This is a genomic window from Chryseobacterium sp. 3008163, from assembly GCF_003669035.1.
Classification (GTDB): Bacteria; Bacteroidota; Bacteroidia; order Flavobacteriales; family Weeksellaceae; genus Chryseobacterium.
This window is the reverse complement of the sequence record NZ_CP033070.1, coordinates 230,687-288,357: the sequence shown is the minus strand read 5'-3', so window position 1 is coordinate 288,357 and position 57,671 is coordinate 230,687. Positions and strand designations below refer to the sequence as shown.

Annotated in this window: 45 protein-coding genes and 4 pseudogenes (1 of these 49 cut by a window edge); 24 read left to right on the top strand and 25 right to left on the bottom strand. The window is 34.6% G+C overall.

What is annotated here, in order from left to right; translation table 11 throughout:
- The 3 genes in view from EAG08_RS01145 to EAG08_RS01135 are tightly spaced (at most 3 nt apart) and all read right to left on the bottom strand, a layout consistent with a single transcriptional unit that may run on beyond the window.
- Window positions 1–945: the 5' portion of a DUF3526 domain-containing protein gene (locus tag EAG08_RS01145; RefSeq protein WP_129533875.1), read on the bottom strand. 402 nt of this gene lie to the left of the window's left edge; the window shows 945 of its 1,347 coding nt (coding positions 1–945); its start codon is at window positions 943–945; its stop codon lies beyond the left edge, outside the window.
- Window positions 945–2,390: an ABC transporter permease gene (locus tag EAG08_RS01140; RefSeq protein WP_129533874.1), complete on the bottom strand. Its 1,446-nt coding sequence runs from the start codon at window positions 2,388–2,390 to the stop codon at window positions 945–947. Before EAG08_RS01140 ends, EAG08_RS01145 begins: the two co-directional genes overlap by 1 nt.
- Window positions 2,391–2,393: 3 nt before the next feature.
- The gene (locus EAG08_RS01135) at window positions 2,394–4,712 is read right to left on the bottom strand and encodes a TonB-dependent siderophore receptor (protein WP_129533873.1); all 2,319 of its coding nucleotides are present in this window, start codon (window positions 4,710–4,712) and stop codon (window positions 2,394–2,396) included.
- Between the two features lie 145 nt (window positions 4,713–4,857).
- Between EAG08_RS01135 and EAG08_RS01130 the strand changes: the two genes are divergently transcribed.
- The 3 genes from EAG08_RS01130 to EAG08_RS01120 all read left to right on the top strand — a co-directional run bounded on the left by EAG08_RS01130 (window position 4,858) and on the right by EAG08_RS01120 (window position 7,933).
- A complete protein-coding gene (locus EAG08_RS01130; RefSeq protein WP_129533872.1) occupies window positions 4,858–5,049 on the top strand; it encodes a hypothetical protein in 192 nt (63 codons plus the stop codon).
- A gap of 1,183 nt (window positions 5,050–6,232) precedes the next feature.
- Window positions 6,233–7,168 carry a pectate lyase gene (locus tag EAG08_RS01125; protein ID WP_317126298.1) on the top strand — a complete coding sequence of 312 codons (936 nt, stop codon included), beginning with the start codon at window positions 6,233–6,235 and terminating at the stop codon, window positions 7,166–7,168.
- 213 nt (window positions 7,169–7,381) lie between these two features.
- Window positions 7,382–7,933, top strand: coding sequence for a hypothetical protein (locus EAG08_RS01120; protein ID WP_228446703.1), 552 nt, complete (start codon window positions 7,382–7,384; stop codon window positions 7,931–7,933).
- 424 nt (window positions 7,934–8,357) lie between these two features.
- On the opposite strand, the gene EAG08_RS01115 is transcribed toward EAG08_RS01120, so the two are convergent.
- From EAG08_RS01115 to EAG08_RS01095, 5 genes are all read right to left on the bottom strand, one after another.
- Entirely contained in the window at window positions 8,358–9,479 is a 1,122-nt protein-coding gene (locus EAG08_RS01115; protein WP_129533871.1) for an NAD(P)/FAD-dependent oxidoreductase, read from the bottom strand.
- 136 nt (window positions 9,480–9,615) lie between these two features.
- Entirely contained in the window at window positions 9,616–12,600 is a 2,985-nt protein-coding gene (locus tag EAG08_RS01110; protein ID WP_129533870.1) for a LodA/GoxA family CTQ-dependent oxidase, read from the bottom strand.
- Window positions 12,601–12,980: 380 nt separating this feature from the next.
- Complete coding sequence (locus EAG08_RS01105) at window positions 12,981–14,300, bottom strand: hypothetical protein (protein ID WP_129533869.1); 1,320 nt, start codon at window positions 14,298–14,300, stop codon at window positions 12,981–12,983.
- A 172-nt stretch (window positions 14,301–14,472) separates the two neighbouring features.
- Window positions 14,473–15,324 (bottom strand): cupin domain-containing protein, encoded by an 852-nt coding sequence (locus EAG08_RS01100; RefSeq protein WP_129533868.1) that lies wholly within the window; start codon window positions 15,322–15,324, stop codon window positions 14,473–14,475.
- Window positions 15,325–15,326: 2 nt separating this feature from the next.
- Entirely contained in the window at window positions 15,327–17,297 is a 1,971-nt protein-coding gene (locus tag EAG08_RS01095) for a GMC family oxidoreductase (protein ID WP_129533867.1), read from the bottom strand.
- Window positions 17,298–18,348: 1,051 nt separating this feature from the next.
- On the opposite strand from EAG08_RS01095, the gene EAG08_RS01090 reads away from it, so the two are divergent.
- The 6 genes from EAG08_RS01090 to EAG08_RS01065 all read left to right on the top strand — a co-directional run bounded on the left by EAG08_RS01090 (window position 18,349) and on the right by EAG08_RS01065 (window position 23,108).
- On the top strand, window positions 18,349–18,612 hold the full coding sequence (locus tag EAG08_RS01090; RefSeq protein WP_129533866.1) for an Arm DNA-binding domain-containing protein: 264 nt from the start codon (window positions 18,349–18,351) through the stop codon (window positions 18,610–18,612).
- A 530-nt stretch (window positions 18,613–19,142) separates the two neighbouring features.
- Window positions 19,143–19,994 (top strand): AraC family transcriptional regulator, encoded by an 852-nt coding sequence (locus EAG08_RS01085; protein ID WP_164998502.1) that lies wholly within the window; start codon window positions 19,143–19,145, stop codon window positions 19,992–19,994.
- A gap of 24 nt (window positions 19,995–20,018) precedes the next feature.
- Window positions 20,019–20,507 (top strand): NAD(P)H-binding protein, encoded by a 489-nt coding sequence (locus tag EAG08_RS01080; RefSeq protein WP_228446702.1) that lies wholly within the window; start codon window positions 20,019–20,021, stop codon window positions 20,505–20,507.
- A gap of 424 nt (window positions 20,508–20,931) precedes the next feature.
- Window positions 20,932–21,492, top strand: a complete 561-nt coding sequence (locus EAG08_RS01075) for a nuclear transport factor 2 family protein (RefSeq protein ID WP_129533864.1) — start codon at window positions 20,932–20,934, stop codon at window positions 21,490–21,492.
- Window positions 21,492–21,878: a nuclear transport factor 2 family protein gene (locus tag EAG08_RS01070; protein WP_129533863.1), complete on the top strand. Its 387-nt coding sequence runs from the start codon at window positions 21,492–21,494 to the stop codon at window positions 21,876–21,878. The genes EAG08_RS01075 and EAG08_RS01070 overlap by 1 nt, the downstream gene beginning before the upstream one ends.
- Before the next feature lie 84 nt (window positions 21,879–21,962).
- Window positions 21,963–23,108: an NADH-dependent flavin oxidoreductase gene (locus EAG08_RS01065; RefSeq protein ID WP_129533862.1), complete on the top strand. Its 1,146-nt coding sequence runs from the start codon at window positions 21,963–21,965 to the stop codon at window positions 23,106–23,108.
- A gap of 199 nt (window positions 23,109–23,307) precedes the next feature.
- Here the strand turns inward: EAG08_RS01065 and EAG08_RS01060 are convergent, their stop codons facing one another.
- Window positions 23,308–23,847, bottom strand: coding sequence for a hypothetical protein (locus EAG08_RS01060; protein WP_129533861.1), 540 nt, complete (start codon window positions 23,845–23,847; stop codon window positions 23,308–23,310).
- 491 nt (window positions 23,848–24,338) lie between these two features.
- On the opposite strand from EAG08_RS01060, the gene EAG08_RS01055 reads away from it, so the two are divergent.
- On the top strand, window positions 24,339–25,232 hold the full coding sequence (locus EAG08_RS01055) for a serine hydrolase domain-containing protein (protein WP_129533860.1): 894 nt from the start codon (window positions 24,339–24,341) through the stop codon (window positions 25,230–25,232).
- Window positions 25,233–25,319: 87 nt separating this feature from the next.
- On the opposite strand, the gene EAG08_RS01050 is transcribed toward EAG08_RS01055, so the two are convergent.
- Genes EAG08_RS01050 through EAG08_RS21630 form a run of 3 tightly spaced genes read right to left on the bottom strand, consistent with a single transcriptional unit; the run spans window position 25,320 to window position 26,141 of the window.
- Complete coding sequence (locus EAG08_RS01050; protein WP_129533859.1) at window positions 25,320–25,532, bottom strand: hypothetical protein; 213 nt, start codon at window positions 25,530–25,532, stop codon at window positions 25,320–25,322.
- A 7-nt stretch (window positions 25,533–25,539) separates the two neighbouring features.
- Window positions 25,540–25,917, bottom strand: a complete 378-nt coding sequence (locus EAG08_RS21635; protein ID WP_228446701.1) for a hypothetical protein — start codon at window positions 25,915–25,917, stop codon at window positions 25,540–25,542.
- A complete protein-coding gene (locus EAG08_RS21630) occupies window positions 25,881–26,141 on the bottom strand; it encodes a methyltransferase domain-containing protein (RefSeq protein WP_410493346.1) in 261 nt (86 codons plus the stop codon). Before EAG08_RS21630 ends, EAG08_RS21635 begins: the two co-directional genes overlap by 37 nt.
- Here EAG08_RS21630 and EAG08_RS23035 point away from each other — a divergent pair.
- The 5 genes and pseudogenes from EAG08_RS23035 to EAG08_RS01025 all read left to right on the top strand — a co-directional run.
- Window positions 26,141–26,248: pseudogene (locus EAG08_RS23035) on the top strand (penicillin-binding transpeptidase domain-containing protein); the annotation flags it as partial. The gene EAG08_RS21630 and the pseudogene EAG08_RS23035 overlap by 1 nt on opposite strands.
- Window positions 26,249–26,659: 411 nt before the next feature.
- Window positions 26,660–27,778, top strand: a complete 1,119-nt coding sequence (locus EAG08_RS01040; RefSeq protein WP_129533858.1) for a serine hydrolase domain-containing protein — start codon at window positions 26,660–26,662, stop codon at window positions 27,776–27,778.
- Between the two features lie 237 nt (window positions 27,779–28,015).
- Entirely contained in the window at window positions 28,016–29,230 is a 1,215-nt protein-coding gene (locus tag EAG08_RS01035; RefSeq protein ID WP_129533857.1) for a hypothetical protein, read from the top strand.
- A gap of 140 nt (window positions 29,231–29,370) precedes the next feature.
- Window positions 29,371–29,574, top strand: coding sequence for a hypothetical protein (locus EAG08_RS01030; RefSeq protein WP_228446699.1), 204 nt, complete (start codon window positions 29,371–29,373; stop codon window positions 29,572–29,574).
- 27 nt (window positions 29,575–29,601) lie between these two features.
- Window positions 29,602–31,050 carry a serine hydrolase domain-containing protein gene (locus tag EAG08_RS01025; protein WP_129533856.1) on the top strand — a complete coding sequence of 483 codons (1,449 nt, stop codon included), beginning with the start codon at window positions 29,602–29,604 and terminating at the stop codon, window positions 31,048–31,050.
- 470 nt (window positions 31,051–31,520) lie between these two features.
- Here EAG08_RS01025 and EAG08_RS01020 read toward each other — a convergent pair whose 3' ends face one another.
- On the bottom strand, window positions 31,521–31,925 hold the full coding sequence (locus EAG08_RS01020) for a hypothetical protein (protein WP_129533855.1): 405 nt from the start codon (window positions 31,923–31,925) through the stop codon (window positions 31,521–31,523).
- A 546-nt stretch (window positions 31,926–32,471) separates the two neighbouring features.
- On the bottom strand, window positions 32,472–32,765 hold the full coding sequence (locus tag EAG08_RS01015; RefSeq protein ID WP_129533854.1) for a hypothetical protein: 294 nt from the start codon (window positions 32,763–32,765) through the stop codon (window positions 32,472–32,474).
- A 636-nt stretch (window positions 32,766–33,401) separates the two neighbouring features.
- Between EAG08_RS01015 and EAG08_RS01010 the strand changes: the two genes are divergently transcribed.
- Both EAG08_RS01010 and EAG08_RS01005 read left to right on the top strand, forming a co-directional pair.
- Window positions 33,402–33,968 carry a hypothetical protein gene (locus tag EAG08_RS01010; RefSeq protein WP_129533853.1) on the top strand — a complete coding sequence of 189 codons (567 nt, stop codon included), beginning with the start codon at window positions 33,402–33,404 and terminating at the stop codon, window positions 33,966–33,968.
- Between the two features lie 83 nt (window positions 33,969–34,051).
- Window positions 34,052–35,020, top strand: coding sequence for a hypothetical protein (locus tag EAG08_RS01005; protein WP_129533852.1), 969 nt, complete (start codon window positions 34,052–34,054; stop codon window positions 35,018–35,020).
- Between the two features lie 440 nt (window positions 35,021–35,460).
- Here the strand turns inward: EAG08_RS01005 and EAG08_RS01000 are convergent, their stop codons facing one another.
- The 10 genes from EAG08_RS01000 to EAG08_RS00950 all read right to left on the bottom strand — a co-directional run bounded on the left by EAG08_RS01000 (window position 35,461) and on the right by EAG08_RS00950 (window position 44,783).
- Window positions 35,461–35,649: a hypothetical protein gene (locus EAG08_RS01000; RefSeq protein ID WP_129533851.1), complete on the bottom strand. Its 189-nt coding sequence runs from the start codon at window positions 35,647–35,649 to the stop codon at window positions 35,461–35,463.
- The gene (locus EAG08_RS00995) at window positions 35,642–35,905 is read right to left on the bottom strand and encodes a YciI family protein (protein WP_262696779.1); all 264 of its coding nucleotides are present in this window, start codon (window positions 35,903–35,905) and stop codon (window positions 35,642–35,644) included. Before EAG08_RS00995 ends, EAG08_RS01000 begins: the two co-directional genes overlap by 8 nt.
- A gap of 231 nt (window positions 35,906–36,136) precedes the next feature.
- On the bottom strand, window positions 36,137–36,565 hold the full coding sequence (locus tag EAG08_RS00990; RefSeq protein WP_129533850.1) for a hypothetical protein: 429 nt from the start codon (window positions 36,563–36,565) through the stop codon (window positions 36,137–36,139).
- A 234-nt stretch (window positions 36,566–36,799) separates the two neighbouring features.
- Window positions 36,800–38,968 carry a TonB-dependent receptor domain-containing protein gene (locus EAG08_RS00985; protein ID WP_129533849.1) on the bottom strand — a complete coding sequence of 723 codons (2,169 nt, stop codon included), beginning with the start codon at window positions 38,966–38,968 and terminating at the stop codon, window positions 36,800–36,802.
- 80 nt (window positions 38,969–39,048) lie between these two features.
- Window positions 39,049–40,107, bottom strand: coding sequence for a helix-turn-helix domain-containing protein (locus EAG08_RS00980; protein ID WP_129533848.1), 1,059 nt, complete (start codon window positions 40,105–40,107; stop codon window positions 39,049–39,051).
- Window positions 40,108–40,577: 470 nt separating this feature from the next.
- A complete protein-coding gene (locus EAG08_RS00975; protein WP_129533847.1) occupies window positions 40,578–41,258 on the bottom strand; it encodes an aspartate/glutamate racemase family protein in 681 nt (226 codons plus the stop codon).
- Window positions 41,259–41,341: 83 nt separating this feature from the next.
- The gene (locus EAG08_RS00970) at window positions 41,342–41,866 is read right to left on the bottom strand and encodes a GNAT family N-acetyltransferase (protein ID WP_129533846.1); all 525 of its coding nucleotides are present in this window, start codon (window positions 41,864–41,866) and stop codon (window positions 41,342–41,344) included.
- Window positions 41,867–41,948: 82 nt separating this feature from the next.
- Complete coding sequence (locus tag EAG08_RS00965) at window positions 41,949–42,512, bottom strand: Crp/Fnr family transcriptional regulator (protein ID WP_129533845.1); 564 nt, start codon at window positions 42,510–42,512, stop codon at window positions 41,949–41,951.
- Window positions 42,513–43,618: 1,106 nt separating this feature from the next.
- Window positions 43,619–44,215 carry a hypothetical protein gene (locus tag EAG08_RS00955; RefSeq protein ID WP_129533843.1) on the bottom strand — a complete coding sequence of 199 codons (597 nt, stop codon included), beginning with the start codon at window positions 44,213–44,215 and terminating at the stop codon, window positions 43,619–43,621.
- 31 nt (window positions 44,216–44,246) lie between these two features.
- Complete coding sequence (locus EAG08_RS00950; protein WP_129533842.1) at window positions 44,247–44,783, bottom strand: hypothetical protein; 537 nt, start codon at window positions 44,781–44,783, stop codon at window positions 44,247–44,249.
- Window positions 44,784–45,298: 515 nt separating this feature from the next.
- Here EAG08_RS00950 and EAG08_RS00945 point away from each other — a divergent pair.
- The 6 genes and pseudogenes from EAG08_RS00945 to EAG08_RS00920 all read left to right on the top strand — a co-directional run bounded on the left by EAG08_RS00945 (window position 45,299) and on the right by EAG08_RS00920 (window position 55,394).
- Window positions 45,299–45,679, top strand: a complete 381-nt coding sequence (locus EAG08_RS00945) for a hypothetical protein (RefSeq protein WP_129533841.1) — start codon at window positions 45,299–45,301, stop codon at window positions 45,677–45,679.
- Window positions 45,680–45,862: 183 nt separating this feature from the next.
- A pseudogene (locus tag EAG08_RS00940) lies at window positions 45,863–50,211 on the top strand (CusA/CzcA family heavy metal efflux RND transporter).
- Between the two features lie 3 nt (window positions 50,212–50,214).
- The gene (locus EAG08_RS00935) at window positions 50,215–51,369 is read left to right on the top strand and encodes an efflux RND transporter periplasmic adaptor subunit (protein ID WP_129533840.1); all 1,155 of its coding nucleotides are present in this window, start codon (window positions 50,215–50,217) and stop codon (window positions 51,367–51,369) included.
- A 42-nt stretch (window positions 51,370–51,411) separates the two neighbouring features.
- On the top strand, window positions 51,412–51,879 hold the full coding sequence (locus EAG08_RS00930) for a heme-binding domain-containing protein (RefSeq protein ID WP_129533839.1): 468 nt from the start codon (window positions 51,412–51,414) through the stop codon (window positions 51,877–51,879).
- A 99-nt stretch (window positions 51,880–51,978) separates the two neighbouring features.
- On the top strand, window positions 51,979–52,746 hold the full coding sequence (locus EAG08_RS00925; protein ID WP_129533838.1) for a phosphatase PAP2 family protein: 768 nt from the start codon (window positions 51,979–51,981) through the stop codon (window positions 52,744–52,746).
- A 140-nt stretch (window positions 52,747–52,886) separates the two neighbouring features.
- Window positions 52,887–55,394: pseudogene (locus EAG08_RS00920) on the top strand (cation-translocating P-type ATPase).
- Window positions 55,395–55,408: 14 nt separating this feature from the next.
- Here EAG08_RS00920 and EAG08_RS00915 read toward each other — a convergent pair.
- Window positions 55,409–55,987, bottom strand: a pseudogene (locus EAG08_RS00915) (DNA polymerase III subunit alpha); the annotation flags it as partial.
- A 78-nt stretch (window positions 55,988–56,065) separates the two neighbouring features.
- Here EAG08_RS00915 and EAG08_RS00910 point away from each other — a divergent pair.
- Window positions 56,066–57,144 (top strand): IS3 family transposase gene (locus tag EAG08_RS00910; RefSeq protein WP_129533837.1). Its coding sequence is split into 2 segments (ribosomal slippage): window positions 56,066–56,321 and window positions 56,321–57,144, totalling 1,080 coding nucleotides; the frame shifts between segments, so codons are not numbered across the junction.
- Window positions 57,145–57,671 lie beyond the last annotated feature (527 nt).

The window sequence follows — 57,671 nt, the reverse complement described above, 5'->3', positions numbered from 1 at the left end:
TACATAAGATGAAGATATATTTTCGTCAACTTTATATTTGCTGAACTGAGGATAGATTTGATAAAACTTCTGCATAGTCGGTGCTTTCGCTTCATCCCATTTGTTGTGATACCCTTCTCGCTGTTCAATTTGTGCCTTGAGCCCTTCATTAATAGGATATATTTTTTGTATAATCATATTTCCTGTCATCGGAATAATAAAATTCATACTGATCCAGCAGATGATCAGAGTAAGTGCATTCGAGGCGGATGATTTCTGAAAACCGATGATCCAGCGGCAGAGTACAAACCAGAAAAGGATATAAAGCAATCCTGAAATAATAAAGATGATGAATGGAATATCAATAGAAATTTTGATGAATAATACTGCCATGATCAGCAGTAGGAAATATAATGCAACAATCACTATACATCTTATAATTATCTTTGCATCGATCAGTTTCCGGAGATTAGTGCTTTGAACAGAAAGCAGCTTCCATGTTCCTTTTTCCTGGTCTTCGGAAATGAGATTAAAACAAAAAGCAATGATGACCAAAGGAAATAAAAAAATCAGTACAAAAGTGAAATCGAAATTTCCTACCGCTGCATTGGCAGGATTGAAAAAGTCCGAATTGTTCTTCTGTTCTTCTAGGTTACGAATAGTTACCCCTCGTATGGAAGGCTTTAAGTCTCTCAGTCCAATGTTTAGGGAAGAGAGTTTTGGCGTTTCATTGACAAGATTAAATTTTACGTAATAGAGAAGAAGGCCTAAATTATCGCTGTGTGCAGCTATATTTTTTTCGAGACTTTCTTTTTGATAACGGGCACTTTTGTTAATGATGTCTTCATTTTTATCCAGGAACTTTTTCCCGGTGTACAAAGAACTGAGTCCGGCAAGAAATAATATGATTAAACATATAAGATAGGACTTGTTTCTGTAAAACTGCTTATATAAGTAATGGTTCATTATATTAATTTTAAATGTTTAGCACTTAGTTCTATCATCGCTACACAGATTAATAGCCAAAATAAGACGGCTGCAAGTGTTGTGATCTGCTGCCAGATACTTTCTTTTAAGCTGGTAAATTCATATTTGAAATCAGGAAACTGTTTCCATTCTTCGCTGCTGACGGTTGACGATTTTTCACCTTTCGAAGGTTGATTATTGCTGATATTTTCAATCTGTAAATCATTCATGTTCTGAGCTAGCTTATAGCGGTATTCTTCAGCTTGTTTTTGAAAATTTTGGTAGGCATAATAATCAGTCCCTGCTGCAGTCATCGAAAGATTTTTGATGGCCATGACCGGATTGATAAATCCTAAAATTTCACCAAGTCTCTGTTGCTTTTTATATTGTATCTGAAGCTTTTCCAAATTGCCTTCATATATTTTAGAACTGATTTTTTCTCCTTCTTTCATCACGAGTCCACTATAATTGATAGGGAGTTCATCAGTAGTTTTCACATGGTATCTGGCAAGAAGCGAATCTTTGATGTGTTTAAAATGGGGATCATTAGGATTATGACTGTCACCGACTTTTAAAACCTCTTTTTCCACCTGTGTTTCAAAAGCGATTCGTGAAGGCGTCGGATACAAATTTTGAGAAGTAAACTGAATTCCTTTTGGTAAGAAAATTACTAGAATCAGCCAACAGCCGATAAGACTGATTAATGAAGCTGATGTGTTTTTGCTATTTGCTGAAATTAATACCGTTAAAGTGCTAAAGAAGAAATAGTAGATCATATACGAAGGAGCTATGATTACTAAACGCATCAGGATATCTGCTGCGGTGGTGGTTTCAGACAATAATGCTGCTAAAAAAACAACGGGTACAACTGGTAGTAAGAATAATAAGGAAAATTGCCACAAACCAAGAATTTTCCCCCACAAAATATCTCGCGCTGATGCACCTTGAACATTGAGGATTTTTAATGTTGCATTCTCCCGTTCCTGAACAACAAGTCCGAACCCTAAAAAAATAATAATGATCGGAACAATCGTCTGAAGGATGAATGCACTGCTGAACGTTCCAAAACGCACCAGAATACCTGAACTTCCTGCTTCCGAAAGATTGGCAGTATTTTGTTTATGGGCTTCAAGGAAAATTACATTTCCCAGGTAATCATCCAATCCCGTATCAAAGATGGTCAAGGGATGACCTATCCTGAATACGAGATAACCGTAATGCGCCATTCGGTGTGGATGTTTATCGGGTCTGTGTTCCCAATTCTCTCGGGTTTCTTTTCTGTATTCTTTAATATCCGAAAAGTTTTCACTGTATTTTGTAAATCCAATCACTATGCTGATAAAGCAGAAGAGAATGACTGTCATTGCAATCAGCAGATTTCGTTTCTCCTTAAAGAGATCCTGCCTGGTTTTTCTTACGATGAGTTTAAGGTTGGAAAAAGCCATAATTTAAAGTTTATAAGTTGCGGTAAATAAATAATTTCTTGGAGCACCAGGAAAAAGCCTTAGATAATTCTGTGCTCCCACCCAATATGTTGTATTGGACATATTGTTGACGTTGAGAGCCAGCTGAAGTTTGGTTTGCGGAACGGAATAATATAGGGCGGCATCCAAAGTGGTATATGCCGGAAGCTCAAAACTTTTGGTGTACCAAGGAATCTTTTTGCTTTGATATAAAATTCCTGTTCCGATTCCGAAGTCTTTTAATGCACGAATTGCAGAAAAATTATATCTCGTCCAGATGTTGATAGAGTTTTTGGATGTATTTTCCTTCGCCAAACCAACCAATTCAGAGTTGGAATCATCTACAACTTTTGCATCGATGTAGCTGTATCCGGCATAAAGATGCCATTGTGGAAGTATATATCCGGTCAGTTCGGTTTCAAAACCACGGCTTCGGTCAGCTCCACGCTGGATCAGTTGATCAGGTTCTGCAGGATTGTTGGCGTTGACCAGAATGTTTTTCTGATTGATCTCATAGATTGAAAAACTGGCATCAATCTTTCCGAAAAGTTTGGTTTTGACACCCAGTTCCTTCAGGTCAGAAATCAATGGTTTAAATAGCGAAGCAGAGACTGTCCCGGTAAATGATGCAGTTCCGGGCATAAGTGAGATGGTGTTGGATTGTGGCTGATATCCTGTGAGAAAGGTTCCGTAGATATTGGTGTCTTCACTAATACTGTACGTTAAACCGATACGGTAAAGAAGCTGCTGATTGTTATATGAATTTTCCTCCGGTTTCTTATAATTCGTTCTGTCCTGAAACCATTCCTGTCTCAGTCCTGCCAATAGCCTGAACTTTTTCCAGGTAACCAAATGCTGTATATAGGCAGCGTGGGTCGTGGTCAGAGCGGTTGGCAATGGATTAATGACATTGAGTATGGAATAATCATTTCCCTGATGGTTTAAAGCACCTGGTGTAAGATCAAAAGGACTGACGTTGGGTTTGGGGATAATGATACCATTGTATATCAAGGTTTGGTACAGTGCAGCATTTACAGGATTAAAAGATGCAGTGACGGTGCCGTCTTTCATCAGATAACCTCTGGCGGCATCCTGTTTTCCACCGCTTTTTTTCTCCCAGATATGGCTGTCATATCCCAACAAAGTCTGATGTTTGAATACTCCCGTTTTGTAGCTGAAATTAAAATAAGCGTTGATGTTATCCACTTCCCAGTGCTGTACCCTCTCCAGATACTGCATCATCGCAAGGCTCGAAACAGGATTGTTGTTGATATCGGGAGCAAAAGAATTGGTGGTTCTGGTTTCATGGGTATTTTCATTCCAGAACTGTTTCATATAGGATGCATTAAAGCTGATATGCTTGTTGAAATGATGCGCAAAACTTCCCATTAAAGTAAGATCTTTTGTTTTAAAAAAATCAATAGGGGCACCAAGATTAAGGCTGATCGGTGTACTGTTGAGATTTGTTTTTCCGGCTACTGCGCCAAAAATTGGTTGACCTCTGTCCAGATTTCCGTTCATCTCATTGAAGATCATTTCCAGATTGAGCGATGTTTTTTCATTGGGAATAAAAGAAATGGACGGAACAATTAAAAACCCCTTATTATTTACATTATCCCGAAATGACTGGCCATCCTGATGTGCACCGTTGAAACGGTATAGTAGTGTTTTGCTTTTATTTAACGGACCGGTAAGATCCGTGGTCAGGCGATACGTATCAAAGCTTCCACCCGATAAACTTACTTCGTACCGATGGTTGAGCAGTGGTTTTTTGGTCACCATATTGATCGTCCCTCCCGGATCAACACTCGACATGGTAATGCTTGCCGGCCCTTTGAAAACTTCTACCCGCTCAATGTGGGACGTCATCGGCTGCAAAAAATAATATTGTCTGGTACGCATTCCATTGATGATCTGTCCTTCCTCATTCTGGCTGATACCACGAATGCTGTACTGATTATAAAAACTTGCATTGGAAACACCAGCCACATTTTTAAGGACATCTCCCAATCTGAAGGCCTGTCTGTCATTGATCAATTCTTTAGTAACGGTGTTCAGAGTGAGGGGTAGATCTTTATTCTTCATTGCGATCTTTGTAGCAGCAAATGAATAGTCGGAAACATAATCCTGAGATCTCCTTCCGACGATCTCTACCGTCTGGATGGTTGCTGAAATCGAATCTTTTTCGGCTTCCTGCGCATTAAAGGCAATAGGAAATAACAGTAAACTTAAGCCTGTTAATCGACAAGGCTTGATGGAAATAAAATAATTTATTTTCCACGAAATACAATAATTAAGTGACATAGAAATAGGTAAAACAGGTATGAAAAACCCTAATGGTTAATGATTAATCGCTTCGGTTGCTGTAAAATATACACGCGGCGATAGTTACAGATCGGAAAATCTGTAATAGGAAATAGTTTCAGCTGAAATCATTCAGCGATAACTTATGAAAAATAGGGTGGGGCTCTCGACGAGAAATAATCAATCAGGCGACGGTATTCGACTGCCTTTAGATGCGGTATTACGCTATGATCTATATTTTGTAAAGCAAAATCTAAATTCTGAATCTCAGGAAAGAGACATGAATTCATTTGCAGATGCAAAGCACATTGACATTGATCGTCCTGTGAAAAATTAGCACTTTTCTCATCTTTGGAATTCTTTTTCTCAACATGTTCTGAGGTCAAATGCTTTGCATGTTCCAGACATACTGAGATTCCGCTGACATTCGCTAAAAATATGAGCAATAAGGAAAAGACAAAAAAATGTTTAACTATTTTTTGCATAAAAGATGTGCAAATATAGTCAATATATTTTGCTGGGATTAAAAAAGGATATTAAACTTGTATAATATGGTTTTAAACCATTAATTATTTTTCTGAAATCTGTAAAGTCTTTTTGAACTGTAAAACCTTATGATAATAGTAATAAGCATTTTCAACTCATTTTTTATCAGTAATTTTTGAGCAAAATTGTAAATTCTTTTATTTAATTTTTTTTTCCATACTGATAATTAATTTCTACAGCCTTGTCGCAAAGAAGATAGGTAAAATATGATTTTTGACAACTTTTCTCATCCTTATAAATTTCATTATCCTATGTAATCCTCAGTTGCCAGCTGTCCCACTTTCTTATTTTATGGACATAGGGATTAAAAGTACATTTGATCTTCACCTTTACCATTTATATTCCGAACGATTAATAAAGTATTAATTATATTACAAAATACTCAATTCTCTAAAGCAGTCCTTGAAGTTATTGCTTTAGAGAATTTTCCACTTATTGCACAAAACCTTGCTGCTTTCTTTTTAGTTAATCTCATTTTTCACTGCAATTATATATCATTGAATGTATGATAGCTTTTGATGACATATTTGGGGACAAATGTCGTTTTGTATTAAATTGGTGATTTTCTCCTCGAAAGCTTCTCTTGAAATTGCGATGTCTTTAATCTTACAAAGAGGATTCTAATAGGATTTTGATAATACGAAAAAGTTAAGCTGGTTTAGTATTGTGAATTTTATAAATTGTAATCGATTTCTCAATAAATATGTGTAGCATAATTATTTTATTTGTATATAATAATAATTTAATTAAGGTATTAATTAAATTTTATATATTTGAATGAATCAAAAAATATTAGCTATGAAATTCAAATTCAGAACCACATTATCTGTGGTTGCAGTAAGTGCTGTCTTGGCATTCGTATCATGTACAAACGCTGATCTTGACCCTGTTATTACAGAAAAGAAAGGCAATGTTTCTCAAAATTCTTTGGTAGAAAAAACTGTTGTTCCTTTGGCGAATTGCATAGCACCGGGATGGGCTTCCCAAAATGGGGGACTACTGGTGGTGGTACAGCGGCTGAAACTACGGTCACTAATTTTGCACAGCTCAAGTCAGCTGTTGAAAGTTCAAGTGTGAAAGTCATTAAGGTTGTTGGAACTATTACGATAACAAGCCGTTTATCGCTTCAGGATCAAACAGGAAAAACAATGTACGGTGCTAGTGGAGCGAAGCTGGTATCAACCAATCAGACACAGAGTGGATCCGGTATTATTAACATCAAAAGATGCAACAATATTATCATCAGGAATCTGATTTTCGAAGGACCTGGAGCTTATGATACTGATGGCTGGGATAATGCAATTATTGATGATTGCCGTAATGTATGGATTGATCATTGTGAGTTCAGAGATGGGGTAGATGGAAATTTTGATATTAAGAATAAATCAAACTTCATCACCGTATCTTATACCAAATTTCACTATCTTAAGGCTCCAAAACCTGGAGGATCAGGGGGAACTGATGATCACCGATTCTCGAATCTCATAGGATCCAGTGACGGTGCTACCGCTGACGCAGGTAAGCTAAATGTTACATTCGTCCGTTGTTGGTGGGCTCAAGGATGCAGAGAACGCATGCCTAGAGTACGTTTCGGGAAGATTCACATCCTTAACAGTTACTTCAACAGCACGGTAAGCAATAAATGTATTGCTGCAGGAGTTCAGGCAAATATTCTTGTTGAAAGAAATGTCTTTGAAAATGTTAAGCAGCCCATTGATCTTATGAGCGGATACACGGCGGTCACAGAAACAGGAAGTACTTTCACCAATGTGACAGGCAATAAAGCAGGAAGCGGTACAGCATTTTCTCCTCCTTATACCATTGCAAAATTACCTGTAGGTTCTGTGAAGTCTGATGTTATGGCAAATGCAGGGGCTACTTTAAGTGGTAATATTTGTGAAATTTTTTAGTGTAATATATTGTTTATCAAAGAATCATACGGATGCTCAGCCTAAAAGCTGGGCATTTTTGTTATCAATTAACGGATTTTCATGTTTGAATTGATGTATTTTCTTCACTAAATGATTTATTTTCTTAGTTTTGTGACTTTGATCCCTTGTGAGTAGAATCATTACAGTTATGTTACAAGAAATATCATTAAAAAACACAATTAAATTAGAGCTATGAAAAAACAATTTTATTTGATATCATTCGCTTTACTATCTATATATGGAATGGCGCAAGATAAGAATGTTGAAAAAAATATTACTGGTGCTCAAATAGGGCTTTTCGGTTTAGATTTTTATAATGAAACAAAGATTGCCAGCAAAACCACTTTGCGGCTGGAGGCTAGTTTGTTTCCTGCGATTTGGGGTGGAGATCTTTATGGAAAAACGGGCTTTGTTTTCTATCCTTCATTTACATTACAACCAAAATATTATTACAATATTTCTAAGCGCGCTGAAAATGGAAGTAAAACGAAAAATAATTCTGCTAACTATGTCGGATTACAGATTCGTTATATACCGGATTGGTTTGTTATCTCCAATGCCAAAAATGTGAGTCTTTCAAATCAAATCAATGTGATACCAACATATGGATTCAGAAGGAATTTTGCTAATAATTTTAATTATGAGTTTAGAGTAGGATTAGGAATTGGTACAGCATTTACAACTAATAACAATGTTACCGAAGCAGTATTGGATTTAAGTTTTAAAATTGGATATGACTTTTAAAAAGTAAAAACAAAATAATATAGATGATTTTTTCTAAATTATTGATTTTTTGATCAGTATTGAGAAATTTCACCTTTGAAAACTTTTATTATCAAAATGAAAGGCAATTATATACTTGAATGTACCGAATCAAAGAACTATAATTTCACTTATTTTATAATCTAGTTTATTGGTCAATAAGTAGTAAAATTGGTTTTTTATGTAAAATTACAATTTGGTACATTCAAGTATATGGTCACCTAAATGTAGGCAACTATATATTTTCCTGCACCAAATAGATGATGTTCTTAAAATTATTTTTAATTGAGGCTGATTACAATTTTCATGAAAATAGGTAAGAAATTTTCTGTTGGTACATAGAAGTAGATAGTCACCTTGGAATTAATTTTAAGTAAATCTCATAACTTAATTTCATCAATCATGCTTATTTAAGATAGTGACGCCTATTCCAAAATAATTGGTTGGGCCATCTTTTTTCCATCCTGTAATAGATGTAATGATGATATTCATAATGAGACCAAATATTTTCTGCAATACGATTGTATTCTGCTGTAAATGCATTTTTAATGTTTTCTGATAAGGTATGAACGACATTCGATTTAATTATCAATTTGGAGTATTGTGCGGCCATTGCTAAAGCATTAAACATTCCTTGAGAAGATAATGGGTCAAAGGTTAAGCATGCATCTCCAATGGATATCCAATTCGATTGTATTGGAAATTTTAGATAGGACGAATGTGATGCTTTTGTACCTAAAAATTCATAATCTAATATTTCTTCTTTAATTTCTAAAATTTTAATTAAATCTTTTTCAGCTAAAAAATAATTTTTAAAAAATTCTCCATCTTTTGTCAACTTTTTATCACATAAATCGGAATCTGTAAAGAAACTGATCAAGTGTTTATTATTAGGCAGTTTGGTAATATACCACCATCCATTTTCAACAGTATAGATTGTAGAAAGTTCTTTTATAGTTGGAATGTGTATACTTCCATGAATCCCAATAAGTTGATCTTTTTTGAGATGCTTGATGTTCATTTTTTGAGCCATCAAACTTCTACGTCCTGAAGCATCTACGATAAATTTAGCGTGATAATTATTTTCAAAACCCTCCTTTGTCTTTGTGATAAAAGCCCATTGTTGAGACTCTTCTAAAACACTAACAATATTTTCTCTAATGATTTTAATACCTCGCTCGCTTGTTATTTTTTGTAATTCATTTACAAAATTATTCTTATCGATAGACCAGCCGTGACCTTCAGGATTCTGTATGCTATCTTGCATGATAGGATGAGGGGTTCCCCAATATGACTGCATACCAATTGTAGGTTTGCCAACCAATGGATTTTGCATTATTGCATCAATATCAATTCCTAATTCACTAAAAATACGTCTACTGGATGCAACTAAAGTTTCCCCATGTAAAACATTTGTGTTCTCTGGTTTTTCAATGACTAAAATTTTGTAAAACAAATGGAGGTGCAGAGCAGCGATACAGCCTGCTATACCTCCTCCAATAATTATAATGTCAAAATAGTTATTCATTATTAAGAATTAAAACGTCTTCTAAATCTTTCATGAATAGTTACTATTTTTTCATTTGGTTTAACATATTCTATTTGTAAATTTTCATTCATTTCTTGAACTTTTGACAGTAGATTTTCTAATGCTTCTGAGTTATTTAATATATGCTCCGCTTCTTTTTTAGATCTTCGTCAATTTGTAATCTGGAAGAATTTAATACATTATCTGATATTATTTCAATTACCTTATCTTTTGCGACATTATCTATTAGATTTTGTCTGGTCTCTTTTAAAATGATATTTATAATTTTAGTGTATGAGCTGGTTAAAGCAACTTGTACCGTATCTGGAACTTTAGTGTTATCATTATTCGTATTTGTTTCGTCTAATTTCATAGGTAACACTGTGCCCACAGAATCAAAATGAGTAATCATTTTATTAATAATCTCTTGATATGGGGAATAAATGGTGGGTTTACCCGGTAAATCTTCTAACCACTCAAAACGTTGATTAAATATCTCTAATTGCTCTTCTGGATTTCCTTGTTTTTCTTGTAAAGCTTTAAATTGCTTGTAAGTAATAATTTCATTAGGCACTCGTGCTGGCCAAAATGTTGGAATATAAGAGTCATATGAACTGTCGTATCCGTCTTTACAAGAGGCTGTATCTGTTTGCCAAGGAATAGCCATCCAACGTGTTATACCACCTGCAACTTGAAATTCGAAAGGGTTAACTATTTTATTAAGTAACGTTTGATCTATAAAAGGACCGTAATCAAGGTTGTCTTTAATAAGATGATCTTTATCAAATTTAAATCTAAAAGGAGAATCATACATAGAAGATATCCTTACCGGCCATGTCATTTCGCAACCTGGATGGAAAGCATCTGCTAAACAAAAATCTAAAGCAGCTCTTGTAAGTAAGTCAGCTTGCTCCTCTACAGGATATTCATCTAAAGGTTTAGGACTAATATAATTGGTTTTATATTTATCCCAATCATCAATAAAATTACCATCTACCCATTGCTGCAACATTTTGATTTGCAGATTCGTAAGTGTACTATGCTGTCTAGGACTTCCGGTTCCTATTATTTCCGTAGCATCTCCATATAGCCAAGGCCATAAAGCTGGAGATTGAGAACCAGGGAGATCAAACTGCCTAAACTGATTAAACATTTGTCTTCTGAATTCTAAGTTATTCATAGTTCCGTCTCTTAATTTTTCAATCCATATATTTTCATTGAAATTATAAGCTCCATTGAACCCAAAAGTGGTTAAAAAACCTTTGTTTACCCACTGTAGCTCTGTCATTCTCTTAAAGATAGGAAATATATCATAAGAGAATGAAGGACTAAGTGGAGAAGGCAAATTAAGTTCTCTTACAGATAGATCTCTCATTAAATCCCACATTGTTCTTACCGATTGTTGTACAGGAGCATAATCTGGAGGTGCACAAATTACCCAAGCAGGTTTTACATTGATTTCCTTATTATTGAATTTTACAATTGCTGTTACTGGTCCATCAGAAGTGTCATCATACCAGCCATCATTATTTGCAAAATCTAAAGCAATTTCATTTTTAACATTTTTGGATATACCTTTACCTCCAAGTACATGTAACCTTTTGGAATTTGGTGAATTTTTATCAAAAAACATTTCTCCAAGATAAACTTCTGTGTTTCTTAAAAATTTCCCTTTAAATTTTGCTGATTTGTTGATCGATTTACTATTTATATTTTTTACACCTCCATCAATAACGAGGCTCATACGATCTAGGATCTCTGAATTTCTTTTAAATGAATATTTATATTCATCTTCATTGGCTTCCGGAATATCTAATGCAAGATTAAATTGATACCAAGCTGCTTTTTGGTTGGCCAAATGGCACGACCAATCAATTTCAACTTTGTCTTTAATATGAGGGTGGGTAAGTTCTTTTACAACTTCTCCTTTAATATTCAGACCATATATTCTAAATTCTGCTGCTTGTCTTTTAATTTTGCCTTCTCTATCCCTATAAAAAGAAAGATCATTTGACATGATGGGTTCTGGAACTTGTGGCCCTATATAGTACTCATCACTATTTCCTACACGCATAATGCCTATTGAAGGATATATTGCAGCACTCACAATTTCGTGGTCAACTATTTTTTCATCTTTATTTTGTGCATGAAAAGGGCAAACTTCTCCTTTTGGTTCTCTGAACTCTAAGGCATTAGCACTGTATCTAGTTTCTGCACCATATTTGTAAACATCTCTTCTTGCTTCAGCAATGCTACCTAGAGGTTGATTCAATGAATTTATACGCCAACAATTAAAATTAATATGATCACCAAGTTCTTTCATTCCAATCAGATTCAAATCTTGTTTGGGAAGGTTTAATCTACCAATTTCAATAAAACTTTCATCCCATTTTAATTGTAGATCATCTGCTATTTTTTCATCGATCTCTTTAATCTGTCCTTCAAGAATAAATTGGAAAGAATCATTAGATAATTTTTGCTGTAAATCTTTAGCGAGATAATCTTTCTGCTTCATAATGACAGGGAAATTTTCTTCAACTGCTGGTTTAAGCCGTAGTTTTATCATATGTTTTTCACCTAATCGGAATGGGATGATAGGGTAGTATGCAGTAGTTAAACAACTGTCTTCGTATTTTTCCATTTGGTCTAAAATACGTTTCACTTCTTTGTTTTCTCTATAATATTCATTTAATTGGTTGATATCACCAGAAGAGGAAATTTGAGTGAATTCTACCATTTGTTGTGCATTTTGAGCAAAAAACACATCAATATTTTGAAATATAAAGTCTGTATTTGCTCCGCCAAACCCTTCAGCATTATTCGGTAGATCAAAGATCTTTAAACCCAAACCAATGGTAGACTTTACATCTGTTTTTTTAGGGGCTGTATCACTTGAAAAACGCAGTACACACTTGAAATTATCTTTAATTCCAAAGAAACCAAGATCACCTACTAATTTTTCAACCGGTAAGTTATTGGTTAAACTTAATTCTCCATGTACTACACCATGTTGTTTTCTGAATACGGCTCTTGGTGCTGGGTTTGCTCCATTTTCTATCATAACTTTTTGGTACGTATCTATGAACTGAGCTTTAAGATCGGATATGTATTTTTTTTCCATTTTTTTTAGTTCTAATTAATTTGTTATTTAGCTCACAATGGTTTTTGTAGAGCTACTTTTGTCTTAAATACTGGATCGAATTTGTGTCTTCCTTTTTTGGACTTGTTTAAAGTAAATATTTTTAAAATTAAATATCGATCCAGTATTTTAAGGGTATTATAACTACTTTTTAAGTAATTCTCTAGCTTCTTCACGAGATGATTCCCTTATGCTGTTTTTTAACATATTAATTTCATCTATATTATTAGAAGATTTTCTTTTATCAATATTCAATTCTTTATGAATGTCGGTTTTGGCTGCTCCTTGACTTGCTAATAATGCTGCTTTTAATTCTGCGTATTTCTCAAATAAGTGTGAGCTAATTAAAGGGGACTTAACATTTATTTTTTTGATGTATTTGTCCTGTATAAATTATTATTCATCGAGTGACAAGTAAAACAATTCATTCCTTCTTTTTGGAATGTGGTTTCCATAGTGATATTTGCTAAATTTAAACTACCAAAACTTTGTCCATTACCGGTACCATATGGTTTTGATAAATCTCCATCTAGCAACTCATTAATTGGAGCATTCGTTTTTGACCATATAGAGCCGACAAATTTATAGTTCGCCCATATTTTAACTTTATCATTTGTAAGGGCTTTTTTAGCTAATTCGTTACTAGATTTAATCATTGTAGCAAAATCTTTATCTTCTTTAATAACCTCCATTCCTTGAGATGCCTGATTGTATCTAACTCCTTCAGGATTGGATTGAAATACTTTGTTTTTAACTTTTGGAGTAAGAGTGGTCTTATCTTGAATAATTCCATCTTCTGTATTTCCAACAGCGTTTCCATCGAATAATGTGTATTTATCTGATTTAGAATTTACAGGGTCTCCGTGAAAACTTGTTCTATCTGGTGCTAAATCTCGTTGATCAAAAGTTGACCACACGCCTTCAGGGTGCTCTGCTGTAACTGTAAATATATGAAAGCCAATCATAGACATTCTCTTTAGCTCAGCGTTATTATAATTTTCGTAAAAATTTTTATTAGGTTGATTAACAATTGCAGTTATATTAAAAGTTTTTGTAGAATCTACTACTTGAGATGTTTCTATCCAAGCTATTTTAATTTCGGTAGCACCAACTAGATATTGATTTTTACTCTCACGGATAGAGCGCTTTAAGCTGTCATTTTTTAGTATTTCAGCTGCTTGGCTAATAATTGATGATGCATCGTCTGAATTAAACATCTCTAATATTCCGTCATTAGCATGTATCGAATATCTTACAAGAGAATTGCTCTTGCTACTCAATTTTGTTCCGTCTGCTTGTTGATACAAATCTAAGATTAATGGTAATTTACCATCTTTTATGTATGAAGATGGTAATCCTTTCTTTTTTAAAGGATCTATTTTTATTTCTTCACCAAAATCATTAACCTGTTTTAATTCTTTCATAAATACAGGAACATTATCTTCGGTATTTGATGTTAACCATAAAAATTTTTGCCAAGACCAGTCAACAAACATTTGATTATTGTTAAGAACTATAGTATCAACTGTATTTTTAATTTCGTTATTCTTATTGTAATCTTCAAAAATACTTGCTAAGCTTGTTTTAGTTGTAGAGTAAGGCTCTTTTTTACAAGATGTAAGCCCCAGTAAAGTAGCTGTTGTAATGCTCAAAAGCATCAGTTTTTTTAATTTTAGTTTCATGGTTATTTAGGTTATTAAGTTATTAGTTTTTTAGTTTTTTTGAGTTGATTATCGTTAAATGATGACCAACAGATAAAAGTGATCCATTTTATTTTGAGAGATATAGAACATTATTAAATAATACCTCATTCAGAAAGATGCCAAATGAGGTAAAGGTCATTAATTATAAAACTTAAGAAAGTTCATCGATTACATCAAGATATTCTGGAAAAGTATGTTTCAAATCATCCAAAAATGCTTTTCTTTCGTTGCTATCTGCTGGTAAAGAAGTGCTACAACCTTCATAAAAAGCTGGAGCTAAGCTGCAACTGCTTAAATTAAAATCTTTACTTACGACTTCAGCGCCAAACCATGTGTTTTTGGGCACCACAACTTGTAGTTTTTCGTCTTTAGCAATATTTTTACCTAAAGTCTTAACGGTTGCCGTTTTTTTTACCAAATCGAAAATATAAATTTGCAAAGCAGAACCTTCATGAAAAAACCATTGTTCATCCATTGCGAGTTTGTGTAATTTTAACTTCGGAAGATTATCTATTAAAATAAAATTCAAAGAATAGGTACTGTCTTTATCGGCTTCGTGAGTATTGTCAATGCCAAAGTACCCTACACGATCTACCATTTTTAGTCCTAAATCTTTGATCCAGGCTTCTTTAGTTTTTTGTAAAGAGAAATTAACGGTTGTACCTAGAATTTCAGATTTGTCGGTTGTACATCGCCATAATCCTTTTTGGGTAAGAATGGGCTGTTGAGAGCCGTCTGGTAATTCTATTAACTCACGATGATTCAATAATGGGATTTCTGATTTTCGGACCGCTTCATCATCTTGTACATGATCTGCTCTGTCATCAATTGTTCCTACGATTTCCGAGACAGAACTTCCTACTAATTTTGCGAAATTTTCGTTGCAAAATACAAATCGGGAATCAACATCTTTGATGCAAGTATAGACCCCATCCATATTTTCTACAGATTGTAAATCTAGACTTACTTCTAACAGGTTATCAGTTTCGTTAGTATTCATCATGATTAAAATTTAGATTGATCAATTAATTCAAGAATAGCTGTAGATTCTGTGTTTTCAGATGTGGGTTGTTGCTTTTCCTTAGCTGCAATTCGTTTATCAGCTAATTGTAATGCCATTGCCGTCATGGTTAACGTAGGATTCCAGGCACCGCTTTGCGCCCATAATGAAGCTCCTGTTATAAATAAATTCGATACAGGCTTGCCTTGATTTATCAGTTGATAATCTAAATTTACTACTGCCTCAATTTTTTTATTATCACGATCTACATTATTATTTTCAATGGGTAGAGTAGAACCTTCGTGTACCATTGCCGGTACATGGGGATATCTTGTACGCTCTTCTTTTTTTACCCATGAGTTTTGGATTGCATAACGTTCAGGCAAAAAATCTGTACCACTTACATGACATTCTTGATAATAGTTCAAATCACTATACCAATATTCAGGATCATCAAATAAATAGTCAAGAATATTATAGGTCGTTTTACCCATATCATCCCAGGTTTTTTTATCTTTAAGGCTAGGATTACATCTTAGTAAACTTCCTGTAGTCGCATCTGAATCTTTATTAGCGTTAAAAGATGCGTATTCATTATGAATATCTAATTCGCCTAAGATAGCACACACTAATATTACATAATTTTCTGAGTCTTTCAATTGTTCTGGAGAAGCAGTAGATACAACATCAGGCATATAACGCATTGCCAGTTCCTGATTTTTATTCGGATTTGGATCATGAATAATCGACAATTGAATATGAAACTGCTGACCATTTTCTGCAAAGAAAGGCAGATAAATCGCTCCCATCTGTAAATTGCGATTTTCTATTAACTCTAATAATTTATCTTTCTTTACTCTTGCTGTAATAGCAGAAATTGTATGAGCTGTAAAATGCTTACCTGCCGATTCATGGTTGAATGATTTTTGAATCAACGTCGCAGGTGGCATAGCTCCGGTTGCTAATATCAATTCTGCATTATTCAATGCAATGGTACCTCTTGATGTTAATAATCCATAAGCTTGATTATTTTCATTCAAAATTTCTTCTACAACACATTCAGTAAGAATGTGTAATCTGTTGGGATACATGTTATTGCCTTCTTTTCTTCTTTTTTCTGTGTCAGAATCCACATTTTTGGTTGGAAATGCCGTACTGTCTACCAAATTAAGAATAGCTGTTGGGGTTGAGAATTTGTTAAAATCAATCCCTTTATTTTCACCATCACCACAAGCCAATGACGCATATTCTACCTTCATGAGTTTTGCGCGCGTCAGACTTTGAGAGTTAAAAGCGTCTTTCTTTTTAGCAAATAGATCGTGAATAATATCTTGCAATGTCCCATATTCTGGTAATCGTAATTGATCTAAATTATTTTCCAGTCCCAACTTTTTTAAATTCTTAGAAAAAGGCAATGCATTGGATTTATGAACATGCAATAATTTGATCGCATCATCAAAGTAAGAAGTCTCACCATTTTTTTGCGTTAAAGAATTAAATAGTACCGGAGACCATTTCTCGACTTGTGCTTTTTCCGGTTGAGGGCACCAAGCACTCCACAAGAAGCTTCTGCCTCCAAAATAAGGTAACATTCCATGTTGCGTTACACGATAAGGCGCTTTTTCCAGCATGGTAGACTGAGATAAACTCCAAGGGAAAGTTTCAGAAATTGGCCCGACCAATTTTTTATAGCTCGCTCCTAAATTCTGAAAATGGGTTGGTAGTAAAAAGCCTCCACGCTCTACCATGAGAATTTTGGCTTCTTTGTCTTTTTCTAAAATTCTTTTAGCAAAGGCATATCCGCAGAAGCCTGAGCCTATAATTACATAGTCATAAGAATTATTTTCTTTTGCTTCTTTCCACTGACCGTCTGTTAAGAAATAAGCATGATTCATGATGTCCTGAATGTCAGGTCGCTGAGGTCCCGGAGTTGGATATCCATTCCCAAGATTTTTTGATGATGCAAAATTTGCCATGGTTTTTAGTTTATTTTATGATTTTTATTGAAGTATAAAAGATTTTGTAGTGGGTATTAGTTTGCCATACTGTAATTTTCTACATGGTATGATAAAGGCGTGCGTAAAGCATGATCCCCGTAGAGTGGAAAGATCTAATGTGATATTCATGGTGTATTATTATTTGATAAAAATAATAAACTCAAGTCATTTTAGAATAGGTATTTATACTTAATTTGTGGTATGGCCATTCTATCAATCATCATTGGTTGGTAAGAAGCTTTTATATCTTACACGAACTAAAAGAAAGCTATTTTTTTGTATCATAAAATCATGTATTTACATAACTCTATATTAGAGCCTGTTTAAATTTTATTGAGTAATAATTTTAAGAAAGATAATTTAACCATGTTTTCTGCGAATTCCCGGCAAGTACTTTAATATCGGTACCGAAGCTTGTTTTGACGGAATGCTCATCGAGGTTGATGCCATGGCATTTAAGATATGTAACTATTATTGTTTGCTATTTACTTAAAATGTACAAGCTTTATTTTCTTATTCAGTACGACCAAATACCTAAGTCTATTTTTAATATTGGACTTAGGTATTTGGAAATATTTCGAGTGCATAAATTATAGTACTATTATACAAAGTTCATTTTAAATTGTTTTAAGTTTATTTACTCAATATCATTAAAAGGGATAAAAATTATTTGAAAATTTTTTACTAAATTCTAGGTAATTCTGCTTATAAATGATAAAAACGGAATCAAATGTTCGATTGTAGTCCCTCTCATTCCGCTGGTTGAGGTACTAAATTTAAACAAACCCTTGTTAATTAGATGATTAGCAAGGGTTTTTTGTGTTCACTAATATCAAAATTATTCATTTATGTGTAAAACGAAAGGGTCAAATTCGGTTACCATAAATATCTAAAATTCTGGGTAACCGAATTTTTCAAAAACTCGATGGAGAAGTACTTTAGAAGTAGTCTAACTGACTTATTAAGTATTTGAACATCTTGTGGACTGAAGAAGTTAAAATTAAATTGAAACATTTAAAAAGTTACCGTGATGAAAGCAAGGGTATCTATTCTCTTCTATGCAAAGAAAGCAAAAGCCAACAAAGATGGTCTTGTACCAATCTACACAAGAATTACCATTTCAGAAAATCGTATTGAATTAAGCACTAATCGATTCGTTAAATTGAGCCAATGGTCTAAGGAAGGAAATTGCATGAAGGGCAATTCTATATCAGCATCGAATATCAATAAGTATTTAGATGTTCTAATTAAAAGAACGTTGTCAAACACTTTTATAAATTGTATCATACATTAGTTCCAAATTAGACAACATACCGACAAGGTTTAATTACAATCTGCATTGGAGGAAGAACTCTGCAATTAGCTGAGCTTGTCTTGTAATAATTACGAAGAAATATCGAAATATAAAAGAGATTCTAAAGTTAACAGTCCTGTTTTGTGAACTTGACAGTACTCTATTCAAACCATTTATTGGCAGATATAGATAGTATTTTGAAGGTATTAAGTGATATTTAAGTTTGCTTTGATGTAACCAAATGAATCGAAAATAATCTCTAATTGTTGAAAGTTTTCTTATAATATGATTAATGAAATTAATCGAAACATAACTTCAAATATAATAGTATTTGAGCTAATTAGTAAATTTATTTGAGCTAAATAGGATATTTTGCAACCTTCAAGAATCATAAATTTGTATAATATCAATTAAATATAAAGTATTAATCTTTGAATTCTTTGTATAGATAATAGCTATTTCTAGCTAATTTAGCGTTAAGCCACAATTAATCAAATTGAGTATAACAAACAAGTAACCAAATGAAAAAAATGATAAAGTTTCCGACTTCTCTGATAGGTCTTGATACACCTCAGAATACCTTAGAACTTGATGGTTGTACTTTAATTGAGCAATGTATACATAGTACAGAAGTTAGAGGTACTATGTATCTCGAACAGCATTTACTTCTTATTGTCCTTGAGGGAACGGTTGTTCTGACATATGGAAAGCAGGAATATACAGTGGGCAAAAATGATATGATTTTGCTAAAGAAAGCTACTGCAGTAAAGTATCATAAATTTGGAAATGCTGAAAATGACAATATCTATGATAGTTTAATGTTCAGCATCAAAGATGATCTTTTAAAGTCATTTTTGTCAACATCAGAAATCAAGGTGTCAAAACCTGAAGGAGAAATCAAAACAGGTGTTTACCCAATGAATGAATGTTTGGTTGCATTTGCTTACTCTATGAAGCCTTACTTTTTTGATCAATCTGTGGTTCATCCCGGACAACTTCGGTTGAAAATTATGGAGTTACTATACGATGTTGCGGAATGTAACCGAAATATGTTCCTTCAAATCCTCCAGCTGCACGAACCTGTGCGTACAGACATCCGTAATGTGGTGGAACAGCATTATGCTTCACCGGTTTCTGTTTCCGAACTGGCCTATCTTTCTGGGAGAAGTTTGTCAAGTTTTAAGAGAGATTTCCAGAATATATACAATGTTGCGCCGGCAACCTGGATCAGAGAAAAGAGATTGGAAAAAGCAAAAGATATGTTGGAAACTACAGCTTTGTCAGTCTCAGATATTTGTTATTCATTAGGATTCGAAAATGTCTCTCATTTTTCAAGGATATATAAGGAATTTCACGGACAGGCACCGAGTATTTCTCGTTGATAGATAGTTTTAAAAATTAAAATTATGAAAGTATTAGTCATTGGAGCAAATGGTAGAGTCGGATCTCTTTTAGTTAATAAACTAGCTGCTCAGCATCAGGTTTTAGCGGGCTCAAGAAATCCAAATTCAGCAAATAATGCAGATAATATTAATATTGAGCAGATTTATATTGATTTGCTAAGCGATGTTGATACGCTTGCAGAAAGTATGAATGGTGTTGATGCCATTTATTTTGTTTCCGGGTCGCGTGGGAAAAATCTTTTACAGATAGATTTACATGGAGCGATTAAAACCATGAAAGCCGCAGAAAAAGCAGGAGTTAAACGTTATATTATGCTGAGCTCAGTTTTTGCATTGCAACCCGAACGTTGGAATGAATCTTTCTTAAGTGATTTAGCAGATTATAATATGGCCAAGCATTATGCTGATCTTTATCTTACTACTCAAACCCAACTCGATTACACGATTTTACAGCCCGGAGCACTTAAAGAAGAGCAAGAACTGAAAAAATAGAAACCCATGTTACCAATCCTGGATCTAATTCTATTGCTAATGTAGTAGATACTCTTGTTACAGTTTTAGAGAATAATTCAATAATTGGTAAGGTGATTTTAATGCATGATGGCGATACTCCGATTGACGAAGCATTAAATATAATTCTATAATTCAATTGTTTGAATAACTTTTTTTAAGATATTTTCGATTTCGAATTAAATATTTTTCACACTAAATCTTATTTAAAGAGGAAACTTCAACATAGCATTTCACAATTTCTAATCCTCAAAAAAGGACTAATTAGTCAAAATCTTTTAACTAATTAGAAAAAGCATCCCATTCTCGTCATCGTACCTTTGTTATAGAAAAAGAGCTTAATTATTCTGTTCAAAAACACAGTTAATTATTCTCAAAATTAACAATATTCAAAAAAGGACGATTTATGAAAAATATTCAAAAACGTAAAAACATCATTTCGAGTTCCGCAAATTCTACTCCTGATGGGTTAAGGCAAAACATTGGAAAAATTTCGAAGAAGATATTTTCTTCAGTCCCAACGGTGGCAATTATCTCAGCATTGACAATTAGCGGATTATCAATTTCCTGTCAAGATAAAAACAATCAAAACAATAAAGCAGAAGTTATGCAAAACAATCAAGAACAAAAAGAAGCTATCCTGAAACCAATAGAATTATATGTTGAAGCAGGAAGAAAAGGCGACGGCAATATTGCAAAACCGGCATTTGCGTCAACCGCAACCATGTCATGGTCCGAAGACGGAGCATTGAAAAGTGTTCCAATACAGGCACTTTTTGACGGATTTTCCGCTGCAGAGCCAATGGAAGCAAATTACAAACTAACTACTTTAGATGCAGAGGGAGATGCCGCAATTGTGAGAATCGAATCTCAATTTGGGACCAACAAATATGCCGATATGTTTACTTTGGTAAAAGACGGCAACGATTGGAAAATTATCAGTAAAATTTATCAAACCATAAAATAATGTCAGCAAATAAAAATATCAACACTGTTCAGGATTATGAAGATGTCTTGGCGGTAATGGAAGGCTATGTTCAAGGATTAAAAACAGGAAACGTAGCAGAATTAAAAAAGACCTTTCACAAGGATGCGATCATGTATGGTCATTTAGGTAATGATCTGTCGCAAGGAAGTATAAATAACCTGTATACATATGTAGAGAAATTTGGCGCAGCACCTAACATCAAAACCAATCTTACGGTTTTACATAAAACACCCACTACAGCAGTTATTCGTATCGAAATGGAACACGATGCTGCCGATGAAGATTTTACAGATTACCACTCATTAATTAGAATCAGTGGTGAGTGGAAAGTGGTTGCAAAGCTTTTTCATCTTTACGATAAATAATCAAAAAAATCTTAGCGTCAAAGTTTTTACTGGGAGCATCATATTGCTTCCAATGGAGCTTTGCATTTAAAAATAAAATAAATAATGAATAAATATAATAAGCTATTTTCTCCCTTATCATTTGATAAAGGAATTAGTTTAAAAAACAGAATTGTGATGTCTCCTATGACCACCTGGGCATCGAATGAAGACTTTACCATATCTGATGAAGAAGTCGAATATTACCATAAAAGAGTAAATGGGGTAGGATTGGTGATTACAGGATGTACTCACGTAATGGCTAATGGAATTGGTTTTACCCACGAATTTGCAGGATATGATGATACTTTTCTTCCAAGTCTAACGAAGCTGGCAAATGCAGCAAAGAGTGGAGGAGCACCAGCGATCTTGCAGATGTTTCACGCAGGTAACAAAGCAATTCCCGGTCTAATTCCCGATGGAGAAGTGGTAAGTGCAAGTGCGGTTTCAAGTGGCCCAATACTGCTTTCCGATAAAGAAAATCTTCCGAAAGAATTAACTGAAAATGAAATTCTGGAAACCATAAAAGCATTTGGAGAAACTACCAGAAGAGCGATCGAAGCAGGTTTTGACGGTGTTGAGATTCACGGAGCGCACGGGTTTTTACTTCAGAATTTCATCTCTCCTTTTTTCAATAAAAGAAATGACCAATGGGGAGGTTCTCTGGAAAATCGTTTGCGACTTAGTCTGGAAATCGTTCGAGAAGTGAAAAAAGTAGTTTCAGATTATGCTGATCGTCCTTTTTTAATCGGTTACAGAATTTCACCGGAAGAAATGCCACAAAAGACTTATGGACTTCAAGATACTTTCATTTTAATTGATAAGTTGATTGAAGAAAACATCGATTATCTACATTTTTCTCTATTGGATGCTGTAAATCAAAAACCAATTGATTCAGAATTTTCAGATGAGCCAATATCAGTTGTACTTAACAATTATGTAAACGACAGGGTTCTTGTTCTTGTAGCTGGAGGTATGACAACACCTTCGATGGCCGATCAGGTTTTAGACTACGGTATTTCTATGGTGGCAATAGGCAGAACTTTGGTCATCAATCCGGATTGGGTGGAATTAGTTGAAAGTGGGCAAGAAGAAAAAATAGATTCAAATCTTAAACTTGATACCGTGGAAGACAAAAAAATACCCTCGAAATTGATGGCAATTTTTGAAGCGTTAAAAGGCTGGGTTCCATTGGAATCTAAAATACTTTAAAAAACATTAATCCGGCGTATTCTGTTATCAAAATAATAAAAAATGGCTCCATTTAGATTAAATTGGAGCCATTTGGCAATTTGTGAACCTGACAGGACTATATTCAAACGATTTATTGACAGATACTGATAATATTTTAAGGGTATTCAATGGAATTTAAGTTATTGTTTCAAAATTTATTGATATCCAAAAAGCAGGACTACTTTAATATCTTCCCGTCAATCTTAATGCTTTTCGAATCATCATCTAAACCTTGCCCCTTAACATAAGTTACCTGATGTGGATGTCCTTTCATATTATCTTGGTAAACCATATCAAAAGAAAAGGTTATTTTTTTATCAGTTTTTTCAATGACAGTTACTTTATAATCGTTGGTAGTCTGGTCATTAAGAGTAAAGAAACTATCGCCAACTTTGCTATTAAACTTTGCGCGGGTATATTCCTTGCCTGTTGCTTCTGGCCATGATTCCTTTAGTTCATTATTCTCATCGATTCGAAGGTACGTTGTTGAAACAGCGTCACCGCCAATCAAGGAATAGAATTTATAATACAATTTACCATCTATTCTCATGGTATTCTGTATCTCGGTATAATTTTGTGCATCAATCTTCCAATAGTTTCCGATTTGCATCGGTAAGAAAGATTCAGAAAAGTTATTTTCAGCATTTTTTGGATTTTGCATCTTACAAGCCACAAAAAGGAATGGCAGGATAAGCAATTGCAGAATAGTTTTTTTCATAAATTTTAGTTGGTTGTAAATATTAAATTCTATATTATAAGTTAGGCATTGAAATATTGTGCCGATAATAGCTGTAAAATGAACCTGCAATAACATTCCCATACTACTTGCAAATTTAGAAAAGGAAATCAACTAACAATTGGTTATTATTAACCATTTTAAGAATGAATGTGTCAATGTAAATTTGATAATTATAAAAAGTATATTCAATTACACATCAGTTCAAAACAAAGATGACTGATTTATGTATTTTATAAATTTGAATGTCTCCTATAAAAAAATGTAATAACAAAAAATAATAAATTATTTAGGAATTTTATTTTTATTTATTTCTTCAACTTTCTGCGCTCAACAATCTGAATTACAGTTTCAGAAGATTTTAGATTCAACATACGATAAAAATAAAGATGCCATTGGAATTATGATTTACGTGAAAGCACCGGGCAAAAAAATCTCCTGGACCTACTGCGGATAAATACAGTACAGAGAAAATTGATAAAGACCAACCTGTTCTGATTGCGAGTAATACCAAAACCTATGTGTCTGCTTCAATCTTAAAATTAATAGAAAATAAAAAGCTTCAGTTAAATCAGCCAATATTGAATCTTTTATCTAAAAAAACTAAAAGATTATTGTTGAAAAGGGGTTGTCATCTTAATAAAATAACCATTCGAAACTTACTTTCCCACAACTCCGGAATCGCAGATTATGTGAATGATTATTATTTTAGTTATGTTGGGAAAAATCCTGATCATCAATGGACCAGAGATCAACAAATCGAATGGGCAATGACCATCGCAAAACCTTTGGAGCTGGGAAAAATGTTTGCTTATGGCGATATCAATTATCTGTTGCTATCCGAAATTATAGAAAAACAAACATGGAAATCATTTTGCACTGCAATCCGGAATTTATTAGATTTTGAAAGACTCAGTTTGAATGCAACCTGGTTTGTTGATTTAGAAAAAAAACCTGCAAACACTTTAGTATTTGCGCATCAGTATTCCAATACCTACAATTGGGATTCTTTTGAATTTGATCCTTCCTGGGACTTGTATGGAGGCGGTGGATTGGCTTCTACGACTAAAGATCTAGCACTTTTTTTCCAATACCAGTTTGAAGGCAAAATAATAAAGGACAAAAAGCTCCTGCCAGAAATATATACGTATACGAATCCTCGAGAAACGAATAATAATTACTGTTTGGGACTTTACAATTTTCCGTCATTCTATGGCAACAAAGGCTATCACCACGGTGGTTGGTGGGAAACAGACGTCATATATCTTCCAGAATTGAATACAACGATCTCGGTTTTTACTTTACTAAAGGAAAAATGTGATCTCAACCCGGAAATTAGTCATAAAATAATAGAAGTTATCAAGTAAACATTCCCAAATATAAAAGCAAAAGCAACCTCTGCAGGTTGCTTTTATAAAGAAGTTTAATCTTAAAATCATAAACACTGATTAAAATCAAAATTTATTTTTACCTGTACCGGATGATTTTATGATATTATAATTACATGCTTTATTTTCTTTATATTCAATTTTGTATTCAGAGAGTAACTCCACAATGATTTTTCTTGTTTCATCAGGATCGATTCCCATCATTTCACCAAGATCAGTTTCATTGAATTGACCATTGTTTTTTTGTAATGCTTTGTAAAAGCGTTCTTTATTTTCCATATCAATTTTATTTTTTGACTGCTATCATCATATGTGGACTGAATGATAAAAGGTTTTTATCATTTTCCGTAATTTCTATAAGTTTATCTAAGGTTTTTCTTGTAATTTCATCAGTCATATTCCTGAAATAGTCTTTATCTAGCCATGCAATTCCTTCCACTGCGTAAATGTTGAGAAAGTACAGATTATGATTCAAAAACTCGTCTTCCAATTGTTTGGGATTGTGATAATAAGCTTCCGCCAATATCCAGGGAAAATCAATGGGCTGATTGTGTATTCTGGTTGTCAATTCTGCCCTACACATTTCAAAAAAAGTGTTCTTATGAATCAATCCATTTAGAAGTCCTGCTAAAGTGGATGCGGTGTAATTAATGGTGAAACCCAATATAATCCCATCTTTTTAAGAATTCGTTTCGCTTCCAAAATTGCTAATGATCTATCTTTTTCATTTTGAAGATGATACAGCGGACCATGTAAAATAATCAGATCTGCATAATTATCCTGAAAATCTAAATTTTGGGATTCGCCTTGGTGGATTACAAATTTCTTCCTCGATTTATGATTGCGATGCTGTGCTATTTTGATATGTTTGGAAACTGGCTCTACCATTTGCCACTCGGATTTTGCAGGATAGAAAATTAAATTCATTAAATTTTGGAAACTGCAGGAAAGAAATTACAAAATCTATTTTTAAAGAACTGAAAATTTTAGAATAATAAAAAAATGATGCTAGATAAAATCCCAAGTATATAATAATTACGAAAAAGATTAATTTACATTTTTACTTTCGGCAATTCTGGCAAGTTGTTCAACAGTGGGGCAAACACTTAATATCAACCCCACCTAACGGATAAAATTTCACCCATTACATCAATCAATATCTGGCTGAAGCTGTCAAGGAAAAGATTTTAAATTCTGAATATGAAAATTATAATTTTCTGGCGACGGCATTAGAATCTGGCTTTACTTCAAAAACAACTTTTTATAAAGCCTTTAAAAAAGTTGGCGGCAGACACCAAATATAAATATCAGCAAATAAGTACCAATTTATGCACTTTTAAGCTTTTGAAACCTCTTCTAATTTTTCTTATGTGAATTTTGCATTTAAATAATTCAAATTAAATTTTATGAAAAAGTTTTTATTACTAGCTGTTGTTATTTTTATCACCTCATGTAGCAATGACGATTTAAACCCCTCACCTGATAAAAAAGCGTTGGCACAGCAAAAACTTGATACAGCTTTGTCCAATTTCCCCGGCTTAAGTCTTAGTGTAAAGACAGCTTCCGAGAATTACACTCTGGTTGCAGGAGACGCGGTAATTAAGGAAAAGCCGATGACCGCTTCTGCACTTCACTATATGCAGAGTATTTCAAAAACCTTTACCGCAATTGCTGTTCTAAAGCTGAAAGAAGAGGGCAAAATTAATCTCGATGCCAAAGTAAGTGCCTATCTTCCTAATATTTGTAACAATCTGCCAAACGGAAATGTCATTACGGTAAGGCAACTGCTTAATATGACATCAGGCCTTCCTGATTATTTAGATAACAATCAGTTTTTAAATGATGTTTTTGCAGGGCCACTGCCTATGGCGAGCGAACAGGTATTGAGCTATGTATACGGTCAACCCGCAAAATTTGCACCCGGCGCCTCATTTGGTTATTGCAATATAAATTATCACTTGCTGGCTCTTATTATTGATAGTGTTACTCCAAACGGGCATCGAACGTATATTACGGACAAAATAATTAACGCCATTGGACTTTCCAACACATATTATATAGCGGGCTCGGCAAGCACTACGGCTCCCCAAGGGACGACGGCTAACTATCTAGAAGCAGACGGCATTTTTAACAATGTGAGCGAGTTGCAATTGGGTACAGTACTTACCTTCATTGGCGATGACGGTATTGTTGCTTCCGTTCAGGATATAGCTAGGTTTTATTACAAACTGCTCCATGACGAAACCGTACTGTCACCAGCATCGCTGAAAGAAATGAAGGTTGCGGTTAGTTATCAGAGTACTCCGATATATGGCTTAGGACTACAATTTTATAACACCAATGGTGGTCTGCAGGCAATCGGCCACGAGGGTAGTGGTGCCGGAGCCGGTGCCTATGCTTTTTATTTTCCTTCTAAAAATACCGGCGTCGTCCTGTGTACAAACGCAGGAACTCTTATCGATAGTATAAAAGAGGGACAGTTACTGGCTTTGTGGGAGGAAATTATAGGTATATTGCTTGAGTAAAAACTAATTTAAACCGTCGCATCACGTTCCTTACTTAAGAAGATATCAGCTAATCCCTCATAGTGGGGATAGGGGTTTTACAGTCGAACACTTAATTCCTATTTTATCATTTTCAAACAGATTCAGTATTTGAATGTCAAACATTGCAATGATTTCTCCCAATAACCTGTCAATTTTTTATGAGTAAATTAACCTCATGCCTATAAAATTAACTTTATAACCTTATTCCATCAATTAATGAAGATATTTAAAAGCCTGATAATACTATTATCTCTTATTAATACCAGCACTGCACTTGCCCAAACAGCTAAAAATCCAAAATTTGACAGCCTTGTTCATAAAAGGGTGTTCTATTACGATACCAAAGGTTTTAACGGAGAAGGATGGGACAGTTTAAGAGCGGAGATCAACAAGGCGCAGATTGTTTTAATAGGCGAACAACACGGGGAAGCCGAGATACCCGTGTTTACCATGAAGGTGGCCGATGTGTTCAAACCGGAAGCATTAGTGGTAGAGATTGACCCCTATACCGCAGGCAAATTAAAAGAGACAAGCTTAAACACCGTGGGCTATAGTAGCTACTTTAAGCAGAATCCTTATGATTTTGCCTTTTACAGTTATCAAACGGAAATGGAACTGGCGAGGCAGATGACACTGGCTCATACCGATATCTGGGGTTTGAATGAAATCAGCTTTTTGTCGTTAGGCACTTTTTTTAATACATTGGGCAGACTGGCAAAATCACCAATTAACAGGGATTTGGCTCTCAAAAAGGCGAAAGAATATGCTATACATGATCGCCCGATCTATAAGAATATTGATCGTTATAATGATTTCAGTGCTTATAAGCTGAAAGCCTCCATGGTAGATTCCCTATTGCTTTCCTTTAGAAATGAAAGTAACGAGTGTAAAAAAATGCTTCGTGACTTGAGGGCAAGTCTACCGATTTTTACCAACACCAGCTATGCCGCCAGGACCAACATGATGAAGAAGAACCTGCTCAATTATCTATCTCCTTATATTACAAAAGATGCCATCAATATTCCAAAGCTGCTATTTAAATTTGGTGCCAACCATGTAGGCAGGACGGATGACCTAAAAGGTTCTTTTGAGGTAGGAAACCTAGCCGATAACCTCGCTGATGCAAGTGGCAAACTGTCATTGCATATTCTGGTCTTTGGAAAGATTGGCACAATTAATCAAATGGCACCGGTAGATAATACCCAAGCTATAATTCCCTATGATGTTTCTACTGATAAAGAACTGGATATGTTCGCCCCATTTTATAGTCAGATTCAGGGAGATGAATGGGCACTTTTTGACCTAAGACCATTACGGGATGCGATAGGCCAAGGAAAACTGAAGGTCAGCCCCTATCTTGGTAAATTTATCAAGGCCTTTGACGTGTTGGTTATCTTCGGGCGTACAACAGGGAATAGATTCATAGAATAGTATTTAGATTAAGAAGGATTAGTAATAACTTTTACCTGATCTGCGGGCACTTGTTCCAACGTATTATTGGAAAACCAACTTATGATCAGATTTCAAAAGAATCCGAATATTCAGTCAGTACTCTTAAAAGGTATTTTAACATGATACTTGCAAAGGCTCCAAGGCTCCACTACAGCCAGAACCAGGAAGTTTATCTATTGATTGATGGGACTTATTTTTCGAATGAAATCTGTTTGTTGTTTTCAGAGACGATGCTTTTAAACAAACCCAACTTTACAGAATTACAGATGGAGAAACATTATGCGGAGATGAAAGAGGATTTGGAGAACATCCTGAAATATTAAATAATCTCCGAATATAAAAACATATAAATGAAAAAGATAACAACGGTTGTATTACTCAGTATTTTTGGAAACTTGGCATTTGGACAAAATGCGAATACTTACTCAAAAGAGATTCAGGATAAAATTAAACAAGTTGAAAATAATTTGGTTCCTTGGGCTATGGCTCAGGACAGTTTAAAATTTTCCTTAGAAGAAAGAATGGTTCAATACAAAATTCCCGGGCTTAGTATTGCCGTAATCAAGGATTATAAAATTGAATGGGTTAAATCGTACGGATGGGCTGATATAGCACAGCATCGTCCTGTAACAACTGAAACATTGTTTCAGGCAGCATCCCTAAGCAAATCATTGAACGGAGTGGGTGTTTTAAAATTGGTTCAGGATAAAAAAATAAATTTAAATGATGATATAAATAACTATTTAAAAACATGGAAATTTCCGTATGATTCTTTATCGAACAATAAAAAGATCACCACTGCAAATCTGTTAAGTCATACTGCGGGGTTGACAGTTCATGGTTTTAAGGGCTACCCCGAAGGAGATAGCATACCCACATTAAGCGAAATATTAGATGGCAAAAGCCCTGCTAATTCACTAGCGGTTCGTTCTATGTATGAACCTGGTAAAAAGGTTGAATATTCGGGTGGAGGTACAACAATTTCGCAATTAATTGTCACTGATATCACACAACAGAAATATGAAGATTATATGTGGCTGCAAGTATTGAAGCCGATGGGAATGAATAACAGTTTTTTTACCCAACCTCCGCCACCAGACAAGCAAAATCTATTAGCCACAGGATACAATCGTTATGGTGAGGAGATGAAAGAAGGCAAATACAATATTTATCCGGAAAAAGCGGCGGCAGGACTTTGGACAAACCCAACTGACCTGGCTAAGTATATCATTGAAACGCAACTTTCCTTTCAGGGAAAATCGGGAAAAGTGCTTTCTCCTGAGATGACAAGGTTAAGGTTAACACCTTACTTAGATAGTATAAATGCGTTTGGGGTTTATATAAATAAGAAAGGAAACGAAAAATATTTTCAGCACAGTGGCTCAAATGAAGGTTTTGTTTGTCAGTACAGGGGTAGTCTTGAATATGGTAACGGAGTGGTCGTAATGGTTAATTCTGACAATTTAGGTATATTAAATGAAATAATCAATAGTGTGGCAATCGTCTATAAATGGGCTGATTTTTATAATCCAGCAGTGAAAAAAACGATTACTTTGACTGATGATATTCTAAAAAATTATGTTGGTACTTATTTGCTTGATGGAGATACGGTATCTATAGTGAAAAAAGAAAACGGGCTATGGCTAAATAGTTCAATTCAAAGCAAAATGTATTTTACAACGGAGTTGGACTTTTATATTACAGAAAATAAAGCTGATTATAAATTTTCAAAGAATTTAAACGGCATTATCAATGGTTATACTGTCAATGGCAATAAAAAAGCAATACGAATAAAATAAACTGCCACCAACATGAGTTTGGTATTATAGAGGCTGAAGAATAAAGGATTAATTATTGTATTTCAATTTAACTTTATTACATGGATGCTGAAGCTCCTGATTTACCCTGTGACGCCAAGCCTAAACCGGTAACGATTACAAATACATTTTTTTTTCCGCTAAAAATTCGTTTAAATTTACTCAATGGTAAGTATGAATAAAAAATTATAACTATGAACTGAACTTGCAACTATTTTTTGGAACAAATTTATATACTCTTTATGCTCAATTTTTATATTGATGAGTCAGTAAATTTTGATACTATTATGATTCAAAATTATAATCAAATTTAAAAGGATAGTTCTGAGGTGATTTTGACCAAACTCCAACTTCTTATTTTGATCAGTATTTAAGCCTGAAATAAGAATAATTTCTATAGGAAAAACAAAGCCGGAAGCAATTTATGGCTTTTGTTTTTACCCAATATTAAATTATATTGGTTTTTTCTTCACCATGTTGATGATAGATACCAAAGTAAGCACACCGCCCAGACCCAGTAAAAAGAGTGCTATAGAATTGTCACCGACTTCGCTTTTGTTGTTGGCAGAAATCTGTTTAGCAGCCTCTTCCGCACTGGTTGCGGTTGTAGCAATTTCTATATTTTTTTGATTGACCGCATCAGTATCTACCTGAAAATACAGATAGCTGCCTATGACCAAAGCAATTATTCCAATGATCAGTAATACCTGAGATTTGTTTTTCATGATGTCATTATTAAGTGGATCTAAAATACTAAAAATTTTATAGGCATTTTCTAGCAGTAATTCTGTCGATTTCCTGAATGATGATTTTGAGACGTTTCCACTAATAGTTTTACTTCTTTTTGAAATTGCCAATCTTAAAAAAATATTTAATATTCCCAATATCAATCCTGTTCCAACTGCTGTTAGGAAAGATTTAAAGAAGAATTTTGTTAATGATTCGTTATTTGAAAAATCAATATCAAATAATCCATAAATTAGAATTCCTGCGAAGAGCCAGTCAGAATCAATAAAAAATGTCGCTTCAAAGTATTAAAATTATATGTTGTATAACTAATAGTTAATTAATTTACTCCTAAACCCTAACAGATAATCAGAACATTCAGCAATTTTATATACAAATAACTAGAATATTAATATTTGACTGAAAAAACTTTACAATACTATCTTTTGGGGCTTTAAGAAGGTGGGGATATCGAAGTATAAATGAAAAAGTCGGTCGATTGCGAAAATACAGTTACTGGCAGGGTCGTTAATAATAATCAAAGATATAAGTTGGAAAAAAATAATTTTCATTTTGGATTAATATAAAAATTATTTTAAACGGTCTTAATTAGCATTGCCTACAAAGTTTCGTAGCTTTCTATCGTAAAACACTGTTACCAGATGGCATTTTGTATGTTAGTTAATGCTGTACGAATAACCAATTTCCTCTAAGTCAGATTCAAGTTGTTCCCAATCTTCAAGTTCCTCAACGATTGTCAAAACCATTTCTCTTGTCAGTGTTTTTCCGTTATAAATTTCTGTCACCGTTTCCAATGGAATTCCGTTTTCTACAAAAATTTCGTCAAAATATTCTGTCGCCCAATCAATGTAAGTTTGTGGATTTCCGTCAAAAATATTCAAAAGTTCCTCAGAATTATCTTCGTAATTTTCAATTTGTCCAGTTTGCCAATTTTTTGCTTCGGTCTGCAAAATTTAGGGGCATTGACAACTTGATTTCAATTTTCAGGATCATGTAATTTCAGTTTGAATTGACCTTCTTTTTCTAAATGATACAGGCGTTTTTTATATGTCGATTGATATTCAGATCAGTGATCAATTCAATCCGAAACTTGATGATCAATGTTATTGAATTTTGCAATCAGGAGCAAATATTATAAATATTGAATTCAGAAAAATAAAATAGTTTTACGTTCGAACTGTAGGAATGATTTTCTTGGTGTCTCCTGAATAGTTTTGTATTTAAATCTTGAAAGAAGTTTTCCTAGATATTGTTACGTCATGAAATTGCTTTACCGCCGTTTGATGAAAAAAAATGTACTTCAATGCAATATTTATTTGAACCTACCTCTTTGAATTGCTTTTAAAATTGTATTTTTATTATACTTACCACCACATTATCTTTTATAAATTTAAGGTGTTGGGAATTGCTTTCAAAATCATAACCTATGGGCTTTCAAATCAAACTTCGATTCTACAGGAAAGAAGTACCGCCACATTATGAGAACCGTGCGTACTTTTTGCATCAGCTTTTTCTATATATTGACCCTATTGTCAATGTTGTAAGAATAAACCTGTATCAGCAGGGTTACATTTTACCAAAATAATATGACTAAAAACATTATCTTAATCTGTATGTCCTTTTTGCTACTGTATGGCACAGCCAGCAGTTGCAAAAAAATAAATGCTGAGGAAACAAATAAAATGCATATGAAAGCACAGAAAGAAGTAAAAGTTGCAGCTCGCAAGATCCTAACCTTATGGCTCGCCGAAGGCATTGAAGGCGTTCAATTCCTCAGTAACAGTGAATGGAAAGTCGACGACCAGGTTTTTCTGAACAGCAGTAATGATAAAGGATACTTGTTGCTCCTCAACCAGGATAAGGACCCACAGGCAGAAGTAGATTATGTTCAGGTCCTCTATGCAAGCAAAGAAGAAGGAAAATGGAATATTTATCTGGAATCATTGCCCAATTTGGTAATTCCAAGAAAAAAGAAAAACGGAAGTTTTGTTACTAATACGCTTGGTCAACTTGCAGATGTGGGCGAGAAAGAAATTGGACGGCAATATAAAAACGGCAATGGAGGAATCGATAATGAATTCATCAGCAAGGAATTCAATGAGAACCTGAAGAAAAACCATCAACGATTTTTAGCCAGAAAAATTAAGAAGTAAACAACTCAGCGCCTAAGATCAATGAAGAAAGAATTATCTTTACTATTGATTTTGACAAAAAAAAGAGTGATTAAGATTGAAACATGAGAAAACTAATTATATCAAGCTTATTATTGATGTTTAGCCTGGCTTCCTGTCAGCAGAAACAATCGTCCGCTACAACTATTAATAGTAAGGAAAAGACGGGCCAGAAGATGCTTGATATTTACAAGCAGGTAAGGACATATAATTACAACCCATTATATGAGGTAGAATTTACTTCGGATACCTGTGGTTATGAAATTTTGATCAATGGCGTGCCCCTGCACCGCTATTTGCTAGCGGGTAGTGCCAATGAACAGCGTATTCCAATCAATGATCACATACTGACAAGTGGAAAACAGGAGATTATCATACGCTTGTTTCCGCCTCAGCTTTCAGACCAGAGCTGGTCGCCGACACTTGTGGATGGTTCCAAATTTAAGATCAAAGTGATTCATCACGCCATAGACAGGTCTACAGATAACCCAAAACAGGTTTTTGAATTCACTAGCTCAAATAAGCCCGGAACAGAAAAATTCGTGGGCAGCGGGCAAAAGGTTTTTGAATTTAAAGGTTCCTTTGCTGCGATAGTTCCTTATCAGATAGAAGGATGGAAAAATTCTAAAGACTTGAGTAAGGAGAACCAGGATGAATTACTGAAAGAAGCGGTTGCAGCTTATAACGAATTCAGAAATGTGCTGATAAGAAAAGATGTGAATGCTTATGCATCACTGATGTACGATAAGGAAGTGGAACTGGCAAAAGCTTTTTACTGGAATACTTCAGCAGATTCCAAAGAACGCTGGGATGAAATGAGTGGTACAATTCGTGAAAAAAGGGATATTTTACCCATAAAAGAGTTTAAAATGGTTTTGTATGCAGGAGGAAAGGTGCTTGCCTTGCAGCCAACAAGCGAAATGTATAAAGATTACCTTTCTGCTATCCATGCCCAGACCGATGACGAAGATATTCAGGTTTCATTCCTGCTTCACAAAAAAGTGGGCAGTAATGAATTGACTCCTGTACGATAAGATTATGGGATTAAATATGTCAACGACTATTTTTGTGAAAAATTGTTTTTTAGTTATTTGCAGATAAATTTCATTTGTTGATTCAACACCAAATAGAATTTTAAAAACAAATGAATTAGTAACTCAAGCTAACGATAGAGAATCACTGAAAAATGAAGGTTTTTTAAACTCAATTTTCTGAAAATTATTTGGTGATAAAAACTAGATAAGCGAAAAACTCTCACAATTATTATTTGCTAACAGAATTTAAGAATAAAAATTACTTTAGCTTGCGGAGCAATAGTAGACAAGGATGCTATGAAAATAATAGTTTGAAGCCGCAAATCGTTTCCATTATCTGTAATCTGGTTCTCTTCAAAAAGTTCAAAAGAAATTGGATTATTTTGCTTCTGCTTATTTTTAATTTGGTCCAATAAGTCGTTACGGGCTACTATGAAAAGTCAATTTTCTTTATTATCAGGTATGCTTTTTTGTTTCCAAATTTTTAATGATTTCAAAAATGAGTTTTGAATTGCATCTTCAATTTCGGAAACGTAATGTGCTCCAAACTGACCTAATAGTCCAGAAAAAAGCGTTCCATACAAAGCCCTGTAATTTACTTCGTCTTTTTGAAATAATTTGTTACTCATAATCTTCCATTTCCATTATTGGCCGGATTTCTGTTGTTCCGCCAAAAAGGTGCGTAGGACATTCTTTTGCTAATTCGACAATAGTTTCCAAATCACCTGCTTGCAGCAAATAGTAACCGCCAATAATTTCTTTGGATTCTAGATAAGACCCGTCTTTAATAATACAGTCTTTTCCAGTAATCGTAACACCCTTCTCGTGCAGCCCATCTCCTGAAATCAAATGTCCTTCTTCGACTAGTTTGCCAGCCCAGACCATATGTGCATTAGCTATTTTCTTGCATTTCCTTCGGTGAGAGTTCGCTCATTTTTTGAATGTCCTCGTGGAGCAATAGTAAAAATTGTTTCATTGTAAAATTGTTTTAAACTTTAATTAAAGACATTTGATTAGTCCAATTTTGGACGTTTTCTCTTTTTTTAAGCCTGTTTTTTTATAAGTAAAACGCTGTTTTTTTATTGTCGTCAATACAAAGTAGATATTGTTTTTAACTTATATTTTACGGACCCTCTTTATTTTCAACGCGATTAAGTTGCCTTTAAAAGTTGCTATAACAAATAATCCAAAAAATAATTGAATCCAAAACATCCACTCATTTTTAGCCCAGCTGATAACAGGTACATCGGTTGATAATAAAACACTAAAACAGAGGATGCCATTGTGCAAAACGTCGGCAACAATTATAATAGCCGTCATCCAGATCCCGGCCTTGGGTCTTGATATCAATAAAACTGCGGCTATTGGGTCTAAAAACGTTAAGCTATCCCAAAAAAGCATTGATAAAACCCCCACGTGATATTTTGCCGAAAAAAAACCATGATTAATTATCCACAGCAAATGCGTAGTGGTGCCAATTAACATACCGATGCATTGGAGTATCAAGTTAATCTGAATTTTGGTTTTAAGTTTTGTAAAAATCATATATTTAGGGTTTACTTGCATCACTACGTACAAAAAGCACTGATATTTAACTGAATACTACAAGAAAATGGATTGTAGCTATACTGACAATTGTTCCAAAAACCAAAGAAAGCAATAATATTTTAATTTCAGCATACGGAATTTTTCCGGTTAATCCAGTTAATATATTGATTATGAATATTTTTTTGGACAAAACTAACTACAATTTGTGGAAGAAGCATGTGCTGTCAGATTTTATCTGGTTCTGTTTTCTTCCTCGGTCTTTTGAATTTCTTTTGCCTGATATTTTGAACTTCCGAAATTATAACTTAATGAGAAAAGTAGTTTTCGGCTGTCCCACCAATGCGTAAACTGATTGTCCATAATTTGTTTGTGCCTGAATTCCAGACGCTGATCGTAGGAATCAAAAATATTATTGTAACCTATTTTCGTATTCAATTTATTATCAAACCATAATTTTTGAACCGAAAGATCTATAGTATATCGTGGTTTTATAATGTATAAACTGTTACCGCTTTTGGATTCATAATTTGCAAAAACATTGATTGTATAGCCTTTGGGTAATGAGAAAACTTGATTCAACCGAACTTCGTAATTATAAATTTTCAGAGCAAAAACTTCATCCAGATAAGGCCGGAATTCATGATTGTAATATCCTGTAAATTGGCTGTTTACATTCCACCATTTAGCTATTTTTATAGGAAAACTCATTTCCAAAGCTGCAAAATTTCTATAAGGCAGATTGGTTCCTAAATATTCCAAAACATTGGTTTCGGGATCATAGAGTGGATAACGGGTCATTACATCTTTTTCACTTCCAACAGTGAAGCTTGTCACCCAATTTTTGAAACGATAGGTTGCTTTGATCTGGCTTGTAAAAGATGGCTGCAGATAAGGATTCCCGATCCAGTAATTCAGTGGGCTGAAATAAAATCTAAACGGATTGAGTTGTGAAAAAGCCGGCCTGGTAATTTTCTGGCTGTAAGACACGGACAGCTCATTCGATTTATTAAATGCATAATTTGCGCTAAAAGAGGGTAACCATTCTAGATAATTTCTTGATACGATTGAATCTGTGGTGATGGCATTAGAAATACTTTGGGTATTTTCAAACCTTAAACCGGCATTGATCTGAAGCTTATTAAATTTATGGTTATAAGCCAGATATCCCGCAAATATTTTCTCTTTGTAAGAAAACATATTACTTCGGGTGGGGTCAAATATAAATTGATTATTTACTGATAATGTATCATATCTTATATTATTATCCGTATTGGTATCACTAAATTTCACACCAATTTCGAAGGTAGAATTTCCAATTTTTTGTGATACATCAATTTGTCCGGTATAAATATTTATTTTGTTTACAAGATCTGATTTCCAATAAGATAAAAGTTCCGACGTCGGTTTGTCTCTATTGATAAAATCATCCTGTTGCTTATTTTCAACTGAAAGATAATTTCCCAAAAAATTAAGCTTGAAATTTTTATTCTGAAAAGAGTAATCTGCAGTTATACCATAATTATTTTGGAGGTAATGTGTAGGATTGTTACTTTCCGTATTAAAAACCAACTGCGTTTCATCTTCATTTGTTGTATATAATGAGCCAGATCGTACCCGGTAATTTTCTCTGAAACTTCCTCTCAAATTTAATCCGAACCTGCTTTTATCATTCAGTTTATAATCAATTCCGGTCTGAATATTATAGATTTCTGTTTCATCTTCCTGATAGGTTTTGGTTCTCATTACGTTTGTACTTGCCAAACGCTGAAGAGCATTATAACGATATGTCGACATTCCGTCATTATAACCTAATTGCAGATTATAGATTGCTTTATCGGTGTTATAAGACAAGTTCAGTGAGTTTTCTCTGTAGTTAAATTTGTTGGCGTAAACATTCCCGATGTAACTACTTCTCCAACCCAGATTGGTATTCTTTTTTAATTTAATATCAATTATTCCTTTGAATTCTGCATCATATTTTGAAGATGGGTTGGAGTTTACTTCAATCGACTCCACCATTTCCGGTGGCAGTGACCGCAAATAGGATTGCAGCTCCTGACTGCTCATTACAACGGGTTTTCCATTAATAAAAATAGCCGGATTAATTCTTCCGCCAAGAAAAATACCATCTTCCTGATCTACCGTTACACCAGGAGTTTTTCTTAAAACTTCAAGAATATTAGTTGATGTCTTAAAATTTTTATTTCCGGAAACACTCATTACAATGTTGCCGTCATTTAGTTTTAAATTTCTTTGTGAAGCCTGAATAATGACTTCGGAAATAGTTGTAATTGAATCTTTTTTATTATTTCTCTTTAAGGAGTCTTCTTTCACTACTTCCTGTGATTGTGCAAAAAATGAGAATAATAACAGAATAAAAATTCCTGATCTGGTTTTCATAAACGTTTAATTTTATGAGACCAAAAGTATCTGATACTTACGAAAATCAGGTTTTGAAGTTTAAATTCCGAAGTACAGAATTATAAATTTGAACTCTGAAACAGAGGTTCAGAAGCGGTTTGAGATTGCTTGTACAAAAGTGGAGTTGTATTCTTAATTTTCTTAAAAGTTGAAAAAAATGTAGATTTGGAATTGAATCCGACTTCATACCCAATCTCCTCTATCTTAAGATAGGAGCCATTTTCAATTTTATTGCACGCTTCATTGATTCTGTATTCATTAGTATATGTAGAAAAACTTTTACCCAGATTGTCATTCAGGAATTGTGAAAGCTGATGTGCAGACATATTCATTTTCAACGCAAGATCAATTAATTTTAAATTTGGATTTTTGTATAATTCTTCGGCATTCATAAGCCTTTCCAATTTTGAAACAAAATTATCTGCCTGCAGATCAGATATTTTTTTATTGAAATATTTATTCTCTTCTTTTGTGGCTGTTGATTGGTGTTTTTTATTAAATAAAACCAAAAAATTGGCATATAAAACGAACGAAAATACAAGGCTTCCACCAGCACAATACACCTGGATCCAGCCTGTAGAAATAAACTGATATGTCAGAAATATGATTATATTGCTTATTAAAACAGGAAGGATAAATTTATCCGGCTTGGTATTTTTCTCTGAAAAGATGTAATAATCATAAACCGATAGAAAAATAAAAATAGTCCATATCCCATAAATAAATGTTCCAAAATAATTGTCCCATAAAATAGGAAAAACAAGATATAAAAGCCCTGCTCCACATAAGACCAATGTCAGAATTCCGAAAGATTTTATAGCATTCTTAAGATCAAACTGCTCTTTCAAAAAAGATGATCGGATAAAATAATACAGTGCCGGTCCTGTAAAAAACAGTGCTGAAAATCCAAGATTCGGAATTATTCTTGGCCAATCCGGATAGAAATAAATACACACAGAGATTCCTACCCTAATACTCAATGTCAAAAGAATTAATCCCAGAAAAAAATCCGGAATATATCTGTTTTTTTTAATGAACAATAGATAAATGCCTAACAGAAGCCCATTAAAGGCACCTATTGCACTAAAAAAGAATAGCATCTGTTGTCCGAAACTCATTGTCTGTTATTTTATTGATGGTAAATTTATAAAATTAAAGTTTCTTTGGAGTTACGAAAGTTTTGTTTTTTTTGAATGTCTACAAATACACATTAATCATCAATGTAGCTGAGTTATAATCGTCTTCATATCAATGATTATTTCTTCGGTATTTACAGCTTCCTGATATTTTAAATTTTCCATATCGCTCTCTTTATTTATTAGAGCTACAATAAGCAGATCATATTCAATATTGCATTGGAGGCATATCTGATTTTATAGCAAATATATTCCGTTGTCACTGCCGAAAAAAATCTTTTTGGGTATCCGTAATCAGAGATTGCAAACTCTCCACAAAAATATTTCAAGTTTACATCAATCTGTTGTCTTATTGTTTTCAAGAAATTGATTGCAGTTTTCCTTGTGCCTTCCTGAATGTTTATCTGCATAAAAAAAATCAGAAACCTCACAAGGACGTGTCTCTTGTTTTGTCAGGCAGTTATAAATTCAACAATAGCTTGTGAATGGATTTTTGTAGTGTCAAACACAGGGATTTTAAAATCGTCTTGGCTTACTAACATCGGTATTTCTGTACAGCCCAGTACAATACATTCTGCTCCTCTGTCTACTAGATCCTGTACAATTTCTTTATACTTTTCCTTTGTTTCAGGATTAATCAATCCAACACCCAATTCTTCTCTTAATGTATATTGGATGTATTCCCGGGTTTCAGGTTTTTCAGGGATCAGGACTTCAAGACCAAATGATTCAAACTTGTTTCTGTAAAAGCCCATCTCCATGGTAAACTTTGTACCTAAGAGCCCAATCTTCTTAAACCCATTTTTGTTGATTGTTTTGGCTGTTTCTGTAACAATGTGGATTACCGGCAAATTGATCTCTTGCTGAAGTCTGTCCGCATACAGGTGAGCAGTATTTGCACACAACGCAATGCCGTCTGCTCTACTTTTCTTTAGGCTTTCGCAGGCATTAAGCAACAAATCATATGAATTGTCCCAACTTTGAGTATAGATGTCTCCAAAGTTCAGTGAGTAGATCATACACTCGGCAAAATTTAATCCACCTAATTTTGCATTGACGCCTTCGTTTATAAATTTGTAATAATCTAATGTTGATGTCCAGCTTATTCCTCCAACTAATCCGATTTTCTTCATTTTTTGTATTTGTAGTGGTTTGATATTTCAGTAAGATTGGAGATGACTTAATTTATGATTTATTTTTACCGCTGTATCAGCCACTAATTTTTTAGCATAAGTTTCATCATAATGTCGGTCTGCTCATCGTTGCCTAGTTTGAATATATGCTTGTCAAATGCTTTAAATCCATTTTTCTCGTAGAATCGGATTGCTCTTGGGTTTTTTTCCCAGACACCTAGCCAGACAAAATCTGCATTGATCTCTTTAGCCAGTTCAATGGCTTTTTCATAAAGTATTTGCCCGACTTTTTTTCCGTGAAACTCTCTCAATACATAAATTCTTTCAATTTCAAGTGCTTTTTCACTTTTGATCTCAGTTTGTGAATCTCCGTAGTTTACCTTTAAGTAGCCGACAATTTCATTTTCACACTCTGCAAAATAAAATTCAGAATTTTCATCTGATAGTTCTCCTTTGACTTTCTCTTTTGAAAATGCAGTTTCCAGATATGATTTCAAATTTTCTTCGCTGTTGCCAGAAGCGAATGTTTCGGAAAATGTGAGCTTTCCAATTTTTTGTAGGCTGATAAGATCTTTGTTTTCTGCTTTTCTTAATTGTATATCTTGCATTTTGTCTGTTCTTATTTTTTTCTGCAGACAAAACTCTCAATTTTATATCAGTAATAATTTAACAAATGATAAAAAAACAATACTATTTTATGTTAGCTCTGATGCGGCTTAAGCTCACTTGTGTGATCCCTAAATAAGAGGAAATATATCCTAGCTGAACTCTTTGTAATAAGTTGGGATAGTTTTTTAACAGAAGTTCATAACGATCGGCAGCATTTCCGAAATGCCTTGCCAGCAATCTGTCTTCTGCCCTTAAAAGCAGATTTTCCGCAAACTTAATACCCCAATTGGCGATCTCTATGTTTTCACTGTATAACTTTCGCAGGTTTTGTGTATTGAGTTTGTAAACTATACAATCTTCCAGCAGTTCTACACTCTCATATCCTTTCTCATTGGCAATATAACTTTTGAAAGAAATGATGGTATCTCCTTCTTTACCAAAGGAAAATGTAGTTTCATCGCCATCGTTTTGAATATATGTTCTGGCGATTCCATTTTTGATAAAGTAAAAACTTTTTTCATTTTTATCTTGTTGGATGATCACATGGTTTTTAGGAAAATTGAGTTCGATGATGTGGCTTTTGAGTATCTGCTTAGAAGATTCTGACAAGGGATAGATCCTGTCAAGTATTTGTTCAATGTCCATTACTATCATTATGTGGATGTAAGTTTACAACTATTCAAAGATACAAATTTCTTATGCCTTGCCATCTTCACACGATGAATCTACAATAAGCAGATCATATTTCAACTGCTATGATTGCATATGAGACTATCCGATTTTCTATAGCGAATATATTCCGTGGTCACTGCTGAAAAAAATCTTTTTGGGTATCCGTAATCGGAGATTACAAACCCTCCGCAAAAACATTTCAAGCTTCCATCAATGTTCTTTCTTATTGTTTTCAAGGAATTGATTACAGTTTTCCTTGTGCCTACCTGAATGGTAATCTGAATAGAAAAGTCAGAAACCTCACAAGATGCAAATGCAGTTCATTGAAATTTTGATTCTTATTAATTCTCTTGGTATAAATCATCTTATAAGATCTTATTATAGATCAGTTCATCAAATGATACGATTAAGTACAAGATAGAAAAAGTCAAAGTTTCCTTCAAGCTAGCCTCACTTTCTTCAAAACTTTCACAGTCAAACCAGACATAGTCTTTTCCTGCTTCGACAATTCCATATTATTTTAACATTTAGATTAAAGAAGGTGCCACTTTTGTATGGTACTCTGTTTGTGAATTGGAGTAAGTAAAAATTTATAAAGTAATTGGCATAAGGATTTTTAAAGTTTTATTCATTAAAATATTTTTTAATTGTTTTTCTGAACATTAAAAATTGTAATGTTGTAATGATTAAATAAATGATAGAAAAGCTTGCAAACGTTATCAAAATCGTATTAACCTGCAATAGAAATGATAAGTAAATCACGGCAAAAATCAAACACATAACAGGAATTCCTATAAAAGTCAACAGAGATAAAAAACTGTTATCTCTGATTTTTTTGATCAGATTCAGAAAGAATGTCAAAGAAAAAACCAGCAATCCACAAAGAAAAATTAGTGAATATCCAAGATTTATAAAGATTTCTAATATGAATAAAAAAGTATCCAGAAGACTTTCACTATCAGATTTCATTTCGGAAATTACGAGTCTGTACAGGATGAATAAAATTATGCTGATCAGAACATTAGTAATCCAGTATTTGAATATCAATTTTTTCATATTTTACAATTTCAAATGCTCATTTAGTTTGCTTTGACAGTATTATAAGTATCAAAACTTTTGTAAATTCTTGTCTCTTCGATTTTGCCTTTGTCGTAAATTTCAACTTTTTCTTTGTCGGATGATTTTTTATCGAAATATGTTATTTCTGTAAGTCTTTTTTTATTGTCGTAAAGTTCCACTTTATCATTTCGTCCGTCTTTCATGTAATGGATTGTTTTCAGATTTCCGTTCCTTTTGTAATAGTAACTTTTCTCGTTGTAGAAATTTCCAACTTTGCTGGTTTGCCCGTCATATGTGTATTCTTTGCTGTATTTTTCCTCAGATATCAACTGTTGTTTGTCGTTGTAAATGTAATAATAAGCCTGATCTATTGGTTTGAGAAGTTCATAATGTATTGTGAATTCCGGATTACTGCAAGGCCGATGGATCATCATTTCTTCTTTCTTAAAAACTGTTGAATCATTCTGCGAAATCCATAAAATATCACTTTCGGAAGCATTTTTTTTATGTTTGAATTTTGAAATGATGATGTTTTCCTTGTTACCATTCTCCTTTTCTGAAGTAATATTATAACTAAACAAACTCCAAATAAATAATAAAGCCATTGTTATTTTCATACTTCTCATTTTAGCGAACACTTGTTATTATTTACAAACTTACTGTTGGTACAGGGCAATCTCCTATTTTATATTGATAATCATTTTCATCTTTTATATAATTTACTTTTTGCGTTTTTGGTTTATAAACCAGTTTGAAATGGCGTATATCAAATTTTTCTTTTTTGTAAGGTGTGAAGGTCAGATTTCCTTTTTCAAGTGCAAATTCCCCATCTATATACTGCATAGTTTTCGACTGACCATAGATGTAACCGTCTTTTTCAACTTGTTGCTTTTTAATAGGATCAAAACTGTAGGTTGTAATTATCATTCTTGCATTACTCGCTACCCAACCATATTCCAAAAAATTTTCTGTCACATAAACCAAGGAATCTTTCTTTTCCTCAGTTCTGTAGATATAACATTTTGCAGAATCATTCCCATAAGGGTAATCGGGAACTTTTTCTGTTGCCGGAGGATTAATTTTTGGAGCTACGATAGGAGGTGGAGGAACTTTGTTGGACTTCTTTTTCTGTCCAAATGCAGAGCCGCATATCAATAATGTGGTAATAATAAACAAGTTTTTCATAGTTGTATCTATTTAATAATTGTACAGCAAAATCACCGCCAATATTTGTACAAAGTCATTACTGATTTGTTTTTATAAACTTTCTATGGTTTTACTAAAGTTCAATTGAAAAATTAATTTTGAGTTTTACAATCAGCCCGCCTTATGCAGTTCATGTTGTGTGCCTTTTTTATTCTTCAAGTTCAATTCCGAAAGATTTAGCGATGTTTAATATGTCATCAGTTGCTGTTGTTTCATCAATATTTAGGTTCATTTCTACTTTCATTTTATCACCCACATCTTCAATAATATCTCCGTCTTGTACTAAAAATATTCGATTTTTCCCGTCATTAAAATTTGAAAAACCATAAGTGGCAGAAGTCGATTCGATGGTAAAAGTAAAAATTTTTCATCTAACCTAATAAGTAAACACATTGTTTTCATTAATTTTAGTTGATTGATATTGGTGTTTATATGTTTGCATTTAGAGGTGTATTTATAATCATTCTTAACGAAACATTTCATAATTTTGATATGTGAAAAAATGGATTTCCATACTGTTACTTTCCTTCTATTTGGTTTCGACAACTGAACTGTATCAGTTATTAAAAATCCCGACACTGATAGAGCACTTTATTGAACACAATGGAGATAATTCTGAGATGACACTCATTTCTTTTCTGAAAATGCATTATGATGATCCTGTGAAAGATGCTGATTATCAAAAAGATCAGAAATTACCTTTCGTAGCTCACTCGTGTCCACTTGCACTTTTATTTACTTTAAATCCTGAATTTTCAATCGAAATTGAAAAGCAAATTATCTTAGATTATCATAAGGAGATCAATTCATTTTATGATCTTTTCTATGATAAAGATGCTTCAAATTCTATCTGGCAACCGCCGAAAAACTGTTAAAATCTTTCGTTTTTATTTTACGTTTTTATGACGTCAATCTTATTGTGAACAGTGATGTTGATGATATTCTTAGTTATATTCAAAACTAAGATTATCAACGGTATTTCACAATCTGCTCGTGCTGACTATTTTCTTGTCAGTTAAAAACGTATTCAATTTAAAAAAAATTTAACAGAATTATTTATGCTAACAAAAATCATTGAGTTTTCTGTGAAGAATAAACTCATTATAATACTATTGGTTTTTGGACTGATCGGTGTAGGAACCTATCAGGTGACCCAATTGCCAATAGATGCCGTTCCTGATATTACCAATAATCAAGTTCAGGTGATAACGACCGCTCCTTCATTCGGAGCTACTGATATTGAAAGACTCGTTACTTTCCCTATAGAACAGGCCAACAGTAATATTTCGGGAGTGAAAGAAATCCGTAGTTTTTCAAGATTCGGACTTTCACTGGTGACCATCGTTTTTGATGACGATACTGATATCTATTGGGCAAGACAACAGGTTGCAGAAAGACTGCAGCAGGTTCAGAATCAGATTCCACAGGATGTGGGAACGCCAGCTTTGGGACCTATTTCTACAGGATTGGGCGAAATCTATCAATACGTTGTCCGTCCGAAAAAAGGATACGAAAGCAAATACGATATTACAGAACTAAGAACACTTCAGGACTGGATTGTCAGAAGACAATTGCTTGGTGTAAAAGGTGTTGCAGAGGTCAGCAGTTTTGGCGGAAAACTGAAACAATATGAAATTTCCGTCAATCCGGATAAACTGAATGCTTACGGAATCACCATTACGGATGTTTTCGATGCGTTGAAAGCCAATAACCAGAATACAGGCGGTTCTTATATCGAAAAAGGACCTACCGTTTTATACATACGAAGTGAAGGATTGGTTGGAAATCTGGATGATATCAAGAATATTTCTATCGCCACCAAGAACAATGATGTTCCTCTGTTTATAAGAGATATTGCGGATGTTCGTTACGGTTATGCAACAAGATTCGGGGCAATGACCTATAATGATAACGGCGAAGTTTCAGGCGCAATTGTGATGATGCTGAAAGGTGAAAACAGCAGCGAGGTCATTAAAAATGTAAAAACCAAGATCGAGCAAATCCAGAAAACTTTGCCGGAAGGGGTCGTGATAGAGCCATTTTTAGACCGAACCAAAATGGTGAACAATGCTATTGGTACCGTTGAAAAAAACCTGATGGAAGGTGCATTGATTGTCGTTTTTGTGTTGGTTTTATTCCTCGGGAATTTCCGTGCAGGTTTGTTGGTCGCGTCAGTTATTCCTTTGGCAATGCTTTTTGCGGTTTGTATGATGAATCTCTTCGGCGTCAGCGGAAATTTGATGAGTCTTGGTGCGCTGGATTTCGGGCTGATTATAGACGGCGCCGTGATTATTGTAGAATCTGTAATGCATCAATTTACCCACAATTCCAAATTCCGGAAAGCACTATCTGTTTCCAAGCAGGAAATGGATACGATTGTCATAGATTCCGCAGGAAAGATGATGAACAGTGCGGTTTTCGGGCAGATCATAATCCTCATTGTATATCTGCCAATTTTAACATTGCAAGGGATTGAAGGTAAAATGTTCAAACCTATGGCACAAACCGTTGCCTTCGCTTTATTGGGAGCGTTTCTGCTTTCGCTGACTTATATTCCGATGATGAGCTCTATTATTTTAAGCAAAAGGATAAGTCACAAAATGAACTTCTCAGACCGGCTAATAGCGAAGGCTGAAAATCTTTACCGCAAAACCTTATTAAAAGTTTTAAGAATACCAAAAACTATTTTCAGTATTGTGATTGTTCTTTTTATCCTTTCTGTTGTGGTTCTAAGCAGAATGGGAAGCGAATTTATCCCATCACTGGAAGAAGGAGATTTTGCTGTCGATACCAGAGTTCTCCCCGGAAGCAACCTCAAAACCACTATTGAAAGCACACAGAAAGCAGCCCATATTCTAAAAACCCGCTTTCCGGAAGTTCAAAAAGTAGTTACCAAAATAGGAAGCGGAGAAGTTCCCACAGATCCGATGTCGATGGATGCTTCTGATATGATGGTGATTCTAAAAGATAAAAGCGAATGGACTTCCGCCAAAACCTTTCCGGAGCTTTCCGAGAAAATGAGCAAAGCTTTAGAGGACGTTCTGGGAATTACCGTTGGTTTTCAGTATCCCGTTCAGATGCGTTTTAATGAATTGATGACCGGTGCAAGACAGGATGTTGTCTTGAAAATATTCGGAGAAGATCTAGAAATATTGGCGAAAAATGCCAGTCAGCTCGGGAAAATAATCAATACGGTAAAAGGAACTCAAAACCTTTATATTGAGCCTGTTTCCGGTCTTCCACAGGTGATCATCCAATACAACAGACCAGTGATTGCGCAATATCATTTGTCGATTGGAGACATCAACAGAGTGATCAATACCGCTTTTGCAGGACAAAGTACAGGTCTGGTTTTCGAGGGTGAAAAACGTTTTGATATGGTGGTGAGATTAAACAGCAATGACCGTAAAAATCTGGATGATGTTAGGAATTTATTAGTTCCTACGCCGTCTGGTAATCAGATTCCGCTTTCTCAGCTTGCCAATGTTGAGATTAAAGATGGTCCGAACCAAATACAGCGTGAGAACGGACAACGGAGAATCGTTGTAGGTTTTAACATCAAAAATCGCGATGTTCAGGGGATTGTAGAAGAACTTAAGGCTAAAGTTGACCAACAATTGAAGTTTCCTACAGGATATTACGTCACATACGGAGGTTCTTTTGAAAACCTTAAAAATGCCAAAAACAGACTGATGATCGCAGTTCCGATTGCTTTGGTTTTAATTTTTGTGCTGTTGTTTCTGGCTTTTAATTCGGTGAAAGAAAGTCTTTTGATCTATACAGCGATTCCGCTTTCTATTATTGGAGGTGTGCTTTTACTGGCTGCAAGAGGAATGCCTTTCAGCATCAGTGCTGGTGTAGGATTTATAGCGCTTTTCGGAGTGGCTGTCCTTAATGGAATCGTTCTGATTTCAGAATTTAACAGACTGTACAAAGGTGGAATTAAAAATATTGTCAGAATTGTGGTAGATGGCGGAGAAGCCAGATTAAGACCTGTATTAATGACTGCTTTTGTGGCTTCATTAGGCTTTATCCCGATGGCTCTAAGTAACGGCGCTGGTGCAGAAGTCCAAAGACCATTGGCAACCGTTGTCATCGGCGGACTTTTAATTGCCACATTACTCACACTTTTTGTGCTTCCGCTGCTTTATGTCACTATTGAAAAAGGTTTTAAAATGAAAAGTAATCGCAAAAATATAATAACGCCTATTCTCATTATTTTCTTTGTTTTAACAGGAAATATGATGAATTCTCAAACCAAAGTCACTTTAAATGAAGCGGTTGCCATCGCTTTGAAAAATAACAGAGGTCTTAAGAATGAGAAATTGAAATCGGAATATGCAAAAGCTCTCATCAAAACTTCTTCAGACATTCCTCAGATAGGAATTTCTGCGGATTACGGACAGATTAACAGTGCTTACCGTGATATGAAATTCGGGGTTTCCCAGAGCATTGCATTTCCCACCGTTTACAAAAACAGAAAAATCTCTACACAGAAGAATGGAAAAAAAGTAAGCTCAATATTTCATTGAAAGAATATCAGCTGAAAAAAGGCGTGACACTGACATTCTACAACATTCTGTATTGGCAGGAAAAAGAAAAAATTCTGAATGAATCATTAGATTTTTATGCTCAATTTCTGGATAAGGCAACTTTAAGATTAAAAAGTGGCGAGAGCAATATTTTGGAAAAAGCGACTGCTGCCAATCAGAAATCAGCTATTGAAATCCAGATTAAGCAGGTAAAACAGGAACTCAGAACTTTACAGCTACAATTGCAATGGCTTTCGAATTCAGAAACAGAATTTATTCCCGATGGAGAGCGTATTTTTTCTCTTTCCAATCTTCAAAATGATGTTTCCGGTAATCCTTCGTTAAAAATATTGGAACAGCAAAAAAACATTGCAGCACAGCAAACTGCTTTGGAAAAATCCAAATTATTGCCGGGTTTGCAATTCGCCTATAATCTCAACAGTTTCCGTGGGATGGGTGCAGATGACAAAGTGTACAATGCTTCACCACAGTTTCATTCTGTTCAGGTTGGCGTTTCGGTTCCAATATTTTCTGGCGGACAGAAAGCGAGGATTGAAGCTTCAAAAATTGCAGAATCTGTGAGCGAAAATGATTTACAGAATGCGGAGTTTACATTAAAAAATCAATATGAAAAACTATCAGAAATTCAGCAGAAAAACCTGGAAATTGTTTCCCAGTACGAGAAATATGAACTGAAAAATGCCGATACAATTCTTGAAACTGCCCAAAAACAGTTCATCAACGGAGAAATCAATTATCTGGAATTCGTAATGCTTGCCAATCAGGCGATCAGCATCAAAAATAATTATACAGATGCCGTTTGGAATCTCAATGAAAGTATTGTTGAGCTGGAATATATTACTTTAAATCAATAAATTATGTCAAAATCAATTCAAAATAAATATTCGGTTTTATTAATGCTTGTCCTTTTTTTCGCGGTTCAGTGCAATAAGAAAGAAGAGGCTGTTATAATGCCAACCACTCCAAAAGATGAAAGTACCTTTGTACTTACTGATGCTCAACTCAAAAATACGCCAATAGAAACAATGCCATTGTCTGAGAAAAATATTTCTACGGTGCTCAAGATCAATGGAAAAATAGATGTGCCGCCTCAAAATCTGGTTTCCGTAAGCGTTCCGTTGGGCGGTTATCTGAAAAGCACCAATCTGCTTCCGGGAATGAAAGTAAGCAAAGGACAGGTGATTGCCGTAATAGACAACCCTCAGTTTATACAGCTTCAGCAGGATTATCTGATGGCAAAATCAAAACTTCATTTTGCAGAACTGGACTATAACAGGCAAAAAAAGCTGAACCAAAGCAAGGCAAGCAGTGATAAAGTAATGCAGATGGCGCAGTCTGAGATGAACAGCCAGAGAATTATGATGAATACTTTGGCAGAACAGCTTCAGCTCGTGAACATCAATGCGGGCAGTCTCACTTCCGGGAATATCATGAAAAGTGTTCCGGTTTACAGCACGATCAACGGTTTTGTGAGCAAAGTGAATGTGAATATCGGAAAGTTTGTAAATCCTTCTGATGTTTTGTTTGAACTCATCAACCCAAATGATATTCACCTGAACCTTAAAGTGTATGAAAAAGACCTTGAAATGCTGAAAATAGGGCAAAGATTTACAGCTTATACCAACACGCAGCCGGAGAAAAGATACGGTGGAGAAATTATCCTGATCAGCAAAGACATCAATACAGACAGAACGGCAGATGTGCATTGCCATTTTGAACAGTATGACCAAAACCTGACCCCCGGAATGTATATGAATGCTGAAATAGAGACCGAAACATCCTTTTCCAATGCGCTTCCAGAGGAAAGTATCGTCAATTTTGGAGGCAAAGATTATGTTTTTGTTCAGGTAAAAAAGCAAACCTATAAAATGATTCCTGTGACTTTGGGAGAATCTGAAAACGGTTTCATTCAAGTCAAAAATATTGAAGATTTTAAGAACAGAAAAATCGTAACGAAAAATGCCTACACGCTTTTGATGAAGCTAAAAAATACGGCAAGTGAAGAGGAATAATTTCGCCTAAATAATTAAAAATAAATTCAAAAACCTAAAATAATGAATAAGTCAATTTTTAATCTAAAAAATATTTTAACAGTATTGTTGTTGCTGTTTATCGGCATTCAGTTTATTGATGTTAAAAAGAATATCAGCCAGAATCAATCTGCCAATGCTATTGGAAATCATTATAATGTACCTCCAAAGGTGCAATCTATTTTGAAAACCAGTTGCTACGACTGTCATTCCAACAAGACTATTTATCCTTCATATAGCAAGATACAGCCTGTGAAATGGTGGTTGGCTGATCACGTCAATGCGGGTAAAAGACATTTGAACTTTGATCAATTCAATTCTTACAGCCGTGAAAAAAAGCTTGAAAAACTGGATGAGATCGTAGAAACCGTTAAAGAAGGCGAAATGCCGCTTGCTTCTTACACGGTTATTCATCAGGATGCAAAATTATCTGCTTCTGATCGGGCTGAAATAGAAAAATGGGTCTATGAAACAAAAAAGGAAATCAAGTAGATGATCAGATTTAGTTTCAAATCATTCTTAATCAATCATCACATCAGATCCTTGAAATCTTATATTATTTCTTTAAATTTAATGTTTAAATAACTGACCATGAAATTATTGACAATCATTGCTTTAACCTGTTCAAACATTTGTTTTGGACAGGTTAAATCTGATTCAGCCGAAGTGAAAAAACTCGATGTAGAGAATTACGGTGATTCAGTGTACAAAGCAAGCTACAAAAAACTCATTATTCCAACAGTGTTTATTGGCTTCGGAGTGGTCAGCCTAAGTTCTGATGCGCTCAAAAATCTAAACAGTTCCACAAAGTATGAGATCGGAGAACATCAACCCAAGCATATCACGCTTGATAACTACACCCAATATTTGCCTGCAGCAATGGTCTATGGTTATAATCTTGCAGGCATAAAAGGAAAGCATAATCTTAAGGAGCGAACTATTATCTACGGAACCTCTCAGTTGATTTCTGCTGCATTTGTTTTGCCTTTAAAGCATCTGGTAAAAGAGGAACGTCCGGATGGTACCAATCATCTTTCTTTTCCTTCCGGCCATACAGCCACTGCTTTTTCTTCCGCACATTTTCTCTTCAGAGAATATCAGGATGAGAATATTTGGATTGCCCTTTCAGGATATCCGATTGCCCTTTTTACAGGTATTTACAGGACATTAAATGATAAACATTGGGTAGGCGATGTGGTTGCAGGTGCTGGATTTGGTATCCTGAGCACCGAGATTGCCTATTGGATATTCCCCATTGTCAATAAGATCTTCAAAAATAACGAATCGAAAGGCGTCACTTTTATCTATCCGGTCATTCAATCGAAGTCTGTCGGGCTGGGTCTGGTTTTGAATCTGTAATGATGTAGTATCATTAGAATAAAACTCCAAATAGTAGCTAACAGCAATATCAATACAGATGATTAACTGATATGGTTCAGGCAGGGAGATTCAATTTCTACATAATAATTGCTTACTTTTAAATAACCTATTTAATTGATATGTCTTACAATATACCCGAAGGACTTACTGGTCTCACCAGCGATGAAGTGACAACTTCCAGACAACAATATTGATATAACCGGTTAGAGGCTATCCATAAGAACACTTCGTTTGATCTGCTTATTGGTATTTTAAAAGAACCTATGCTGATTTTACTGATCATTATCTCGGTCATTTATGTCATTGTGGGGGATTATGGAGATGCTGCGTTTATGTTTGTAGCAATTGTTGCGGTGACGGCGATTTCTTTTTATCAGGATAACCGCAGTAAAAAAGCTTTGGAAGAACTTGAAAAACTTAATGAGCCTTTAAGTACGGTCATCAGAAACTCGAAGGCAGTAGAAATTCCGACCCATGAAATTGTCGTAGGTGATCTATGCATCACTGAAGAAGGACGGATCATCAATGCTGATGGGGTCATTGTTCACAGCAATGATTTTTCCGTGAATGAATCTTCACTTACCGGTGAAAGTTTTTCCGTTTTCAAGGATAGCAGATCTGAGGATCATATGGTTTACGGCGGAACGGTAACGGTTTCGGGATTGGCCGTTTTAAAGTCAATAAAATAGGCAAAGAAATGCGTGTCGGTAAAATTGGAGAATCCATACTGAATATAAAAGAAGAAATTTCGCCACTACAGATCCAGATCCGGAAGTTTGTAAAATGGATGGCCGTTATTGGTATCGTTATTTTTCTAATGGTTTGCATCTTCAGCTATATCAAAACCGGAGATCTGGTAACGAGCCTTCTTAGTGGATTAACACTGGCAATGTCTGTACTTCCAGAAGAAATTCCTGTAGCCTTTACAACTTTTATGGCTTTGGGTGCCTGGAAACTGATGCGTCAGGGAATTATTATTAAGCGGAGCAGTATTGTAGAAACCCTGGGAAGCACCACGGTCATCTGTACCGATAAAACCGGCACTATTACTGAGAACTCAATGAAGCTTCAACATTTATACAATTACCTTTCCGATAAGATTTATGAAGAAAAGGAGTTTAAAAATGATGATTTAAGTGAACTGATTAATTATGCAATGTGGAGCAGTGAGCCTGTACCTTTTGACCCGATGGAAATAACTCTGCACAAAATGTATGAGCAGACTCAACAGAATGATTTACGAAAAGAATATCAATTGTTTCACGAATATCCGCTTGAAGGGAAACCTCCAATGATGACCCATCTTTTTGAAAATACAAATAAAGACAGGATTATTGCAGCAAAAGGCGCTCCCGAAGCTATTTTGAGTGTTTCCAAGCTATCAGAGCCTGAAAAAGAAAAGAAAAGATAAGAGATATTATAAAAATGTTTGGACAGCAGGGCTATCGTGTATTGGGAGTTGCCAAGTCTCATTTTGAAGGAAATAGCTTTCCAAAAAGCCAACAGGATTTTAATTTTGAATTTTTAGGGCTGACCGTTTTTTATGATCCTCCCAAAAAAGGAATAAAAGAGGTGTTTCAAAGTATTTACGATGCAGGGATTAAAGTGAAAGTCATTACCGGTGATAACGCAGATACAACGAATGCGATCGCATTCTAGGCAGGAATTAAAAATGATGCTCCCACAATCAATGGAAGTGATATTATAGGACGTTCTGAGGAAGAGATGATGCAGATCTCGGAGCGTACCGTTCTGTTTACCAGAATGTGCTTGCGATAGTGAATGCCCTTAAAAAGAAAGTTGAAGTGGTAGCGATGCTTGGAGATGGTGTAAATGATGGTCCGGCATTAAAAGCTGCCCATATTTGTGTCGCAATGGGAAATAAAGGGACTGAAATTGCCAAATCAGCTGCTGCGCTGGTGATTATGAATGATGATTTAGAAAAACTTATTGTCGGAATTGCGGCAGGAAGAAGAATTTACACCAATATTAAAAGGGCGATCCAGTATATTATTTCCATTCATGTTCCTATTATACTGACGGTTTCTTTGCCCCTGTTTTTAGGATGGATATTTCCGCACATATTTACCCCGGTTCACGTTATTTTCCTCGAGCTGGTTATGGGACCGACCTGTTCCATTGTTTATGAGAATGAGCCAATGGAGAAAAACACAATGAAACAGCCCCCAAGAGCTATGGGAGACACTTTTTTAAGTTTGAATGAACTGGGAATCAGTATTATTCAGGGCGTGGTGATCACTTTCGGAGTTTTGTTTGCCTATCAGTTTGCTGTTCAAAACGGAGGTGATGAAGAGAAGACCAGGGCAATGGTATTCAGTACATTGATCTTTGCCAATATATTGCTGAGTTTTGTCAATCGGTCATTCTTTTATAGTGTGGTGGAAAGTTTCAGAAACCGTAATCCCTTGCTTATTGGCATTTCTGCCTTAGTTCTGGGGTTGCTTTTTGCAATATTATACATAAAGCCGATTTCTCTATTCTTTAAAGTAACAGCACTTAATATAAGTGAATTGGGGATGACTGTTTTCATTGCAGCGGTTTCTGTTTTATGGTTTGAGATCTACAAGTATGTAAAAAGAATAGGAGGAGCAAAAGCACAAAAATAAAGAATCATGTAATATTAGCTTTGTACAGAAAGCTTATTTCTGGGCAGACCAATCTCATGTTCCTGCGGATAAGGTTTTCTTTGCGTCATACTGACATCTTCATGCAGTGTTCTGGCTGCTTCTAAAGATTTTTCTTTGTCCATGGAATATCTTGGATCAGGAATGAAGGGCATCTTGGCCATTTTATGGATGGTGATGGTTGGAAAATGAAAATCCACTTCAACCGTTCCCAATAATAAATAGCAGCCTCCGCCCTGAAACGGATAATCTGTAAGAGAATTCGGGAAATGAGCCGTGTCAAAATATTCTCCTTCTGCATCGATCCAAGTTCCGAAAAACATCGCTCCTCTTTTGGTAGGAACATGTTTTCTGGAAATAAGGTAAGCGAGCATTTTGATCTGCTTTTTATGGTGTATGACCAGATCTTTAGCCATTACACTGCCTCGATATTTTGTCTGCAATAGATCAAAAGGACTGTATGATACAGAAAATCCTAAGATCTCAATTTTATCAAAAGCATCTTCAAAAGGATTTCTGATAATGGTCGGAAGCTTATATTCTTTTTGTGGTTCATCCAGTAAGGTGGGATGTCTGAATGCTTATAAGTCTCCCCCAAAACTGGACAAATTACACCCCTAAAATTAACGATAAAAAACAATTAATTTTAGGATATGAGAACAAGCAAATTTACAGACAGCCAAATTTTGGCAATTTTAAAAGAGTATGAGTCGGGACAGACTGCAAAAGAATTGTCTCGAAAATATGGTTTCCTCTACCAAACCTTACATGATTGGAAAAAGAAATTTGGAGGAATATCTTCAACAAAAGAACTACAGAAAATCAAGGAATTGGAATCTGAGAACAATCGTTTGAAGAAGATGTTTGCCAATTTGAGCCTGGAACATGAAGCATTGAAAGATGTACTTTCAAAAAAGTGGTAAAGCCTGCTACCAAGCGAGAAGTTGTGAATTACCTTGTGTCAGAATATGCGATAAATATCCGGCAGGCGTGTAAATCTCTGAATTTGGAAAGAAGCAGTTACTATTATCATTCCCAAAGAAAGGAAGATACAGAACTAATTGGTTGTCTGAATGAACTTTCGGAGAAACATCCAAACTATGGATTTAAGAAAATGTTTCACAGTCTGAGGAATCAAGGTTTTCCCTGGAATCACAAGAAGGTGTATCGTGTTTACAAGAAGCTTGGATTGAACATTTTAAGAAAACGCAGAAGGAGATTAGCTTCAAGAGAGAGGCGAAATCTGGAAGTTCCGAGCAACTACAACGAAGTTTGGAGTATGGGTTTTATGAGTGATTCCCTATTCAATTCGAGAAGATTCCGAACAATTAATATCATTGATGATTACAACCGGGAAGCAATTTGGATAGAGATAGGACTTTCCATCGGAGCAATGCACATGACTGATTTATTGGAATGGATCGTGAAAGAAAGGGGGAAACCAAAAGCCATCAGAACAGATAATGGTCCTGAATTTACAAGTTCTGTATTTACCAATTGGTGTCACAAACACCGAATTGAAATTCGATATATCCAACCTGGAAAACCAACACAAAATGCTTTTATTGAGAGATTCAATCGTAGCTACCGTACCGAAGTTTTGGATGCAAGAATTTTCAATACCCTCATTGAAGTTCGAGAAATTACTGCAGAATGGATGGAACATTACAACAGCGACAGACCTCACGAAAGTTTACAAAACATTTCTCCAATGCAGTATTTGTTGAACTAAGCGAAGCGAATTATGAATACCATAAAAAATATGTAATAAATGAATAAAAAGAAAAACTCGCCAGCGCAGGATATCATAACCGAGTTTTCTCCTTTTCAACAAATCTTTCCAACAACGACAACACCGAAATGAAATATTTTATAATTTTACAAAAAGTGAGGGTATAATTCTGTCCAACGAATAGGGAGACTTACAGATCGAGCATCACCTGTTTCCTAAAGTCTGCCACATACATTATGGGGAGATTTCTGTCATTGTGAAGAAGACTGCGGTGGAGTTCAATTTGCCTTACATTGAAAATAAGAGCTTTTCCTCTGCGCTTCGTTCGCATATTCTAACGTTGAAAAAGTTTGGTAAAGAGACAAGCTAATAACCAAAGTATAACAAGTCACTGTGAACAAATGGCTTGTCAGTGTAAATAAACCGGAAATCTTATAATTGTTCGAAGTATAATTTAAAGGTTGTACGATGTTTAAAAATAATAAACCCCTGACAATTGTCAAGGTCTATTTAGTGCTTAACCAAAA

Excerpts from the sequence above, each read along its gene's own strand:
- EAG08_RS01140 (WP_129533874.1), bottom strand. The coding sequence starts at position 2,390 with ATGGCTTTTTCCAACCTTAAACTCATCGTAAGAAAAACCAGGCAGGAT.
- EAG08_RS01135 (WP_129533873.1), bottom strand. The coding sequence starts at position 4,712 with ATGTCACTTAATTATTGTATTTCGTGGAAAATAAATTATTTTATTTCC.
- EAG08_RS01130 (WP_129533872.1), top strand. The coding sequence starts at position 4,858 with ATGAAAAATAGGGTGGGGCTCTCGACGAGAAATAATCAATCAGGCGAC.
- EAG08_RS01125 (WP_317126298.1), top strand. The coding sequence starts at position 6,233 with ATGGGCTTCCCAAAATGGGGGACTACTGGTGGTGGTACAGCGGCTGAA.
- EAG08_RS01120 (WP_228446703.1), top strand. The coding sequence starts at position 7,382 with ATGAAAAAACAATTTTATTTGATATCATTCGCTTTACTATCTATATAT.
- EAG08_RS01115 (WP_129533871.1), bottom strand. The coding sequence starts at position 9,479 with ATGAATAACTATTTTGACATTATAATTATTGGAGGAGGTATAGCAGGC.
- EAG08_RS01110 (WP_129533870.1), bottom strand. The coding sequence starts at position 12,600 with ATGGAAAAAAAATACATATCCGATCTTAAAGCTCAGTTCATAGATACG.
- EAG08_RS01105 (WP_129533869.1), bottom strand. The coding sequence starts at position 14,300 with ATGAAACTAAAATTAAAAAAACTGATGCTTTTGAGCATTACAACAGCT.
- EAG08_RS01100 (WP_129533868.1), bottom strand. The coding sequence starts at position 15,324 with ATGATGAATACTAACGAAACTGATAACCTGTTAGAAGTAAGTCTAGAT.
- EAG08_RS01095 (WP_129533867.1), bottom strand. The coding sequence starts at position 17,297 with ATGGCAAATTTTGCATCATCAAAAAATCTTGGGAATGGATATCCAACT.
- EAG08_RS01090 (WP_129533866.1), top strand. The coding sequence starts at position 18,349 with ATGAAAGCAAGGGTATCTATTCTCTTCTATGCAAAGAAAGCAAAAGCC.
- EAG08_RS01085 (WP_164998502.1), top strand. The coding sequence starts at position 19,143 with ATGATAAAGTTTCCGACTTCTCTGATAGGTCTTGATACACCTCAGAAT.
- EAG08_RS01080 (WP_228446702.1), top strand. The coding sequence starts at position 20,019 with ATGAAAGTATTAGTCATTGGAGCAAATGGTAGAGTCGGATCTCTTTTA.
- EAG08_RS01075 (WP_129533864.1), top strand. The coding sequence starts at position 20,932 with ATGAAAAATATTCAAAAACGTAAAAACATCATTTCGAGTTCCGCAAAT.
- EAG08_RS01070 (WP_129533863.1), top strand. The coding sequence starts at position 21,492 with ATGTCAGCAAATAAAAATATCAACACTGTTCAGGATTATGAAGATGTC.
- EAG08_RS01065 (WP_129533862.1), top strand. The coding sequence starts at position 21,963 with ATGAATAAATATAATAAGCTATTTTCTCCCTTATCATTTGATAAAGGA.
- EAG08_RS01060 (WP_129533861.1), bottom strand. The coding sequence starts at position 23,847 with ATGAAAAAAACTATTCTGCAATTGCTTATCCTGCCATTCCTTTTTGTG.
- EAG08_RS01050 (WP_129533859.1), bottom strand. The coding sequence starts at position 25,532 with ATGGAAAATAAAGAACGCTTTTACAAAGCATTACAAAAAAACAATGGT.
- EAG08_RS21630 (WP_410493346.1), bottom strand. The coding sequence starts at position 26,141 with ATGGTAGAGCCAGTTTCCAAACATATCAAAATAGCACAGCATCGCAAT.
- EAG08_RS01040 (WP_129533858.1), top strand. The coding sequence starts at position 26,660 with ATGAAAAAGTTTTTATTACTAGCTGTTGTTATTTTTATCACCTCATGT.
- EAG08_RS01035 (WP_129533857.1), top strand. The coding sequence starts at position 28,016 with ATGAAGATATTTAAAAGCCTGATAATACTATTATCTCTTATTAATACC.
- EAG08_RS01030 (WP_228446699.1), top strand. The coding sequence starts at position 29,371 with ATGATACTTGCAAAGGCTCCAAGGCTCCACTACAGCCAGAACCAGGAA.
- EAG08_RS01025 (WP_129533856.1), top strand. The coding sequence starts at position 29,602 with ATGAAAAAGATAACAACGGTTGTATTACTCAGTATTTTTGGAAACTTG.
- EAG08_RS01010 (WP_129533853.1), top strand. The coding sequence starts at position 33,402 with ATGACTAAAAACATTATCTTAATCTGTATGTCCTTTTTGCTACTGTAT.
- EAG08_RS01005 (WP_129533852.1), top strand. The coding sequence starts at position 34,052 with ATGAGAAAACTAATTATATCAAGCTTATTATTGATGTTTAGCCTGGCT.
- EAG08_RS01000 (WP_129533851.1), bottom strand. The coding sequence starts at position 35,649 with ATGAGTAACAAATTATTTCAAAAAGACGAAGTAAATTACAGGGCTTTG.
- EAG08_RS00995 (WP_262696779.1), bottom strand. The coding sequence starts at position 35,905 with ATGGTCTGGGCTGGCAAACTAGTCGAAGAAGGACATTTGATTTCAGGA.
- EAG08_RS00990 (WP_129533850.1), bottom strand. The coding sequence starts at position 36,565 with ATGATTTTTACAAAACTTAAAACCAAAATTCAGATTAACTTGATACTC.
- EAG08_RS00985 (WP_129533849.1), bottom strand. The coding sequence starts at position 38,968 with ATGAAAACCAGATCAGGAATTTTTATTCTGTTATTATTCTCATTTTTT.
- EAG08_RS00980 (WP_129533848.1), bottom strand. The coding sequence starts at position 40,107 with ATGAGTTTCGGACAACAGATGCTATTCTTTTTTAGTGCAATAGGTGCC.
- EAG08_RS00975 (WP_129533847.1), bottom strand. The coding sequence starts at position 41,258 with ATGAAGAAAATCGGATTAGTTGGAGGAATAAGCTGGACATCAACATTA.
- EAG08_RS00970 (WP_129533846.1), bottom strand. The coding sequence starts at position 41,866 with ATGCAAGATATACAATTAAGAAAAGCAGAAAACAAAGATCTTATCAGC.
- EAG08_RS00965 (WP_129533845.1), bottom strand. The coding sequence starts at position 42,512 with ATGGACATTGAACAAATACTTGACAGGATCTATCCCTTGTCAGAATCT.
- EAG08_RS00955 (WP_129533843.1), bottom strand. The coding sequence starts at position 44,215 with ATGAAAATAACAATGGCTTTATTATTTATTTGGAGTTTGTTTAGTTAT.
- EAG08_RS00950 (WP_129533842.1), bottom strand. The coding sequence starts at position 44,783 with ATGAAAAACTTGTTTATTATTACCACATTATTGATATGCGGCTCTGCA.
- EAG08_RS00935 (WP_129533840.1), top strand. The coding sequence starts at position 50,215 with ATGTCAAAATCAATTCAAAATAAATATTCGGTTTTATTAATGCTTGTC.
- EAG08_RS00930 (WP_129533839.1), top strand. The coding sequence starts at position 51,412 with ATGAATAAGTCAATTTTTAATCTAAAAAATATTTTAACAGTATTGTTG.
- EAG08_RS00925 (WP_129533838.1), top strand. The coding sequence starts at position 51,979 with ATGAAATTATTGACAATCATTGCTTTAACCTGTTCAAACATTTGTTTT.